Origin of the sequence: Pantoea sp. C2G6 (assembly GCF_051336815.1) — a bacterium.
Lineage (GTDB): Bacteria > Pseudomonadota > Gammaproteobacteria > Enterobacterales > Enterobacteriaceae > Pantoea.
This window is the reverse complement of record NZ_JBGMNJ010000014.1, coordinates 57672-113943: the sequence shown is the minus strand read 5'-3', so window position 1 is coordinate 113943 and position 56272 is coordinate 57672. Positions and strand designations below refer to the sequence as shown.

Genomic DNA, 56272 nt, shown 5'->3' with positions numbered 1-56272 from the left:
CGGGCTTCGCCCCCCAGCGATAGCCAGAACTCACTGTAGCTGGCAAAGAACTTATCCCCTTTGCTGTGCCGATAGCGCAGGCTGCGGAAGACGTGGGTCTCATCACCCACCGCCAGGATATTTTCCACCCCGGCCTGTTCCGCAACAATAAATAGCGCTTCCATTAACAGGCGTTTCGGAAAGAGACCATGAGCGGCTTTTGTCGCTTCGCGGATCAGATCATTACTGATATGTTTACGCGGCCCCTGTAATCCGCCAATTAACAGGGTGCGCTGGTTATGCTCGTTGATAATTGAAAACGACAGCGAGGCAATAATCTCGCTGTTATAACGCAATACCAGCGTCACTTCCCCTTCACGGTCGAAATAACCGGAACTGCATGAGAGTAAAAAGGTTTCACCATTTTTACCGCTCAGGGTCGCCAGCGGATTATCACCGGCGCTTTGCAGCAGCTGGCACAGGGCCGGGTTTGCCAGGTTATTCATCAGCGTATAGTGATCGAGGATCGCCTGAGCACGCTGCGCAATCGTGAACCCCGCACGCAGATAGGGCCGGTGCAGCTTGGCGGGCAGCAGCCCCTGGGTTTTCATCAGCAGCGTGATCTGGGGTAAATGCGACAGCGTATCCAGATAATGCATGGTCGTCAGCGGCGATATTAGCGTTCTTAACACAAATTTCAGCCGAAAACGTTTACTCATCCAGAGTTTATTCGGCACATATTTTCCGCTAATTAACTGAAAAAAGAGCGAAGCGGAGGAATCAGTCGTGGTTTCGTGCGTAGTTATAATTGACATAGTCAGCGACACAGAGTGAGCAGGAATGTCGCTAATAATAAAGCAGCCAATATCAACGGCAGGTTAATGTGTCATAAAGCGACAAAGCCAGCCGTTCAGAAAAAGACCAGTTGTTGATTTTTGGTTTAATTTGGCAATGAAAAAATTTATATCGAATTAAAGGCAAAAAAAACCGGCGAAATAAATTCCACCGGTTTATCGTTACTGCGTTAACACGGAGTTAACTTACTGAGCAGCGGCAAAGCGGGCGGCTGCCTCGTCCCAGTTAACCACGTTCCAGAACGCTTTGATGTAGTCAGGACGCTTGTTCTGATACTTCAGGTAGTAAGCGTGCTCCCACACATCCAGACCGATGATTGGGAAGCCAGAGACGCCGGCGATCGCTTCGCCCATCAGCGGGTTGTCCTGGTTAGCGGTAGAGACCACGGCCAGTTTGTCGCCTTTCTTAACCAGCCACGCCCAGCCAGAGCCGAAACGGGTCGCGGCCGCTTTCTCAAACTCTTCCTGGAATTTTTCCACGCTGCCGAAATCTTTCTCGATGGCGGCTTTCAGATCGCCCTGTAACGTGGTGCCGGTTTTCAGGCCTTTCCAGAACAGGCTGTGGTTGGCGTGGCCACCGGCGTTGTTGCGCAGTGGGCCTTTTTTGTCTGCTGGCAGCTGATCCAGTTTAGTGATCAGCTCATCAACCGGCAGATTGGCAAATTCAGTGCCTTCCAGCGCCGCGTTAGCGTTGTTCACGTAGGTCTGGTGATGTTTAGTGTGATGGATTTCCATCGTCTGCTTGTCGAAATGCGGTTCCAGTGCGTCGTATGCGTAAGGCAGGGATGGCAGTGAATAACTCATGTTCTTCCTCTCCATTTAGTGTTTGGGCAGCACGACGAATTCGGGACGTGCCGCGTAAGCAGTCGAATCATTATAGTTAAATTCATGTAGCGTAAAAGCGTAATGAATGCCCTATTAACCTTAAGGGTTTGACCGGTCAGGTAAAAGCAACCCATTGTTTTTATAGCCTGCCGGTACTGGCGCGCATTTTTATGGCGGCGGGCAGCTCGTTATAGAGCGGCGGTTCCTCCCCTTCCAGCGCCGCCAGCAGCCGTTTACCGGCCACCCGCCCCATCTCTTCATAAGGGATCGCGACCGTGGTCAGCTGCGGCGAACAGACGGCGGAGATCTGCCCACCGCCAATAGAGGCTATCGCCAGCTGGTCCGGCACCGCGATACCCGCCGCATGACAGGCCATCATCGCGCCGCAGGCGACCTCTTCAGTGGTGCAAATCAGCACATCCAGCTCCGGCCAGGTGAGGCGGATTTCCGCTAACAGCCCATGCCCGGTGGTCAGGGTAGGCGGCAAGGGCGAAGAGACCACGCGATGCGGCGCCTGATTCATCGCCAGCATCCCGCTCTGCCAGCCATTCAGCAGCTGGCGGAAAATCGTGCTGCTGGTCTGGGTGCAGAGCAGACCTGGATGGCGATACCCGGCCTCAATCAGGTTACGCACCAGCTGGCGCACCGCTCTGGCGTAGTCGACACCGATACTGATGCCGGGCGAATCATGATTCACTCCGCCAATATCAATCACCGGCACACCGGAGTGCGCCAGTAACCGGTGCGAATCGGCGGTGCTGTCGAAACTGAAGTGCACCATGGCGGCGGGATGATAAGCGAGCAATCTCTCAATCAGTTTGCTCTCATCCGCCGCTGAATGATTCGCTTCCGCCAGCATCATGGTGTACCCCTGCGGGCGCAGCACCTGCTGTAGCGCTTCGGAAACGGCTGAGCAGCCCGGCGTGGCAAAAGAGGGAACCACCATCGTGACCAGCCGCGATGAGGCGGAAGCCAGATTGCTCGCCTGGACATTAGGCACATAACCCAGCTCCGCCACCGCGGCGTCTATCTTCTCGCGGATGTCAGGAGAGACTTTTTCGGGCATCCGTAACGCCCGCGATGCGGTCATGGTACTGACACCCACTAAACGGGCAACATCGGCCAGCGTACTTTTGCCGGTACTGCGCCGTCGCTTTTCTGCCATGCGTTCTCCTGACTGACTGCTTTTTTGACTGGACGCAGCTTAAGATCAATTACGTTTTCGCGCCATGCTAAAACTACGCTTTTGCGCATCCTTTCCGGCTGAAATCCACAGTAAAAGCGCCATCTTAGCCGCCCGCTGCAAACCCTGTTATGCGCCTTGCCAGAAATGTTAGCGATAACACAGATTTTAACATTGCCGATGTTAGCGCTAACTTTTGAGACTATCATCACAGTAAGGAGGTCGGCAAATCGCCCAGAATGCAGGCCAGGCAGCAACCACCAGGAAAACAGCATGCTTACTCAATGGCTTACTCCCGAGACGATTAGCATCGTGGATCACGTTTCTGACTGGCAGACGGCGGTGCGCCAGGCCGCCAGACCTTTACTGGCGAGCGGCGCCATCACCCCCGCTTATCTCGACGCTATTTTTGCCACGCACGCGGAAATCGGCCCCTACTATGTGCTGACGCCCGGCCTGGCCCTGCCGCACGCCCGCCCCGAACAGGGCGCATGTCACAACGGCCTGTCGCTGCTGCATATTCGTCAGGGCGTCCGCTTCCACGCGGCGGAGAACGATCCGGTGTTTGTGGTGATTATGCTCAGTGCCCTTTCCGGCGACGACCATATCCGCATGATTACCCAGCTCGCTGAGCTGTTCAGCGATGAATCACGTCTGCAACAGCTGTTGGTCGCAGATACCTTATCCGCCATTCAGGCGGTCATTAGCCAGTAAATCACCAGAGACGACAACCATGAAAAAAGTATTAATTGTGTGCGGAAATGGTTTAGGCAGCAGTTTTATTGTGGAGATGAACGTAAAAAAGATCCTGGCGGAATTAAATAAACAGGCGGAGGTGACTCATACCGATTTAACCTCAGCGAAATCGGAGCAGGCCGATCTGATTATCAGCGCTAACGATATTGCGGAACAGTTAGCGGGTCATCCGGCCCCGGTATTTGGTTTAAGCAACCTGCTGGATAATGGACGGATTAAAGCGATCCTGGCTGAGAATTTATAATTATTCCTTTCGCTCCTGCCTCGCTGCAATCAGGGTCAGCGATACCTCGCCCACCAACAGATCGCGGGGAAGTCCGGCAAGCGCGCAGATGCAGCCGCAGGAGTCACCGACGGAGCCATTTATGCTGCAATTTATTATTCAGGATGTTCTTGGAACACCCGCGATACTTGTCGGCCTGTTTTCGCTGATCGGATTATTACTGCAAAAGAAAGCCTTTTCCGACGTGATCTCCGGCACGCTAAAAACCATTATGGGATTTGTTATTTTAATCGCCGGTGCCGGCCTGATTGCCGCCACACTGACCATTTTCAGCCAGCTGTTTGAGCACTCCTTTGCCATTCAGGGAGTGGTGCCCAATACCGATGCGATGGCGGCGCTGGCGCAGAAAAATTATGGCACCGAAACCGCCATGATTATGGTTTTCGGGATGCTGGTGAATATTCTGCTGGCTCGCATCACCCCGCTGAAATACATTTTTCTGACCGGCCACCATACTCTCTATATGGCGGCGATGCTGGCGGTCATCCTCTCGGTGGGCGGCATCAGTGGCGTCTGGCTGGTGGTGATCGGTTCGCTGATCCTCGGCGCGATGATGGTTGTCAGTCCGGCGATTTTGCAGCCTTTTACCCGGCAAATCACTCACTCTGACGATCTGGCCCTGGGTCACTTTGGCTCCTCCGGCTATCTGCTGGCCGCGCTGACCGGCAAGCTGGTCGGTAAAGGCAGCCCCTCCATCGAGGAGCTGAAAGTCCCTAAGACCCTGAACTTTCTGCGCGACTCCTCGATCGCCATCTCACTGACCATGATGATCCTGTTCATCGCGCTGGTGCTGGTGGCGGGCAAAACCTTCACCGAGAGCCAGGTCAGCGATGGGCAGAACTTCATCGTCTTTGCCATCATCCAGTCCATTACCTTCGCGGCGGGCGTCTATATCATCCTCGCCGGGGTGCGCATGGTGATCGCTGAAATCGTTCCGGCGTTCAAAGGCATCGCCGACAAGCTGGTCCCCAACGCCAGACCCGCGCTGGATTGTCCGACAGTCTTTCCGTTTGCGCCCAATGCCGTGATCATCGGCTTTCTCAGCAGCTTTGCGGCGGGACTGATCAGTATGTTCCTTTGCCCGCTGTTTGGTCTCAGCGTGATCGTGCCCGGCCTGGTGCCCCACTTCTTCTGCGGTGCGACCGCCGGCGTCTACGGCAATATTACCGGCGGACGGCGCGGCGCGGTGATCGGGGCTTTTGTACAGGGACTGCTGATCTCGTTTCTGCCCGCGATTCTGCTGCCGCTGATGGGTGACCTGGGCTTCGCCTCAACCACCTTTGGCGACGCTGACTTCGGTATTATCGGCATTATTCTCGGCCATATTGTGGCGTTTTTTAATTAACGCCGGGCGTGGCGCGACGAACCAGATAATGAGGATCTTATAATGGACGCTAAATTTTCCCCTTCGCTGATGTGCATGGATTTGACCCGCTTTCGCGAGCAGATTGAAGCGATGAATAGCAGGGCCGCTTTTTATCACGTCGATATTATGGATGGCAGCTATGTAAAAAATATCACGCTGTCACCCTTCTTTATCAGCAACCTGAAAAAAATCACCGACGTACCGATTGACGTGCATTTAATGGTCAATCACCCTGAAGATATTATCCCTCTCTGCCTTGACGCAGGCGCGGATATTATTAGCTTTCACCCGGAGACCGCCAGTAATAAAATATTTCGCCTGCTGAACCAGATTAAACAGGCTGGCCGTCGCTGTGGTGTGGTGTTAAATCCGGCGACCCCGGTGGAGAGCATTCGCGAATATGCCCATCTGCTGGATAAAGTCACGGTGATGTCGGTCGATCCGGGCTTCGCAGGCCAGAGATTCATTCCTGAAACGCTGAATAAAATTCGTCAGTTAATTCAGCTGCGCAACAGTTCCGGCTACCACTATCTGACGGAGATTGATGGCTCCTGTAATGCGGCGACCTTCCGGGAAATCGCCGCCTCCGGCGTCGAGGTGTTTATTGTCGGCACCTCAGGGCTGTTCAGCCTGGCGGACGATGTGGCTGAGGCCTGGCAGCGGATGGAGTCGCTGTTCCTGACGGAAACCGCCGCCTGAAACGCAACCGGCGGTATCCTGACCGCCGGTGCTTTTATTAGCGGTCCAGTTCGCGCAGCGATCTGTCGAGCGCGCCGACCAGCCAGTCAATATCCTGCGGCTGGAAAGCCAATGGCGGACGCAGTTTCAGCACGTTGCCATAGGGACCGGCGACCGAAGTCAGTACCCGATGCTCACGCAGTTTCTCGATCAGATCCAGCGCCAGGGCTTTATCCGGCGTTTTGCTGTGGCGATCGGTAACCAGTTCAAAACCGATAAACAGACCGGCTCCGCGGACATCACCGACGCACTCATAGCGATCCATCAGGGTTCTCAGCTCCGCCAGCAGCTGCGCGCCGACCACGCGGCTATGCTCCTGCAAGCCCTCTTCGGTGATCACTTTCAGCACCGCCTGCGCCGCCGCCATCGCCACCGGATTGCCGCCAAAGGTGTTGAAGTAGGGAATCGAGTCACTGAAGGCGGCCAGCACCTCGCTTTTAGCCAGCAGGCCGGAAACCGGAATACCGTTGCCCATCGGTTTGCCGGTGGTAATAATATCCGGTACCACATCGTGGCGGCCAAAGCCCCAGAACGCATCACCGGTGCGGCCAAAGCCAGGCTGTACTTCATCGGCAATAAAGATCCCGCCGTTGGCGTGCACCACCTCGACCGCTTTTTTCAGGAAGCCGCGCGGATCAGGCAGTACCCCGTCGGAGGAGAAGATTGAGTCCGCCAGGAAACCGGCGAATTTAATGCCGTGCGCCGCCATATCATCGATCTGCTGCTGAATCTGCTGCGCGAACCACTCGCCCAGGTCGGGAGCATCGACGCGATAAGCGTCCGGTGGCAGCACCAGTCGGGTGGTGGGGGCCAGCGGCTGTCCGCTGCCCAGCGCCGGTGAAGCCCCGGAGGTGAGTTCACTGGTGCCGTGATACGCCTCCTGGCTGACAATAATGCCGCTGCCGCCGCTGAAGGCGCGCGCCACACGGATCGCCAGATCGTTAGCCTCGGAGCCGGTGCACATATACATCGCCCGGTCGATCGCCGCAGGCGCGGTGGCCAGCAGCGCTTCGCTGTAGTCGAGGATGTTCTCATGCAGATAGCGGGTGTGGGTATTCAGCATTTTCATCTGCTGCGTCACCGCCTCAATCACCGCCGGATGGCAATGGCCGATGCTCGCCACGTTGTTATAGACGTCGAGATATTTATCGCCCGCCGCATCCCACAGATATTGCCCTTCGCCCCGCACCAGATGGACCGGTTTGCGGTAGAACAGGCGATAGGATTCGCCCAGCACTTTGCTGCGTTTATCGGTCAGTTTGCGCGTGTCGCTATCCAGCGCATCCGCATGTTCGGCACGAAAACTGTTGGTATCCATAATGGTGGATCGCGTGGCCATAATGACTCCCGTGACAAGGATAGAGGGGTGAGCTGCCCTTACATCATGCCTGCCTGTGGAAAAAATGCAACCAAATACACAAATACAATAAAATACACATGACGCGGGCGCAGCGCTCCGCTAATCTCTCTGCCAGACGGTGCCGGACGCAGCGGCCTCATTCGCGTATCATCGGCGCTCTTCGCGCCTTATAAGGAACTCTCTATGTTGCAGGAAACGCGCCTTCACCGCATCCGTGTGCTGCTGAACCGGCTTAACCAGGTCAGCACCGAACAGATCATCAGGGAGCTGGGGGTGTCTCGCGAAACCGCGCGCCGGGATATTATTGAGCTGGAGGCGCAGGGTCAGGCGCGTCGCGTGCATGGCGGGCTGGTCGCGATAGAGACGCCCGCCGAGCCACCGCTGACGGAGCGTCTTGCCGCGCGGGCGAAAGAGAAACGCGCCATCGCCCGCGCCGCCGCCCAGCTGTTACAGCCAGGCCAGACGCTGTTTCTCGACGCGGGCAGTACCACCACGCTGCTGGCAGAGGAGCTGCGCGCCCTGTCCGGTCTGACGATAGTGACCAACAGCCTGCATGCTGCGCTGGCGCTGAGCGCCGGGGAAGAGGATCAGCCGCTGAATAACCAGATTATTTTGCTGGGCGGGACGATGTCAGCCGGGGCGCAGCAGACGCGCGGTGAAATCACCGTCGGCGAGATCAGCCGCTATCGCGCCGACGTGGCGCTGCTGTCGCCGGTCGGCATTGAGGCGAACTGCGGTGCCAGCAGCTTTCACCTGCATGAAGCAGCGATTGCCCGTGCGATGGTGCAGCACTCCGCCGCCTGCTATCTGCTGGCCGATCACAGCAAGCTGGGAGTGGTCAGCCGTATGGTGTACGCGCCACCCAAGGCGATCACCACCCTGATCACCGACAGCGGTGGCGATAATAGTGCGGCACTGCATGCGCTACAGCAGACCCTGGCCGCGGTGAAGGTGGTTTAGCTCAGTCGCTGAGGATGGGTGTAGACCGTGGCGCGGCCAGGTTTGCTGAACCCCACCAGCGTAAGATTGCAGCGCTCGGCCACCTCAACCGCCAGCCGGGTCGCCGCCGAGACCGCGAACAGAATTTCGACGCCGCACATCGCGGACTTCTGCACCATCTCATAGCTGGCGCGGCTGGAGACCAGCACCGCGCCCGGCCCCCACTCAGCCTGACTGCGATACCCCAGCAGCTTATCCAGCGCCACGTGGCGACCGACATCTTCACAGCCTCCGGCCAGCTGACCATCGGGCTGGATCCACGCGGCGGCATGGGTGCAGCCGGTTTTCTGTCCCACCGGCTGATAATCTTTCAGCTGGCTCAGCGCCAGGTCGAGATGGTCCAGCGCGAACCGCTGAGTAAACGGCAGCGGCGACAGCGGCTTACCAATCTGATCCAGCTGTTCGACACCACATACGCCACAGCCGGTACGCCCTGCCAGCGCACGACGCTGTTCTTTCAGCGCCATAAAGCGGCGGCTGGAAAGCTCAATCTGCACTTCAATGCCGCCGCAGCCCGGCACAACGTCCATGCCAAAGATGTCGCCGGGGGCATCGATAATCCCTTCTGATAGCGAGAAACCCAGCGCAAACGCCTCCAGATCTTTGGGCGTGGTCATCATCACCACATGCGAGATGCCGTTATAGACCAGCGCCACCGGAACCTCGTCCGCCAGCCAGTCCGCCTGCGCGGTGCTGAGGTCAGCGCGCTGCCAGACCTGCGTGCTGCTGACGCCGGCCTGAATTGTTAAATCTTCGCCTGAAGCAGGCTGGATAGCTTTCAAAAGGTACGACCCGTTGTTAACAAATATGAAAAAGAGAGCCATCAGCGCGACTGCACGGCAGGCGTCTGACGCGCACTGATTTTGCCTGCTGGCCCGATACAGCGCAAATAAACAGCGGGGCAATTCATGCGGTTTTGGGGTCGCTGACGGCGCGGCCACGCGGGTTGGCGGGCAGAACCGGCGCGGCCAGCCTCAATTCGTTAACATCCATGCGCATAAAACAATGGTAATAAGCTACCGCACTTAAAAATCTGCTTGCAGCCTGGCTGCTCCGACTAAATTTTTTAACAAAATTTAGAAAAAGAATTACTAATGACTAACCTCTTGACTCTGGTCAACTTACACGCAAATAGGGCTGCTATTTTGCATTGCTTCGCAATGGAGCAAACAAAGAAGAACGATAAAATGCAAATTAACAGACGGAGTTTTTTCAAAATCTGTGCTGGCGGGCTGGCAGGTACCAGCGCGGCGTTGTTAGGTTTTGCCCCCACCACCGCTTTAGCCAGCGTCAGAGAATTCAAACTCATTCGTGCCAGAGAAACCCGCAACAACTGTACCTACTGTTCAGTCGGCTGCGGCATGCTGATCTACAGCCTGGGCGATGGCGCGAAAAACGCCAGCGCCTCGATTTACCACATTGAAGGCGACCCCGACCATCCGGTCAGCCGCGGCTCGCTCTGCCCGAAAGGGGCGGGCGTGCTCGACTTCATTCACAGCGAACAGCGGCTGAAATACCCGGAATACCGCGCGCCCGGCTCGGATAAGTGGCAGCGCATCAGCTGGGAAGAGGCGTTTGACCGTATCGCCCGCCTGATGAAGCAGGATCGCGACGCCAATTTCCAGGCCACCAACGCCGCAGGCGTGACGGTTAACCGCTGGCCGACCACCGCCATGCTCTGCTCATCCGCCGCCAGTAATGAAACCGGCCTGCTCGACCAGAAATTTGCCCGCGCGCTCGGTATCCTGGCGCTGGAAAACCAGGCCCGGCTCTGCCACGGCCCGACCGTCGCGGCGCTGGCCCCGAGTTTCGGCCGCGGGGCGATGACCAATAACTGGAACGACATTAAAAACGCCAACGTGGTGATGATCATGGGCGGCAACCCCGCTGAAGCGCATCCGGTGGGGTTCAAATGGGTGATTGAAGCCAAAACCCATAACAAGGCGCAGGTCATCGTGGTCGATCCGCGCTTTAACCGCTCGGCGTCGGTCGCCGATTTCTACGCGCCGCTGCGCGCCGGCAGCGACGTGGTGTTCCTGATGGGGGTGATCAACTATCTGCTGCAACACAATCAGATCCAGCAGGAGTATGTTCGCGCCTTTACCAATGCGGCGCTGATTGTCAGTGAAGGCTACAGCTTCACTGACGGGCTGTTCAGCGGCTACGACGCGACAACCCGCCAGTACGATCGCCAGAGCTGGCAGTATGAGCTGGATGAAAACGGCCACGCCCGCCGCGATGAGAGCTTCGCCCATCCGCGCTGCGTGCTGAACCTGCTGAAAACCCACGCCAGCCGCTATACCCCGGAGATGGTGACGCGCCTGTGTGGCACCGCGAAAGAGGACTTTATCGCGGTGTGCGAGCAGCTCGCCTCCACCAGCGTACCCAATCGCACCGCCACCATTCTCTATGCGCTGGGCTGGACCCATCACACCAACGGCTCGCAGATTATCCGTACCGCGGCGATGATCCAGCTGCTGCTCGGCAATATTGGTATGCCTGGCGGCGGCATCAACGCGCTGCGCGGTCACTCCAACGTGCAGGGCTATACCGATCTCGGTCTGCTGACCCAGAGCCTGCCGGGGTATCTGCCGCTGCCCTCCGAGAAGATGACCACGCTGGCGACCTATCTCCAGAAAGCGACGCCGGTTTCTCCTCTGCCGGACCAGGTCAACTACTGGCAGAACACCGATAAGTTTTTCGTCAGCCTGATGAAAAGTTTCTACGGCGACAAAGCCACGGCGGAAAACCAGTGGGGCTACGACTGGCTGCCAAAATGGGATAAGAGCTACGACTGCATGGCGCAGGCGGAGATGATGGAGCAGGGCAAGCTGAACGGCTGTCTGATTCAGGGCTTCAACATGCTGGCCGCCTTCCCGGATAAAAACAAAGCGGTCCGGGCGCTTTCCCGCCTGAAATATATGGTGGTGATCGACCCACTGCGCACCGAAACCTCCAGCTTCTGGCAGCATCACGGCGAATTCAACGATGTCGATCCGTCGCAAATCCAGACCGAAGTCTTCCGCCTGCCCTCTTCCTGCTTCGCTGAAGAGTCGGGTTCGGTGGCTAACTCCTCGCGCTGGTTGCAGTGGCACTGGGCAGCGGCCGAGCCGCCAGCTGAAGCACTGCATGACGGCAGAATTCTCGGCAACCTGTTCCTGCGGCTGCGCGCGCTCTATCAGCAGGAAGGCGGAGCCACGCCTGAACCGCTGATGGCGATGCGCTGGGAGTACCGCGATCCCTCTAATCCAGAGCCGGAAGAGGTGGCGCAGGAGAGTAACGGTCAGGCGCTGGCGGATATTTATGATGCCAGCGGCAAGCTGCTGCTGAAGAAAGGCCAGCAGCTTAACGGGTTCGCCGAGCTGCGCAACGACGGCACCACCGCCAGTGCCTGCTGGATCTACAGCGGCAGCTGGACCCCGGAAGGCAACCAGATGGCGCGCCGCGACAACGCCGATCCCTCAGGGCTGGGCGCTGTTTCCGGCTGGGCCTGGGCCTGGCCAGCCAACCGCCGCATTCTCTATAACCGCGCCTCCGCCGATGCCCAGGGTAAAGCCTGGGACCCGAAACGTCGCCTGATTGAGTGGGATGGCGCTCGCTGGCACGGCATCGACGTACCGGATTATCCGGTCACGCTGTCGCCGCAGCAGCAGGCGGGGCCATTTATCATGCAGCCCGATGGTCTCGGCCACCTGTTTGCGCTCGACAAAATGGCCGACGGTCCGTTCCCGGAACATTACGAACCGATGGAAAGCCCGCTCGGCGACAACCCGCTGCATCCGCAGCAGCGTCACAGTCCGGTGGTCCGCGTGTTCAGCAGCGACGCCGCGCAACTGGGCGAGGTCGCCGACTATCCCTGTGTCGCCACCACCTATTCGATCACCGAACTGTTCCGCCACTGGACCAAACACGCCCTGCTGAACGCGATCGCGCAGCCGGAGCAGTTTGTGGAGATTGGTGCTGAGCTGGCAGAGGAGAAAGGCATACAGGCCGGGGATAGCGTCAAAGTCTCGTCCCACCGTGGCTATATCAAAGCCAAAGCGGTGGTAACACGTCGTCTGCCGCGTCTGATGATTGACGGCAAGCCGGTTGATACCGTGGGTATTCCCTGTCACTGGGGGTTTGAAGGCACCACCCGTAAAGGCTTCCTCGCCAATACGCTGACGCCTTCGGTTGGCGATGCCAACTCGCAGACCCCGGAGTACAAGGGATTTTTAGTGAAAGTTGAAAAAGCGTAACGGTAGATGACAATGGCTTATCAATCACAAGATATTATCCGTCGCTCAGCGACCAACGGCTTTACTCCGCCGCCGCAGGCGCGCGATCACCAACGCGAAGTGGCGAAACTCATCGACGTGACCACCTGTATCGGCTGCAAAGGCTGTCAGGTCGCCTGTTCCGAATGGAACGACATTCGCGATGAAGTCGGTCACAACATCGGGGTCTATGACAATCCTACCGATCTCTCCGCCAAATCCTGGACGGTGATGCGCTTTTCGGAAGTTGAAGAGAACGGCAAGCTGGCCTGGCTGATCCGTAAAGATGGCTGTATGCACTGTGCCGATCCCGGCTGCCTGAAAGCCTGCCCGTCGGCAGGCGCGATCATTCAGTACGCCAACGGCATCGTCGATTTTCAGTCAGAGCAGTGTATCGGCTGCGGCTACTGCATCGCCGGCTGCCCGTTCAACGTGCCACGGCTGAACAAAGAGGATAACCGCGCCTACAAATGCACCCTGTGTGTCGATCGCGTCACTGTCGGCCAGGAGCCTGCCTGTGTCAAAACCTGCCCGACCGGTGCGATTCATTTCGGCAGCAAAAGCGACATGCTGACGCTGGCGGCGGAGCGCGTGGCGGAACTGAAGTCACGCGGATTTGACCATGCGGGCCTCTACAACCCGGAAGGCGTGGGCGGCACCCATGTGATGTACGTGCTGCATCATGCTGACAAGCCTCAGCTCTATCATGGTCTGCCCGCTAACCCGAGCATCAGCCCTGCCGTCACCTTCTGGAAAGGGATCTGGAAACCGCTGGCGGCGGTGGGTTTTGCCGCCACCTTCGCCGCCTCTATCTTCCACTATGTCGGCGTTGGCCCGAACCGGGTTGAAGAGCACGACGACAACGACGATCACCCTGAGGAGCATCAATAATGAAAAAGTCCGATCGTCTGGTGCGTTACCGCGCACCCGAACGCATCAATCACTGGATTGTCGCGATTTGCTTTGTCATGGCCGCGCTGAGCGGATTAGGCTTTTTCTTTCCCTCCTTCAACTGGCTGATGCAGATATTCGGCACGCCACAGCTGGCGCGTATCCTGCATCCTTTTGTCGGGGTGGTGATGTTTGCCGCCTTTATGCTGATGTTTTTGCGTTACTGGAAGGCCAATCTGATCAACCGGGATGACCTCTGCTGGGCCAGAAATATCCATCGGATCGCCCGCAACGAAGAGGTGGGTGACACCGGTAAATATAACTTTGGTCAGAAGTGTGTGTTCTGGGCTGCTATCATCAGTTTAGTGTTGCTGCTTGCCAGCGGTATTGTGATCTGGCGGCCCTACTTTGCCGATGCCTTTGCCATTCCGCTGATTCGTCTGGCGCTGATTGTGCATTCGGTCTCCGCGGTGGCGCTGATTATCTTCATTATGGTGCATGTTTATGCTGCATTGTGGGTTAAAGGAACACTCACCGCGATGGTGGAGGGCTGGGTCAGCGCCGAATGGGCCAGACATCACCACCCCCGCTGGTACCGTGAGCAGCGCAATCCGCCAATAAAACAGGAAAAACGCCCCTGATGAGTATTCGCATAATCCCGCAAGATCAGCTGGAGAAAAGCGAAAAAACAACGGCGGAGATGATTCCGCCGTTACTTTTTCCACGGCTGAAAAATTTATACAGCCGTCGTGCTGCGCGACTGCGCGACCTGGCGGCGAAAAATCCACTCGGTGACTATCTGCGCTTTGCGGCGATGATCGCCGAAGCGCAGGAGATTGTGCTGTATGACCACCCGCTGCACATCGATCTGCATGCGCGTCTGACCCAAAGCGCCAGCGAGGGTAAGCCACCGCTGAACATTCACACTCTGCCGCGCGATCCGCACTGGCAACGGCTGCTGCACTCGCTGATTGCCGAGCTGAAACCGGAGATGAGCGGTCAGGCACTGGCGGTGCTGGAGAATCTGGAGAAGGCGTCCGCCACCGAGCTGGAGACGCTGGCCGCAGCGCTGTTTGCCGGTGAGTATGCGCAGGTCAGCAGCGATAAAGCGCCGTTTATCTGGGCGGCGCTCTCGCTCTACTGGGCGCAGATGGCGGCACTGATCCCCGGCAAAGCGCGGGCGGAAATGGGCGAGCAGCGCCAGTTCTGTCCGGTCTGCGCCAGTATGCCGGTCGCCAGCGTGGTCCATATGGGCAGTCACGAAGGCGCGCGCTACCTGCACTGCAATCTGTGTGAAAGTGAATGGCATGTGGTGCGCAGCAAATGCAGCCAGTGCGAACAGTCGCGGGATCTGCACTACTGGTCGCTGGACAGCGAGCAGGCCGCGGTGAAAGCGGAGAGCTGTGGTGACTGTGGCACCTACCTGAAGATGCTCTATCAGGAGAAAGATCCCGCTATCGAACCGGTGGCGGACGATCTGGCCTCGCTGATCCTGGATGCCCGCATGGAGCAGGAAGGCTTCGCGCGCAGCAGCCTGAATCCCTTTATGTTTCCTGGCGAATAGTCATGACTGACGGAGAAACCTGATGAAACTGATTGGCAGCTATACCAGCCCGTTTGTGCGTAAGATATCGATCATCATGCTGGAAAAAGGCATTATTTTTGAGTTCGTTAACGCATCGCCCTACAGCGATGACAGCCATGTGCCGCACTACAATCCGCTGGGCAAAGTCCCGGCGCTGGTCGCTGACAATCAGCAAATCTGGTTCGACTCCAGCATCATCGCGGAGTTTCTGGAACTGCGCGGGGCAGCACCGGCGCTGCTGCCAGCCGACCCGCTCGCTTCACTTAACGTCCGCCAGCTGGAGAAGCTGGCGGACGGCATCAGCGATGCCGCGCTGGTGATTGTGCGCGAGCAGATGCGACCGGGCGATCAACAGTCGGAAGAGGTACTGCTGCGCAATCGTGACAAGATCCAGCGCGGTCTTGATAAGCTGGAAGCGATGGCGGCGGAAGGGAAATGGCTGAATAGCGGCCAGCTCAATCTGGCGGATATTGCCACCGGTTGCATGATCGGTTATCTGAATTTCCGTCGCGTGGTGCCAAACTGGTGTGTGGAGCGGCCCGCGCTGGTGAAGCTGGCGGAGACGCTGTTTCAGCGCGAGAGTTTTGCGCGCACCACGCCGCCTGCGGCGTGAGGGTGAGAGCGACAGGTTTCCTGACGCATCGGTTAGCAAAGCGGCGACACGTTGCTGCGCTGCGCATGAAAAAACGTTATCTAACGTAACCGACCTGACCAGGCCCTGATCTGACGTTTCAGTCAGTTTTATCTGCGGACAGGTCGTTTTCGTAATCCTGCCCGCCATGCCATATGCCCAAAACAGTTACTGTTCTCTTTGATAGCATAAAGGCAATGATTGTTCGCCTGCGGTAATGGGTAATTCTCAGTCCGGGCAGAAGATCATCGCGGCTGTTTCCTCTGTAAGGGAACAGCGCAAGAGACTCACAGTAATCGATGATGTTTTCTGTAAAGCTCAGAGCGGTATAGGGTGTCGCTGCCTGCGCGATATAGCGATAAAGTTCAGCCAGTTGTTCCTGCGCCTCTGGTGCAAACACCACCCTGTAAAGCATTACTCCTCCCCAATAGCCTTCCTGTGTTCGGCTTTCAGCCTGTCCCTGATCTCCTTAGCGCTCAGACTTTCTGTCTCACCACTGCGAAGCGCTTCCCAGGCTGGTAACACCTTTTCGCTCAGCCATTGATCCACGGCATTATCCCTGGCCATCAGCGCCCGAAGACCTTCGCGAATCACTTCACTTTCCGATGCATATTCGCCGCTGGCAACACGAGCCTTCACCTGAGCTGCCATTTCGTTTGGCAGTGTAATACTCATCTGTTGTGTTGTTCTCATGGGTAACCTCACTCTTCTGCCTGATAGGATTTAATCATACTCACCTTTATGGCAGCTGTCAGTTCTATACCCTGCTGAGTTACTCATCCCTGAAGATGAGGTCGCTCAGAGTTTTCATCAGTCCGATACTCGCTCTTTCCTGATAATGCCCAGGCATCTCTGGCCCGATCGGTGCAGGTTACAGCGCATCCGAACTGATAACGTGAGTAGTGACACATTGATTGCGCATTTTAACAGCCGTTCAGCCACTGTCATTACCGGACAGGGTAAGGGTTATTCGCTTTTCAGAGAGAGGTCGCAGTTCAGAACGTCGCTTTCAGCGGGCTGCCTGAACCAGAGAAAACAGGGCAAGAAGAGCGTAACGGGCGCTTTGAGATAAGGGCCTATCGGTGAGTACTTCACCGAAATAAGTCCATAAAAAAGGGACGATTGCTCGTCCCTTTTTTGCACCGCAGAGAGGATTACTGCAACAGCGAAATATCCGCCACTTGCAGGAACAGCTCGCGCAGTTTGGACAGCAGCGTCAGGCGATTGACCCGCACCGCCTGATCGTCGGCGTTCACCATCACTTTATCGAAGAAGTTATCGACCGCTTCACGCAGCTGCGCCAGCTCGTTCAGCGCATCCTGATAGCGCCCTTCGGCGAAGTAAGGCTGGAGTTTGCTGCTCAGCGCGGTCACAAAGGTCGCCAGCTGGATTTCTGCGTTCTCTTTCAGCAGCGACGCCTGCACGCTCTCATTCAGCGTTTCGGTCGATTTCGCCAGAATGTTAGAGACGCGCTTGTTGGCCGCCGCCAGCGCTGCCGCAGCCTCCAGCGTACGGAAGTGTGACACCGCTTTCATCCGCGCATCAAAGTCAGCCGGACGGGTCGGACGACGCGCCAGCACCGCCTGGAGCGTATCGATGCTGTGACCCTCTTCCTGATACCAGGTGCGGAAACGGCCCAGCATAAAGTCGATCACCTCATCCACCACATGGGCGTTGCTCAGCTTGCTGCCATAGAGACGCACCGCCTCTTCGGTCAGGGTTTGCAGATCGAGCGGCAGGTTCTTCTCGACGATGATACGCAGCACGCCCAGCGCCGCACGACGCAGCGCAAACGGATCTTTGTCGCCTTTTGGATGCTGACCAATGCCAAAAATACCGGCCAGCGTATCCATCTTGTCGGCAATCGCCAGCGCACAGGCCACCGGGCTGGATGGCAGTTCGTCACCGGCAAAACGCGGCTGATACTGCTCATTCAGCGCCACTGCCACATCTTCAGCTTCGCCGTCGTGACGCGCATAATGCATCCCCATCACGCCCTGGGTGTCGGTGAACTCAAAGACCATGTTGGTCATCAGGTCACATTTCGACAGCAGGCCCGCGCGGGTCGCGTGATTCACATCCGCGCCAATCTGACCGGCAATCCAGCCCGCCAGCGCCTGAATGCGATCGGTTTTGTCGCGCAGCGTACCCAGCTCTTTCTGGAACAGCACGGTTTCCAGACGCGGCAGGTGATCTTCCAGACGCTTTTTACGGTCGGTATTAAAGAAGAACTCCGCATCGGCCAGGCGTGGACGCACCACTTTCTCGTTGCCGGAGATAATCTGGCGCGGATCGCTGGATTCGATGTTGGTGACGAAAATGAAGTTCGGCAGCAGTTTGCCGTCGTTGTCATACACCGGGAAATATTTCTGATCGCCTTTCATGGTGTAGACCAGCGCTTCCGCCGGCACCTTGAGGAATTTCTCTTCAAAGGTGGCGGTCAGGACCACCGGCCACTCCACCAGCGAGGTCACCTCTTCCAGCAGGCTGTCGCTGAGATCGGCGGTGCCGCCCAGCTTGCGTGCGGCGGCTTCGGCGTCGGCTTTGATCATCGCCTTGCGGGTCTGGTAATCGGCGATGACTTTACCGCGTTTTTCCAGCACGTCAGGATATTGATCGGCATCCTCAAGGAGAATGTCATGCTCACCCATAAAGCGGTGGCCGCGAATGGTGCGCGCTGACTCAATGCCGAGGATTTTGCCCGGGATCAGCTCGTCGCCCAGCAGCATCGTCACGGTGTGAACCGGACGGACGAACTGCACATCGCTGTCGCCCCAGCGCATCAGTTTTGGCACCGGCAGCTTGCCGAGGGCGTTAGCAATCATCGCCGGCAGCAGTGCCTGGGCCGCTTCGCCTTTGACCTGGGCGCGATAAACCAGCCATTCGCCTTTATCGGTGGCGAGGCGCTCAGCCTGATCGACGGTGATGCCGTTACCGCGCGCCCAGCCTTCGGCCGCTTTGGTCGCGTTGCCATCAGCGTCAAACGCCGCGGCCACGGCCGGTCCGCGCTTCTCCACTTCTCTGTCAGGTTGTGAGGCGCTCAGGTTCGCTACTTTCAGCGCCAGACGACGCGGGGCGGCAAACCAGCTGACCTCGCCGTGGCTCAGGTTGGCGGCATCCAGTTCAGCCGTTACCTGCGCGGCAAAGGCTTCCGCCAGGCTACGCAGGGCTTTTGGTGGCAGCTCTTCGGTGCCGATCTCCACCAGGAAAGTTTGTTCAGTCATGGCTGCCTCTTACTTTTTGTTATTGCACATCGGGAAGCCCAGTGCCTCGCGAGAGGCGTAGTAAGCTTCAGCCACGGCTTTGGTCAGAGTACGAATGCGCAGAATATAGCGCTGACGCTCCGTTACCGAGATCGCTTTACGGGCATCCAGCAGGTTAAAGCTGTGCGCCGCTTTCAGAATGCGTTCATAGGCGGGCAGTGGCAGCGGTTTTTCCAGCGCCAGCAGATGCTGTGCTTCTTTCTCGTACTGCTCAAAGCAGGTAAAGAGGAAGTCGACGTCGGCGTATTCGAAGTTATAGGTGGACTGCTCCACTTCGTTCTGATGGAAGACGTCGCCGTAGGTGGTTTTACCCAGCGGGCCGTCGCTCCAGACCAGATCGTAGACGCTGTCGACGCCCTGGATATACATCGCCAGACGCTCCAGACCGTAGGTGATCTCGCCAGTCACCGGCTTACATTCCAGGCCGCCCACCTGCTGGAAGTAGGTGAACTGCGTCACTTCCATGCCGTTGAGCCACACTTCCCAGCCGAGTCCCCAGGCACCCAGCGTCGGGTTTTCCCAGTTATCTTCCACAAAGCGAATATCATGCACCGTCGGGTCCATGCCCAGCTCTTTCAGTGAGCCGAGATAGAGCTCCTGAATGTTGTCTGGTGAGGGTTTGATGATCACCTGGAACTGGTAATAGTGTTGCAGACGGTTCGGGTTTTCACCGTAGCGACCGTCGGTAGGACGGCGTGATGGCTGCACGTAGGCAGCGGCGATCGGCTCCGGGCCGAGTGCCCGCAGGCAGGTCATCGGATGTGAAGTGCCAGCGCCCACTTCCATGTCCAGCGGTTGGACAATGGTGCAGCCCTGACGCGCCCAGTAATCCTGCAAGGTCAGGATCAGGCCCTGAAAGGTCTTGGTATCAAACTTTTGCATGTTGAGTGTGCACGCGCTTCGGTTAGATTAAAAAAAGAGGCCGACAGTATACCCTTTGACCGCGCGATGTGCAGCCGTAAATCCCAGCCGCGACCGGCGCGTTTCGCGGTGGTGCAGGGCGCTGACGTACAGATGGCTCCGAATCCTGCGGGCGGTGGTTGTTGCTGCCGTCGCCTTTGACTACCCTTTTGCGCACGAAGCGATGCGCAAGAGGACGCCATGCCGCAAAAGATTTACTGGATCGATAATTTACGCGCGGTCGCCTGCCTGATGGTGATCGTCATCCACACCACCACCTGGTATATCACCGGACCGATGGCGGTGACCGGTGCCGCCTGGGATGTGGCTAACCTGCTGAACTCCGCGTCGCGCGTCTGCGTGCCGCTGTTTTTTATGATCTCCGGCTACCTCTTTTTTGGTGAGCGCAGCGCTCAGCCGCGCCATATGCTCCGGCTGGTGCTCTGCCTGCTGTTCTACAGCGCGGTGTCGCTGGCCTACATCACCTGGCTGACGCCAATCAGCGAAGGGCGCTCGATTCTGAAGATGTTGCAGAAGCCGGTGTTTTATCACCTGTGGTTCTTCTTTGCGCTGATCGGCATCTATCTGTTTTCGCCGCTGATTCAGGTGAAAACGGTGCAGGCGCGTTATGTGGCGCTGCTGGTGCTGGTGCTGGTGGTGCTCGCCAATCCGAACACCGTCAGCCAGTCGCTGGGGCCGTTTCACTTTCTGCCGGTGAATCTCTATGTCAGCGGCGACAGCATCTACTACTTGCTCTACGCGCTGCTGGGACGGGCGATTGGCACCATGGAGACGGCGAAGCGCGGCCTGACGCCGCTGGCCGCCGGGCTGTTTATCGCCTGTGTAATTGGCATCACGCTGGGGACGAAAAAGGCGCTGATCGTCAACGGAGCCTTTAACGATACCTGGTATCTCTACTGCGGGCCGCTGGTGTTTATCGCGGCGATCAGCCTGCTGCTGGTGTTTAAAAACGCGCTGAACCAGCGCACGCTGCCCGGTTTAGCGCTGATTGCCCGCTATTCCCTGCCGATCTACGGCTTCCACGCGCTGTTTATCCACTATCTGCGCACCCATCACTACGATGACATGTCGCGGCCGTGGCTCGACCTGCCCTGGGTCTTTGGCCTGACGCTGGGCGGCAGTCTGCTGCTGGCGATAGCGCTGAAACGCATCGATAAACGTCACTTCGTCAGCTGACCGGCGGTGCTACACCAGCTGCCAGCCGCGGGCGCGCCACAGCGCGGGCAGTTCCGCCATGTTGTCGAATCGCGTGACCAGCGGATGATCGAGTTCGGGGTTATGCGCATCGGCGCAGTAGTAGAACACCGGGATTCCGGCGGCGATCCCGGCGCGGGCGCCCGCTTCAGAATCATCCACCAGAATACAGCGCTCAATCGGCACCTGCATCTGTTCCGCCGCGTGATACATCAGCTCCGGATCGGGCTTCCAGTGCAGAATGTCATAGCCGCTGTAGAGGCGATCGGCAAACAGCGGCAGCATGCCGGTTAAGCCCAGCGAGTGCTGCATCTTTTTCACCGTACCGTTCGACACCACGCACATCGGCACCCTGATCTGCTCCACCAGCGCTTTCGCACCGGCAATCGGCTGCAACTGTTCATCGAACAGACGCGCCACCTCGGCCCGATAGGCGGTTTCCACCTCTTCCATCGGCAATGTAACCTGGTGCGCCTCACCGACATCACGAATGATGTCGTAGAGTTTGACGCCTTTGTACTGCTCAAACATCTGTTGCAGCGACAGCTCAAGGCCGTAACGGGCGAAGGTGTTGACATAGGCCTGGGTGCAGAGCAGTTCACTGTCCACCAGCGTGCCATCGCAATCAAAAAAGACACATTCTACTGACATCAGACTCTTTCCTTTGCATGAAGGGGCGCTCCACACTCTACCGCACTGAGCGCAGATTGCGAGAGTGGCAAACGGTTGCGAAAAATCATTGTATTGGCCCGATAAAATCGCCAGGATACGCGCCGATGATTTTTTCTTCTGGATGGATGGCATGAGCAAGCAAGGCCTTTTGCAGCGCATCTTCAGGCTGCATGAACATGGCACCACGGTGCGTACCGAAGTGATCGCGGGTATCACCACTTTTCTGACGATGGTCTATATCGTCTTCGTCAATCCGCAGATCCTCGGCGTGGCCGGGATGGATACCCAGGCCGTGTTTGTCACCACCTGCCTGATTGCCGCGTTCGGCAGTATTCTGATGGGGCTGTTCGCCAATCTGCCGGTGGCGCTGGCGCCAGCAATGGGGCTGAACGCCTTTTTCGCCTTTGTGGTGGTCGGGGCGATGGGCTACTCCTGGCAGGTCGGGATGGGCGCAATCTTCTGGGGCGCGGTAGGGCTGCTGATCCTGACGCTGCTGCGGGTTCGCTACTGGATGATAGCCAATATTCCCGTCAGCCTGCGCGTGGGTATTACCGCCGGTATCGGGCTGTTTATCGCCATGATGGGGCTGAAAAACGCCGGTATCATCGTGCCGAATCCCGATACGCTGGTGGCGGTGGGCAATCTGACCTCACACAGCGTGCTGCTGGGCGCGCTGGGCTTCTTTATTATCGCCATTCTGGCATCGCGTAATATCCACGCCGCCGTGCTGATCTCGATGGTGATCACCACCGCCATCGGCTGGATGCTGGGCGACGTGAAGTTTGTCGGCCTGTTCTCGGCCCCGCCCGCGATTACGTCGGTGGTCGGCCAGGTGGATATTAAAGGCGCGTTTAACATCGGTATGGCTGGGGTGATCTTCTCCTTTATGCTGGTCAATCTGTTCGACTCCTCCGGCACGCTGATCGGCGTCACCGACAAAGCGGGCCTGACCGACGAGACCGGCACCTTTCCGCGCATGCAGCAGGCGCTCTATGTCGACAGTATCAGTTCGGTGAGTGGTGCGCTGGCGGGTACCTCGTCAGTAACCGCCTATATTGAGAGCACCTCCGGCGTGGCGATCGGCGGTCGTACCGGCCTGATGGCGGTAGTGACCGGCCTGCTGTTCCTGCTGGTGATGTTCCTGTCACCGCTGGCGGCGATGGTGCCCGCCTACGCCGCCGCGGGCGCGCTGATCTATGTTGGGGTATTAATGACCGCCAGCCTGTCGCGCGTGCACTGGGATGACTTAACCGAAGCGGTGCCTGCTTTTGTTACCGCTGCGATGATGCCGTTCAGTTTCTCGATCACCGAAGGGATTGCGCTGGGTTTTATCGCTTACTGCGTGATGAAGCTGGGCACCGGACGCTGGCGTGAAATCAGCCCGTGCGTGGTGATTGTCGCCCTGCTGTTTGTGCTGAAGATTGTTTTTATCGACGCGCATTAATACAGAGCGCCGCAGCCCACCGGCTGCGGCGTTTTCAGACTTCAGGATGCGCGCTGCGTTCAGCGGGCAGGCTGGTCAGCCGCAGGGCGTGTGGCCCGACATCCGATTTCCCCATCTCCACTTCGCGTAGTGCGCGCCACTGTAGCGTATTGTCCATTTCCCACAGATGCAGACTCCGGGCGGCGGGCGAGAGCGCGCAGGACCAGACCAGCATCGGCTCCGCATCGCAGATCACCTGAATGTCGGGATTGAAGGATGAACGCAGCCGGCCTGCGCCCGGCAGCAGCCGCAGCGAATCCAGCCCCTGATCGCCCTCGCCTGTCAGCTTAAGGATGCTCTGGCGCAGCGTCCAGATTTGCGTCACCGCTTCGGCAAAATCCTGCTGGGCGTTGACCCAGGCAATTTCGCCGGAGGTTAACCCCTGAAGCAGCTGCTCCTGCGTCTGGCGGCTGCGCGCGCGTACAATCTCCATATCCAGCCCGGCACGCCCGCCCTCCTGCGCCAGCAGTACCCCCACCGTATTGCCCGCATAGGCGATACTGAAATCGGGCAGCTCGCGGTCGGCAAAGGCGGGTCGTCCATTCGCCTGGGTGATTAAACGCGGTAGTTCATTGATGCCATACACCCGCAGCATCAGCTGCGCCAGCAGGGTGCGCGCGGCAAGAAATCGTCCACGGCGTTTGTCAGCAAACTGCTGTGCCGTGTCAACGATAGTCTGGGGAATGCGCATATCGATAGCAGCGAAGCCGGGGTCGCCCGTCCACCGTACAAAATGACCAGCCATCTGTCGCTCCGTGAAAATGGTCAGATAATCATCAGGGGCATTGTAAGAATTTTCCTACCTCAATGCATCCGGCATCGCGCAGAATTTATCAAATTAGGAATAGGATGAGCATTCCGGGCAGGTTTACGGCGGCGGGCAAACGTTATTCCAGCAGCGTCATCCAGCACGGATCACGCAGGACGTGACCGGCCGCCGTAGCACGGCTGTCAGCGCGGTGTCATGCTGCTGTCGGGTTTGGATCGTGTTGCGGCGGAAGGCTTAGCAGCACACTGGTGCTTCCACTTTATCACTACGGAGAAACCTGATGAGCAGCATGAATAGATTCAAAGAACATCGTCTGGCCCGGGCGTGGTCGCAGGAACAACTGGCTGAAATGGCCGGACTGAGCACCCGCACCGTCCAGCGGATTGAGAATGGCGAGCGACCTGGGCTGGAAACATTAAGTGCGCTGGCTGCCGTATTTGAGATCGGCGTCGCCGATTTGATCGGACCGCAGAATGGTGAGGATCAGGCACTGGATCAGCGAATCGTCGAGGCGCGTCACAGAGTCGCCAGCGAAGCCGGTTTTTATCGTTCACTGATTACAGCGAGTGTGGTCTGCGCGCTCCTGTTTGCACTTAACCACTTTACCTCGCCAGACAACCGCTGGTCACTGTGGGTGATGGCAATCTGGGGCGCGCTGCTTTTTGTCCGGGCGATCCGGCTCTTTGTTTTTCATGGGCTGACGACACGCTGGCAGCAAAAGCGCCTGCAAAAAATGCTGCGCCGCTGAGATCTCCGCCCTTTCAGCAGTCAGGCGATGATCAATGCGCTTCTGCTAATTCGCGTCGCGAACCGCATCGCGACGCGGGCGCATCAGGCGAAACGGCTCGCCTGTTCGAAACTGAGGCGCGGCAGGCGCGGATGCAGTTTTGACGCGTCACCGTAGCCGAGGTTAATCAGCAGGTTAACCTGATACTGACCGTCCGGGAAAAAGGCTTCATTGACCTTCGCCGGATCAAAACCGGACATCGGGCCGGCATCCAGTCCCAGCGAGCGGGCAGCGAGGATCAGATAGCCCGCCTGGAGGCTGCTGTTGCGGAAAGCGGTCTCTTTCGCCGCTTCCGGGCTGCCGGTAAACCAGCTGCGGGCGTCGGCGTGCGGGAACAGCGCGGGCAGCTGCTCATAGAACTCGCGATCCCAGGCGACAATCACCGTGACCGGGGCGCTCATGGTTTTTTCCAGGTTACCGGAAGAGAGCGCTGGTTTCAGCTTCTCTTTGCCTTCCGCCGACGTCACAAACACAAAGCGCGCGGGCGAGCAGTTGGCCGAGGTCGGGCCGAGCGCCGTCAGGGCATAGAGCTGCTCCAGCAGGGCGTTATCGACCGGCTTATCCTGCCAGTAGCTGTGGGTGCGGGCGTGGTTAAACAGCGTGTCCAGTGCGGCGGTGTCGAGCGGTGTACTCATGCAACTCTCCTGTTTCAGGCGAAAGGTTCGCCCGATAATGACCATGAATAAGAATTCGCTGCCGGCCGGGGCGGGTGGAGGCGGCAGAAATACCGCCCGCCATCAGGTCGGCGCCTGGATCGTTATACTGCAATGCCGTGCCGCCGCAAAATAACATATCAGCAAGAATCAGCGCAGAGAGGGGAATAACAGAGGAGGTCGGGTGGCGGAAGAGCGGGCCCGACAGCGTAGCGCCATCGGACCCCGGCAGGCTATTTCCCGATACAGAAACTGGAGAAGATGCGACCCAGCAGATCGTCCGAGGTGAACTCACCGGTGATCTCGCTTAACGCCTGCTGGGCAAGGCGCAGCTCTTCAGCCAGCAACTCACCAGCCCAGGCACCCAGCAGCTGCGCTTTACCCTGAAGTAAGTGGGTGGCCGCTAACTCCAGCGCCTGCAAATGACGGCGGCGCGCCAGGAAGCCCCCCTCCATGTTGCCAGCAAATCCCATGCTCTGCTTCAGGTGCTCACGCAGCTCATCGACGCCCGCACTGGTGCGTGCCGAGAGGCGAATCAGTGAGTGGCCATTCACTTCGGTCAGGCCGGGCGCTTCACCGGTGACATCCGCTTTATTGCGCACCACGGTAATCGGCAGTTCCGGCGGCAGACGGGAGACAAAATCGGGCCAGAGCGCCGCCGCTTCAGTGGCATCGGTGGTGGTGCCATCGACCATAAACAGCACGCGGTCGGCCTGTTCAATCTCCTGCCAGGCGCGCTCAATCCCGATGCGCTCGACTTCGTCGCTGGCCTCACGCAGACCGGCGGTGTCGATGATATGCAGCGGCATACCATCGATGTGAATGTGCTCACGCAGCACGTCACGGGTAGTACCGGCAATGTCTGTGACGATAGCGGCGTCACGCCCCGCCAGCGCGTTCAGCAGGCTCGATTTACCGGCGTTAGGCCGACCCGCGATCACCACTTTCATCCCTTCACGCAGCAGGCTGCCCTGACGCGCTTCAGCGCGCACCGCATCCAGGTCACCGATCACCGCGTTAAGCTGCGCTTCGATTCTGCCATCAGAGAGGAAATCGATCTCCTCATCCGGGAAGTCGATAGCCGCTTCAACATAGATTCGCAGGTGAGTGAGTGCTTCCACAAGATTGTTGACGCGGGTGGAGAAAACCCCCTGAAGCGAGTTAACCGCCGAACGGGCCGCCTGCTCGGAGCTGGCATCAATCAGATCGGCAATCGCTTCGGCCTGAGCCAGATCGAGCTTGTCGTTGAGGAACGCGCGTTCGGAAAACTCACCGGGCTGGGCGATACGCACACCCGGCAGCGCCACAATGCGCTTCAGCAGCAGGTCGAGGATCACCGGGCCGCCGTGGCCCTGTAGCTCCAGCACATCTTCACCGGTAAAGGAGTTCGGGCCGGGAAACCACAGCGCGATGCCCTGATCCAGCACGCTGCCATCAACATCGGTGAACGGCAGATAGTCGGCGTAACGCGGTTTTGGCAGCTTGCCCAGCAGCTGGCGGGCGACCTCTGCCGCCTGTGCGCCAGAGACGCGCAGAATGCCGACGCCGCCACGACCGGGCGGCGTCGCCTGGGCAACAATAGTATCGCTGTGGCTCATAAATTTTCTCTCGCTACAAAAAACACAGGCGGTCGCTTTGACCGCCTGAGAATAGACTATTTTAACCGCGGAATCGCTCCCGCTTCAGATCGCTTACGCTTTCTTCTTGTCGCGGCTATGCAGACCACGTTTTTCCAGGCCGCGATAGATCAGCTGCTGCTGGAGAATGGTCACCAGGTTGCTGACGATGTAGTACAGCACCAGACCTGACGGGAACCACAGGAAGAACACGGTGAAAATCACCGGCATGTAAGTCATGATCTTCTGCTGCATCGGATCGGTCACGGTGGTCGGTGACATCTTCTGAATGAAGAACATGGTGATGCCCATCAGAATCGGCAGGATGTAGTACGGGTCCTGCGCTGACAGGTCATGGATCCACAGAATGAATGGCGCATGACGCAGTTCAACCGAGCCTGACAGCATGTAGTAGAGCGCCAGGAAGATAGGCATCTGAATCACCAGCGGCAGACAGCCACCCAGCGGATTCACCTTCTCAGCTTTATACAGCGCCATCATCTCCTGGCTCTGCTTCTGCTTGTCATCACCCAGACGCTCACGCATCGCCTGAATTTTCGGTTGCAGCATGCGCATCTTGGCCATCGAGGTGTACTGCGCTTTGGTCAGCGGGTACATGATGCCGCGCACGATGAAGGTGATGACGATAATGGAGAAGCCCCAGTTACCGATAAAGCTGTGGATAAATTTCAGCAGCTTGAACAGTGGCTGAGAGATAAACCACAACCAGCCGTAATCCACGGTCAGATCCAGGTGTGGCGCAATCGCGGCCATCTTGTCCTGAATTTCCGGGCCAACCCACAGGGTGGCACCCAGATCCTGCTGTGCGCCTGCGGCGATGGTCACCGGTGCAGATTTATAGCCAATCGCCGCCACGCCGTTACCCAGGTTATTGGTGTAAAGGGTGTTGGTGCCCTGAGTGCGCGGAACCCATGCGGTGGCAAAATATTGTTGCAGCATCGCGACCCAGCCGTTGCTGGTGGTGGCGTTCAGGTTCTCGTTATCGGCGATGGTGTCGAATTTATACTTCTCATATTTCGACTCGCTGGTGGAGTAGGCCGCGCCACGGAAGGTGTGCAGAGCAAAGTTGTTGCTGCCGGTATCACGATGCTTCGGCAGATCAATCGTCTGCTTCAGCTGGCCAAACAGCGACACTTCCAGCGGCTGCTGGGTGGTGTTGTTGACGTGATAATCGACGTTAACCGCATATTCGCCACGCTTGAAAATGAAGGTTTTGGTGTAAACCACACCATTTTCAGCGGTATAGGTCATCGGCACACGCAGTTCGGACTGGCCATCGGCCATCGCGAAGTGATCCTGGGTGGCGGTGAACAGCGGACGCGCGCCGTTGTTCGGGTTGTCCGGGCCGTTACGACCGGTTAAACCACTCTGTGCCTGATAAAGGAACGCTGGCGTCGTTTCAAGCAGCTGGAACGGCTGGTCGGAACCCAGTTTGTCCGGGAAAGTCAGCAGCTGTGCTTGTTCAACATCACCGCCTCGGGTGTTGATATTCAATGACAGGACATCAGTCTTAACGGTGATCGTCTGGCCCTGACCGCTGGCCGGTACACCCTGACTGGCGGCATCACCCGCTACGCTGTTAGTGTTTTGTGTGGTCTGCGTCTGCTGTGGCTGCGGAGCGTGGTCCGTCTGCCAGGCTTGCCAGATCATAAAAGACACGAACAGAAAAGCGATGAGAAAGAGATTGCGTTGCGAATCCATCGTTAATGTTCTCTGGTATCAAAGGTTTTTGGCGGCACAGGATCGTCACCACCCGGGTTCAAGGGGTGGCATTTTAATACGCGTTTTAATGTCAACCAACTGCCTTTTATCACGCCAAACCTGCGTAACGCCTCAATTCCGTAATGAGAGCAGGTCGGGTGAAACCGACAGTGTGGTCCCAGTAATGGACTGATACCGCGTTGATAAACACGTATCAGGACGATCAGGAGCCGCGCGCCAGGCGACAGTGACGACGCCATAATTTCTCCAACGCTTCCGCCAGCATACGGTTATCCAGATCGGCAACCCCCTTCTTCGCGACCACCACGAAGTCCATCGACGGCAGTTCATGTTGACGCAGACGAAAGCTTTCGCGGGTCAATCGCTTGATCCGGTTGCGTTCATGAGCGCGTTTCACATGTTTTTTAGCGACGGTGAGACCGATGCGGGGATGCCCCAGCGCGTTAAGGCGGCCGAGAATAGTAATTTGCGGCGTGCCAGCCCGTTGTGGCTGCTGGAAGACGAAAGTGAAATGAGTGGGAGTTAACAAACGTAACTCCCTGGGAAATGCGAGCTTACCCATCAGGGCTTGCTTTATTACTTAGAAACGGTCAGACGAGAACGGCCTTTAGCACGACGACGTGCCAGAACCTGACGACCATTTTTTGTAGCCATACGAGCACGGAAACCGTGTGAACGGTTGCGCTTCAGTACGGACGGTTGAAAAGTGCGTTTCATGGCGGTTTCTACCTAAACTTGAAAATTTTCACTGGGTGACGCGTTTCGGGCCAGTAAATCGACCGACGCCTCAATGTGTCTTTAATAAAGAGGCGGGATTGTAATAATTGTACAGTCCCGAGTCAATTTACTTCGCGTGTCACGGTACCTGAAAACCCGCATACAGCCCGCTGAGTCCGGCCATTGCGCTTAACGCCGCAACGCCGGGTGGAGGATTATACGGGCTCCGCACTAAAGCGCAAGGATCGCACAGGATCTTATTGCGATCGGATCCGGGGATCGTGGGGATAAAACGAGAGCTTGTCCGAAATTTTGACGCATTCAGCCAGATCCCTGCTGGTTTTTCCCGCAACTGGCGTAAACTTCTTTGCGCGCCTTTCGCCTGTGGATAAAAAGGATCAAAACTGTGTAGAAAGGGAGGATCTCTGCCTCGCTTTACGTTATGATCCGCCCCTCCGCTGACGATCCTCCGATGATTGCAGGACGGAAAACCGCTGATAGCGGTCGCAGGCGCTTTCTTACGTCTGTGTCAAAAATGAACGTTTCTTAGAGTAACGCCTACTATTCTTATCGAATTTGTACGAGTGGAGTCCGCCGTGTCACTTACGCTTTGGCAACAGTGTCTTGCCCGTTTGCAGGATGAGCTTCCTGCCACCGAATTCAGCATGTGGATCCGTCCGCTACAGGCTGAGTTAAACGACAATACGCTTGCCTTGTATGCTCCAAATCGCTTCGTACTCGACTGGGTCCGGGATAAATACCTCAACAGCATTAACGCACTACTGAACGAATTCTGCGGTCCGAATGTGCCCACGCTGCGCTTTGAAGTGGGAACGCGCCCGGTGCAGCAGACCGCGGCCGTCAGCCAGCCGGTGATGGCCAGCGTCAGCGCGCCTGCCGCGCCGGTGCAGAGTCATACCCGTCCGGCCCCGACGCAGATCGTGCGTCCCAGCTGGGACAATGTCCCGGCACCGGCCGATGTGACCTATCGCTCGAACGTGAATAACCGTCATAACTTCGATAACTTCGTCGAGGGTAAATCGAACCAGCTGGCGCGCGCGGCGGCACGCCAGGTGGCAGATAACCCCGGCGGCGCTTATAACCCGCTGTTTCTCTATGGCGGCACCGGCCTGGGTAAAACGCACCTGCTGCATGCGGTGGGCAACGGCATCATCGCCCGTAAACCCAATGCGAAAGTGGTTTACATGCACTCCGAGCGTTTTGTGCAGGATATGGTTAAGGCGTTGCAGAACAACGCGATCGAAGAGTTCAAACGCTACTACCGCTCAGTGGATGCCCTGCTGATCGATGACATTCAGTTTTTTGCCAATAAAGAGCGATCGCAGGAAGAGTTCTTCCACACCTTTAATGCCTTATTAGAGGGTAATCAGCAGATCATCCTCACCTCGGATCGTTATCCGAAAGAGATCAACGGGGTGGAAGATCGTCTTAAGTCCCGTTTCGGCTGGGGTTTAACGGTGGCGATCGAGCCGCCTGAGCTGGAAACGCGGGTGGCGATCCTGATGAAGAAAGCGGATGAGAATGACATCCGTCTGCCTGGCGAAGTCGCCTTCTTTATTGCCAAGCGTTTACGTTCTAACGTCCGTGAGCTGGAAGGCGCGCTGAATCGCGTGATCGCGAACGCCAACTTCACCGGCCGGGCGATCACTATCGACTTCGTGCGCGAAGCGCTGCGCGATCTGCTGGCGTTGCAGGAAAAGCTGGTCACTATCGATAATATTCAGAAGACCGTGGCTGAGTACTACAAGATTAAGGTGGCGGACCTGCTCTCCAAGCGCCGTTCGCGCTCGGTGGCGCGTCCGCGCCAGATGGCGATGGCGATGGCGAAAGAGTTGACGAACCATAGCCTGCCAGAAATCGGCGATGCTTTTGGGGGTCGCGACCACACCACGGTGCTTCATGCCTGCCGTAAGATTGAGCAGCTGCGTGAAGAGAGCCACGACATTAAAGAAGATTTCTCTAATCTCATCAGAACATTATCTTCCTGACGCTATGAAATTTATTGTTGAACGTGAGCAGTTGCTGAAGCCGCTGCAACAAGTGAGTGGTCCGCTAGGCGGTCGTCCCACGCTGCCGATCCTCGGAAACCTGCTGTTGCAGGTGACAGAAGGGTCGCTGCTGCTGACCGGGACCGATCTGGAAATGGAGATGGTCGCGCGCGTGGCGCTGACTCAGGCGCATGAGCCTGGCTCGACCACCGTTCCGGCGCGCAAATTCCTCGACATCTGTCGCGGCCTGCCGGATGGCGCGGAGATCACCCTGGCGCTGGAAGGCGATCGTATGCTGGTGCGTTCCGGCCGCAGCCGTTTTTCGCTGTCGACCCTGCCCGCCAGTGACTTCCCGAATCTCGACGACTGGCAGAGTGAAGTTGAGTTCACCCTGCCGCAGGCGACCCTGAAACGGCTGATTGAGGCGACCCAGTTCTCGATGGCGCATCAGGATGTGCGCTATTACCTCAACGGCATGATGTTTGAAACCGAAGGGGAAGAGCTGCGCACCGTGGCCACTGACGGTCACCGTCTGGCGGTCTGCTCGATGCCGATTGGTCAGGCGCTGCCGAGCCACTCGGTGATTGTGCCGCGCAAAGGGGTGATTGAACTGCTGCGTCTGCTGGATGGCGGCGATACTCCGCTTCAGGTGCAGATTGGCGGCAGTAATATCCGGGCGCACGTTGGCGACTACATCTTTACCTCTAAGCTGGTGGATGGTCGTTTCCCCGATTATCGCCGCGTATTGCCGAAGAATCCCGACAAAGTGCTGGAAGCGGGCTGCGATCTGCTTAAGCAGGCCTTTGCTCGCGCCGCTATCCTCTCTAACGAGAAGTTCCGCGGTGTTCGCCTCTATATCACCGAAAATCAGCTGAAGATCACCGCCAATAACCCGGAACAGGAAGAGGCGGAAGAGATGCTGGATGTCAGCTACAACGGCACGGAGCTGGAGATCGGCTTCAACGTCAGTTATGTGCTGGATGTGCTGAACGCGCTGAAGTGCGAAAACGTCCGTCTGCTGCTGACCGATTCGGTGTCGAGCGTGCAGATTGAGGATGTGGCGAGTCCCGCCGCGGCCTATGTTGTGATGCCCATGCGCTTGTAGGTGTTACATATCGGCCTGGCTTACTTGCTACGTTGTGCCCCGGCAGTGCTCGCCATCCTCACGTACTTCAGTACGCTCCGGTGGCTGTGCGCTGGCGGAGCGCAACGTAGCTGCGACGCCGACGGCCTGGTTTGGTGCAGGTAAGTGCTGGATTGTTATAAGGCAAAACCCATTTCATCCCGATCACTACCCTTCACGCTGGATTGATTCATGGCTTTAACCCGCCTTCTTATCAAAGATTTTCGTAATATTGAGCAGGCTGACCTTGAGTTGGCGCCGGGCTTCAATTTCCTGGTGGGCGCGAACGGCAGCGGTAAAACCAGCGTTTTAGAGGCGATCCATACCCTGGGTCATGGGCGCTCGTTTCGCAGTTTGCAGGCGGGCCGCGTGATCCGTCACGATGAGACGGCGTTTGTTTTACATGGTCGTCTGGATGGCAAAGAGCGGGAAATTTCCGTCGGGCTGACCAAAAACCGGGCCGGTGACAGCAAAGTGCGTATTGATGGCAGCGATGGCCACAAAGTCGCGGAGCTGGCGCAGCTGCTGCCGATGCAGCTGATCACCCCGGAAGGCTTTACCCTGCTCAACGGCGGCCCCAAATATCGCAGAGCCTATGTCGACTGGGGCTGTTTCCATAACACACCCGGCTTCTTCAACGCCTGGAACAACATGCGTCGCCTGCTGAAACAGCGCAACGCCGCGCTGCGTCAGGTGTCGCGTTACAGCCAGATTCGTCCCTGGGATCAGGAGCTGGTGCCGCTGGCGGAACAGATCAGCCAGTGGCGCGCGGAATACAGTGCGGCGATTTCGGCGGAGATCACCGCCACCTGCGGCCAGTTCCTGCCGGAGTTTGAACTGCGCTTCTCTTTCCAGCGCGGCTGGGACAAAGAGAGCGACTACAGCGAACTGCTGGAACGCAACTTCGAGCGCGATCGCGCGCTGACCTATACCGCCAGCGGTCCCCATAAAGCCGATTTTCGTATTCGCGCCGAAGGGACGCCGGTGGAAGATTTACTCTCACGCGGGCAGTTAAAACTGCTGATGTGTGCATTGCGTCTGGCACAGGGCGAGTTCCTGACAAGCCAGAGCGGACGCCGCTGTATTTACCTCATTGATGACTTTGCTTCTGAGCTGGATGAAAGCCGTCGGCGACTGCTGGCGGAACGGTTAAAAGCCACTAAAGCTCAGGTGTTTGTCAGCGCGATTTCTGCCGGGCATGTTATCGACATGACCGACGAAAAGGGCAAGATGTTCCGCGTGGAACAGGGTAAAATAGCGGTTCAACCTGAAGATTAAAATGAGCGAGAAACGTTGATGTCGAATTCTTATGACTCCTCAAGTATCAAAGTTCTTAAGGGACTTGATGCGGTACGCAAACGCCCGGGCATGTATATCGGCGATACGGATGACGGCACCGGTCTGCATCACATGGTATTCGAGGTCGTGGATAACGCAATCGACGAAGCGCTCGCTGGTCACTGTAGTGACATCGTGGTCACCATCCATGCGGATAACTCCGTTTCAGTGCAGGATGATGGACGCGGCATCCCTACCGGCATTCACGAAGAAGAGGGTGTCTCTGCCGCTGAAGTGATCATGACCGTGCTGCATGCGGGCGGTAAGTTCGACGATAACTCCTATAAAGTCTCCGGCGGCCTGCACGGCGTGGGCGTCTCGGTGGTTAACGCCCTGTCGCAGAAGCTGGAGCTGACCATTCGTCGCGAAGGCAAAGTCCATCAGCAGATCTATCAGCACGGTGTGCCACAGGCACCGCTGGCGGTGTCGGGTGAAACCGAAACCACCGGTACCCGCGTGCGCTTCTGGCCGAGCTACGAAACCTTTACCAACGTCATTGAGTTTGAGTATGACATTCTGGCGAAACGCCTGCGTGAACTCTCCTTCCTGAACTCGGGCGTCTCGATCCGTCTGGAAGATAAACGCGACGGTAAATCGGACCACTTCCACTACGAAGGGGGCATCAAGGCGTTCGTTGAGTATCTCAACAAGAACAAAACCCCTATCCACCCGACCGTGTTCTATTTCTCTACCGAGAAAGATGGCATTGGTGTGGAAGTGGCGTTGCAGTGGAATGATGGCTTCCAGGAGAACATCTACTGCTTTACCAACAACATTCCACAGCGTGACGGCGGTACTCATCTCGCCGGTTTCCGTGCGGCGATGACCCGTACCCTGAATGCCTATATGGACAAAGAGGGTTACAGCAAGAAAGCCAAAGTCAGCGCCACCGGTGATGATGCGCGTGAAGGGCTGATCGCTGTCGTGTCGGTGAAAGTCCCGGATCCAAAATTCTCCTCGCAGACCAAAGATAAGCTGGTCTCTTCTGAGGTGAAATCGGCGGTTGAACAGCAGATGAATGAGCTGCTGGCGGAGTACCTGCTGGAAAATCCATCCGACGCCAAAATCGTGGTCGGCAAAATCATCGACGCCGCGCGCGCCCGTGAAGCGGCCCGTCGCGCCCGTGAGATGACCCGCCGTAAAGGCGCGCTGGATCTGGCCGGTCTGCCAGGCAAACTGGCGGATTGCCAGGAGCGCGACCCGGCGCTCTCTGAAATCTACCTGGTGGAGGGTGACTCCGCAGGCGGCTCGGCCAAACAGGGCCGTAACCGTAAAAACCAGGCGATTCTGCCGCTGAAAGGTAAGATCCTCAACGTTGAGAAAGCGCGTTTCGACAAGATGCTCGCCTCACAGGAAGTCGCCACGCTGATCACCGCGCTGGGCTGCGGTATTGGTCGCGATGAGTACAACCCGGACAAGCTGCGCTATCACAGCATCATCATCATGACCGATGCCGACGTCGATGGTTCGCACATCCGTACGCTGCTGCTGACCTTCTTCTATCGTCAGATGCCTGAAATCGTTGAGCGCGGCCATGTCTATATCGCCCAGCCGCCGCTCTACAAAGTGAAGAAAGGCAAGCAGGAGCAGTACATCAAAGATGATGAAGCGATGGATCAGTATCAGATCGCTATCGCCCTTGATGGTGCGACGCTGCACACCAATGCCAGCGCCCCGGCGCTGGGCGGTGAGCCGCTGGAGACGCTGGTCTCTGACTTCAACAGCACTCAGAAGATGATCAAGCGTATGGAGCGCCGTTATCCGCTGGCCCTGCTGCGCGCGCTGATCTATCACGACACGCTGAGCGACCTGAGCGATAAAGAGGCGGTCACCGACTGGCTGAACCGGCTGGTGGCTTATCTCACCGAACGCGAAGCGCACGGCAGCACCTGGCTGGCGCAGGTGCGTGAAAACAGCGAACTGAACCTGTTTGAACCGGTGCTGCGCGTCCGTACCCACGGCGTGGATACCGACTATCCGCTGGATGCTGAGTTCATTCAGGGGCCGGAGTACCGCAAAATCTGCGGCCTCGGCGGTAAACTGCGCGGCCTGCTGGAAGAGGATGCTTACATCGAACGTGGCGAGCGCCGTCAGCCGGTGGCCAGTTTCGAACAGGCGATTGAGTGGCTGGTGAAAGAGTCGCGTCGTGGCCTCTCTGTCCAGCGCTACAAAGGTCTGGGCGAGATGAACCCGGAACAGCTGTGGGAAACTACCATGGACCCCGACAGCCGTCGTATGCTGCGCGTGACCATTAAAGATGCGATTGCCGCTGACCAGCTGTTCACCACCCTGATGGGCGATGCGGTTGAACCGCGCCGCGCCTTCATCGAAGAGAACGCGCTGAAAGCCGCCAACATCGATATTTAATCGGTCGCTGACGCAACAGGCCATCACCCCGGTGATGGCCTTTTTTTTGGCTGAAAACGGCATAGCGGCCCGACCCGCCACGCCTGCCGCTGTGCTGCGATCCCGATCACGTTTTAACCTGTTCAGCTCCCTTACTCTTGCCTCTCTTTGCGCCGCTGCGGCGCACTATTCCGCACAGGGAGTTACACGATGATTATTTGCGATCGCCAGGACTGGTACAGAGAACGTCACGCCTTTCATCCGGTGGTTGATCAGGCGATAAGCTGGATTGCCGGCACCGATTTCAGCCAGCTGGCCACCGGGAAATATGCCATTCTGCCGGAAGATAAAATGTTCTGCCTGGTGCAGGAGATGATGACCGAACCGGCCAGCGCGCGTCGGGCGGAGTCTCATTTTAACTATATCGACATTCAGTATCTGCTGGCGGGCAGCGAGAATATCGGCGTCGCCCGCGCCCATCCCGATCATCAGATTACGGAAGATTTCGCGCAGGAACGCGACGTGGTTTTTTATCAGCAGGTACTGAACGAGTCGGTGATCACCCTGACGCCCGGTATGTTTGCGCTGTTTTTCCCCTATGACATTCATCGTCCCTGCTGCGCGCCTGGCGAACCCGCCACTATCCGAAAAGCGGTGATTAAAATCCACCGCGATCTCTTTACTGGCTGAGTTCGCACGGTCAGCCTGCGGTCCTCGCCTGCTATGAAACTGGTCAATCTGCGCGGAATCGCGCTAGCATTGACCAAAACCCAGACGCAACGAGGACTCTATGGCTATTAAATTGATCGCTATCGACATGGATGGCACCCTGCTCAACCCGCAACATGAGATCACGCCGGGGGTGAAATCCGCACTGGATCGCGCCCGCCAGCAAGGTGTGTCGATTGTCCTGACCACCGGCCGGCCGTTTGTCGGCATCCAGCGCTATCTGATGGAACTGGATATGCAGACGCCGGGGCAGTACGCGATCAGCAACAACGGTGCGCTGGTTCATCAGGCTGAAGATGGCGAATGCGTGGCGGAAGTGACGCTGACGTTTGACGACTATCTCTACATCGAGAAGCTGGCGCGTGAGCTTGGCGTGCACTTTCAGGCGTTCGACAAATCTCATCTCTACACCCCCAACAAAGACATCAGTGAATTCACCATCCATGAAGCGAGCCTGACCGGTATTCCGGTGCGCTATCGCGCCGTGGAGGAGATGGATCGCGCCATGCGCTTCCCGAAACTGATGATGATCGATCGTCCGGCACTGCTCGACGCGGCGATTGCCCGGCTGCCAGCCCACGCTCAGCAGACCTACACCATCCTGAAGAGCGCGCCCTACTACCTCGAAATTCTCGATCGCCGGGTCAATAAAGGCCAGGGCGTCAGAATGCTGGCGGAGAAACTCGGTCTGAAGCAGGAAGAGGTGATGGCGATTGGCGATCAGGAGAACGATCTGGCGATGATTGAATATGCCGGAACGGGCGTGGCGATGGGTAATGCCATTGATTCAGTGAAGAAAATTGCGCAGTTCATCACCAAAACCAATATGGAAGATGGCGTCGCCCATGCCATCGAAGAGTTAGTGCTGTAACCCACCTTATCCCGGATGGCGTCTCGCCATCCGCTTTTCCCGCCGCTTTCCCCTTCCGCACCCGTCAGGGCGGATTGCTGTTTTTGTGATCTGTATTGTAGTACAACTTTATCAAACGGTACTACAATGCGCGCAGAGGTTGAGACAGACTGTAGGAGTGACCCGCGCGACGCAGTAATCTGATGGCTCGTGGCTTCTCACTGAATGGATCATCATGACGCAACAGCAAATCAGCAAAACAGAACGCATCATCCAGACGCTGGGTGAAGAGATTGTGGCCGGACACTTTGTGCCGGGAGCGGCACTGCCGGCCGAAGCCGATCTCTGCGATCGCTTCTCCACTTCACGCAATATCATTCGCGAAGTTTTCCGGGCGCTGATGGCAAAAAGGCTGGTGGAGGTGAAGCGCTACCGTGGCGCGTTCGTCACCGCCCGCAATCAGTGGAACTACCTCGACAGCGACGTACTGCAATGGGCGCTGACGCACGATCAGGACCCGCGCCTGATTGCCGCCATGAACGAGGTCCGTGTGCTGGTTGAACCGCAGATTGCCCGCTGGTCAGCAGCGCGCGCCACCTCCAACGACCTGGCCGCCATCGAACAGTCTTACAACGATATGGTGGCGCACCAGGCCGATCGTGAACGGTTTAACGAGGCGGATATTCGCTATCACGAAGCGGTGCTGGCCTCGGTCCACAATCCGGTGCTTCAGCAGCTCAACGTGGCGATCAGCCAGCTGCAAAAGGCGGTTTTCACCCGCACCTATATGCCGGATCAGGACAACATGCCACGCACCCTGGCCGAGCATAAAGCGTTGTTTGACGCCATTCGCCATCAGGATGGTGATGCCGCCGGGCTGGCCGCCGAGGCGATGATCGCCAGCTCAACCGCCCGACTCAAGGAGATACTGTGAGCAGCTATATAGCCATTGACTGGGGCTCTACCAATCTGCGCGCCTGGCATTATGAAGAGGGGAAGTGTGTCGATCAGCGCCGCTCTGAAGCGGGCGTGACGCGCCTGGCCGGACGCCGCCCTGAAGAAGTCTTTGCCGACATTACCGCAGGCTGGCCCGCAGACCGCGTGCCGGTGATCATGGCGGGCATGGTCGGCAGCAACGCGGGCTGGCAGCCGGTGCCCTATCTGAGCTGTCCGGTGGCGCTGGACCAGCTCGCCAGCCACCTGACGCGCGTCGCGGATAAAGCGTGGATCGTGCCGGGACTGAGCGTTGAACGGCAAGATAACTACAACGTGATGCGCGGTGAAGAGACGCAGCTGCTGGGTGCCACCACGCTGCATACCGCCCCGCTCTATGTGATGCCCGGCACCCATGCTAAATGGGTCGACGTTGAGGGGTCACAGGTCCGCGATTTTCGCACCGTGATGACCGGCGAACTGCATCATCTGCTGCTGCATCATTCGCTGATCGGCACCGGCCTGCCTGAGCAGGAAGCGGACAGCGCGGCGTTTCAGGCGGGTCTTGAGCGCGGTGCGCAGGATACTTCGATAGTGTCGCGGCTGTTTGAAGTGCGCGCGGCCCACCTGCTCGGCGCGTGCGATCGCCGCCACGTCAGCGAGTTTCTCTCCGGGTTACTGATTGGTCATGAGGTGGCGCTGATGACGCGGCAGCTCACGCCAGACACCCGTCAGCCGGTGGTGATCATCGCCGGTGAGACGCTGGCCCGCCGCTATCAGCAGGCGTTGCAGCTCATCGGTCTGGAATCTGTCACGCTGGAGGGCGATCGGGCCTTTCAGCATGGAATAAGGAGTATCGCCAATGTCCTGGCAAACTGATTTACCGTTGATCGCCATTCTGCGCGGCATCACCCCGGCGGAGGTGGAGGCACATGTCGGTACGCTCATCGAGGCCGGTTTTGACGCCATCGAAATCCCGCTTAACTCACCGGACTGGGCTGCCAGCATCGCCGCCACGGTGAAAACTTTTGGTGACCGGGCGCTGATTGGCGCGGGGACGGTGCTGCATCCTGAGCAGGTCGATCAGCTGGCGGCGCTGAACAGCAAACTGGTGGTGACGCCCAATACCGACCCGGCGGTGATCCGTCAGGCGGTGGCTCACGGCATGACGGTTGCTGCCGGTTGCGCCACCGCCACTGAAGCCTTTACCGCGCTCGCGGCGGGCGCGCAGGCGCTGAAAATCTTCCCCTCTTCGGCCTTTGGGCCCGGTTACATCAAAGCGCTGAAGGCGGTACTGCCACCGGCTATCCCGGTGTTTGCCGTGGGCGGCGTCACGCCGGAAAACCTGCATGAATTTCTGGCTGCGGGCTGCGTCGGAGCCGGACTGGGCAGCGATCTCTATCGCGCTGGTCAGCCGCTGTCGCGCACCACTGAACAGGCCCGTGCTTTTATTGCTGCTTATAAGGACGCTGTACGATGAAAATTACCAGACTGACCACCTACCGTTTACCGCCGCGCTGGATGTTCCTGAAGATTGAAACCGACGAAGGGATCATCGGCTGGGGCGAACCGGTGATTGAAGGACGGGCGCGTAGCGTCGAAGCGGCGGTGCATGAGCTGTCGGAGTATCTGATTGGTCAGGACCCGGCGCGCATCAATGATTTATGGCAGGTGATGTATCGCGGCGGCTTCTACCGCGGCGGTCCGATTCTGATGAGCGCCATCGCCGGCATCGACCAGGCGCTGTGGGACATCAAAGGCAAGGCGCTGGGCGTGCCGGTGTATCAGCTGCTGGGCGGCCTGGTGCGCGATCGCATCAAAGCCTACAGCTGGGTCGGCGGCGATCGCCCGGCTGACGTGATCACTGGCATCACCAAACTGCGCACCATCGGTTTTGATACCTTCAAACTCAACGGCTGCGAAGAGATGGGCATCATCGACAGCGCCCTGAAAGTCGACGCGGCGGTCAATACCGTGGCGCAAATCCGCGAAGCCTTTGGTAAAGAGATCGAATTTGGCCTGGATTTTCACGGCCGCGTCAGCGCCCCGATGGCAAAAGTGCTGATCAAAGAGCTGGAACCCTATCGCCCGCTGTTTATCGAAGAGCCGGTGCTGGCTGAGCAGGCGGAATATTATCCCCGCCTGGCCGCGCAGACCCACATTCCGATCGCCGCCGGTGAGCGCATGTTTTCGCGCTTTGAGTTCAAGCGCGTGCTGGAAGCGGGCGGTCTGGCGATTCTGCAACCCGATCTCTCCCATGCGGGCGGCATCACCGAGTGCTACAAAATCGCCGCGATGGCCGAATCTTATGATGTGGCGCTGGCTCCGCACTGCCCGCTGGGTCCGATTGCGCTGGCGGCCTGCCTGCATGTCGACTTCGTTTCGCGCAATGCGGTGTTCCAGGAGCAGAGCATGGGCATTCACTATAATCAGGGCGCGGAGCTGCTCGATTATGTGCTGAATAAAGATGATTTTAAAATGGATGATGGCCATTTCTATCCCCTGAATAAACCGGGACTGGGGGTGGAAATTAATGAAGCCTTAGTGATTGAGCGCAGTAAAAATGCACCCGACTGGCGTAATCCATTATGGCGTTCGGCGGATGGCGCCGTCGCAGAGTGGTAACCGTTCCAGCCAAATAAAATAAAAAAATCCTGTAAAGGATGTGCCGGTAAATAAGGCGCAGGGTTCCCCGCACGCCTGCGTCAGCCGGATCATAAATAACACGCTTATCTCCTGCCTCAGCGCGCCCTGCCGGCGCCTGCGGTTTTCTGCGCGCCAGATCCGTGGTGAAAGGCGGTCTGGCGCCGATCCGATACCCTACAAAGCACGTAATTATCGTTACGTGAAGATGGAGAAACACCATGGATCTCTCAGCAACACAGGCTAAACCGACCCGCCGCCGTTATTTAACCCTGGCGATGATCTTTATTACCGTGGTGATCTGTTATGTTGACCGCGCTAATTTAGCCGTCGCCTCCGCCCATATTCAGCAGGAGTTTGGGATCACCAAAGCGCAAATGGGTTATGTCTTTTCCGCCTTTGCCTGGTTATATACCCTATGCCAGATCCCGGGCGGCTGGTTTCTCGATCGCGTCGGTTCACGCTTAACCTATTTTATTGCGATTTTCGGCTGGTCGGTGGCGACCCTGTTGCAGGGATTTGCCAGCGGCTTGCTCTCCCTGATCGGTCTGCGCGCCATCACCGGTATTTTCGAAGCCCCCGCCTTTCCGACCAATAACCGGCTGGTCACCAGCTGGTTCCCGGAGCAGGAGCGCGCCTCGGCCGTGGGCTTCTATACCTCCGGCCAGTTCGTCGGCCTCGCCTTTCTGACGCCGCTGCTGATCTGGATCCAGGAGCTGCTCAGCTGGCACTGGGTCTTTATCATCACCGGCGCAATCGGCATCGTCTGGTCATTCATCTGGATTAAGGTTTATCAGGCACCCAGTAAAAGCAAAGGGATCAATCAGGCTGAACTGAGCTATATCCGCGAAGGTGGCGCAATGGTGGAAGGCGATGCGCCGGTGGCGAAGAAAGATCGGGTGCGTTTAACCGCCGCCGACTGGAAGCTGGTGTTTCATCGCAAGCTGTGCGGCGTCTACCTCGGTCAGTTTGCCGTGACCTCCACGCTCTGGTTCTTCCTGACCTGGTTCCCCAACTATCTGACCCAGGAGAAGCACATTGCCGCGCTGACGGCGGGCTTTATGACCACCGTGCCTTTCCTCGCCGCTTTTGTCGGGGTGATCCTCTCCGGCATCGTGGCGGACCGCCTGGTGCGCAGCGGCCGTTCGCTGGGATTCGCCCGTAAAACCCCGATTATCTGCGGCCTGCTGATCTCAACCTGCATCATGGGTGCCAACTACACCAACGATCCGCTGTGGATTATGGTGCTGATGGGGCTGGCCTTTTTTGGTAACGGCTTCGCGTCGATCACCTGGTCGCTGGTCTCTTCGCTGGCACCGGTGCGGCTGATCGGGCTGACCGGCGGGGTGTTCAACTTCGTTGGCGGATTAGGCGGCATCACCGTGCCGCTGGTGGTTGGCTATCTGGCACAGGATTACGGCTTTGCCCCGGCGCTGATCTATATCTCCGTGGTCGCCCTGCTGGGTGCCATCTCCTATATCCTGCTGGTCGGTGATGTGAAGCGCGTCGGTTAATCTTCTGCAACCGCAGTCATCTTATCCGGGCCTTTCCGGCCCGGCTCTCTGAATCCGGCAAAAAAGCTGCACCGCCAAAAAGAATCGCGTAATTTGTCGGGCAACGTTTCTTCGCCGGGTTTCATCATGTCAGAAAAACAGATCACCTTTGCTGCCCGTCAGCATCAGCTCACCAATATCAATGTCTGGACCGCCGACAGTCAGTGGCTGGCGTTTGACGTGCGGCCATCGGGTGCCTCGTTTACCAGCCAGACCATTGAGCGGGTTAACGTGACGACCGGTGAGGTGGAGGTGCTCTATCAGGCCCGGCACGGCGCGCATGTCGGAGTGGTAACGGTCAGTCCTGACCTGCCGCCGCGCTACGTCTGTATTCATGGCCCGGAACATCCCGATGCGGAGTGGCAGTATGACTTTCACCACCGGCGCGGCGTCATTATTGAGAACGGCACGGCGACCAATCTGGACGCCTGCGATATTACCCCGCCCTTTACGCCGGGTGCGCTGCGCGGCGGCTCGCATGTGCATGTCTTCAGCCCGGATGGATCGCGTCTCAGCTTTACCTACAACGATCATGTGATGCATGAGTGGGATCGCACGCAGGACCTGCGCAATGTCGGGGTCGCGGTGCCGCTCGGTGCCGTGACCCCGCTGAAACAGCATCCGCGCGAATATGACGGCAGCTATTTCTGCGTCCTGGTAAGCCAGACTCATGCGCAGCCGGTGCCCGGCAGTGACCAGATTAATCGGGCTTATGAAGAGTGCTGGGTCGGCGATCGCGGCTATCAGAAAGCGGATGGCCGCTGGCAGCGCTGGGCCATCGCCTTTATTGGCGACACGCTGACGGCGCAGGGTGAGAAACGCCCTGAAGTCTTTATTGTCGATCTGCCGGACGCGCTGGCGGATTACGCCCGCGCGGGAGACGCGCCGCTGGAGGGCAGCAGCCAGCAGCTCCCTGCGCCACCGACCGGCGTGCAGCAGCGTCGTCTGACGGTGAGCCGGGGCGTGGCGCTGCAACCGCGCCACTGGCTGCGCGCAGCCCCCGATGGCAGCCTGATTGCGTTTCTGATGGCGGATGAGCGGCAGGTGATCCAGCTGTGGGGAGTGTCGCCCAATGGCGGTGAGCCGCGTCAGATCACCCACCTGAACCACAGCATTCAGTCCGCCTTCAGCTGGCATCCCGACGGTCACGCCATCGCCTTTGTCTGCGATAACAGCGTAATGCGTTGTAACGTCGAAAGCGGTGCCTGTCAGCGGCTGACAGAGCGGACAGCGGCGGCACCGTCAGGCGATGCCGTGGTCTGGTCGCCCGACGGCACGCAGATTGCCTGTATGCGCGAGGTCAACGGCTGGCGGCAGCTCTTTACGGTTGCGGCTGAGACGAGGGCTGATTCACCGGAAACGGCTGCGCCTGCGCCAGATGTTCCTGGGTATGCGCCAGCTTCTCGCTCCTGAGAATACGTTCACGCGGGGAGTCGAGCGATTTGTCACTGTCGCTGCGATAGTAGTCCCACGGCAGCAGCAGCGTATCGAGCACGGCAGAGAAAGGAAGATCGATTAATGCCAGCGGCTTCAGCGCCCAGCTGGTGTCATCATCAACCAGCAGATCGGCACTGGCGCGGGTGCCGGGATAGTAACCCTGGCTCGCACCGGTGTGAGACATCACGCTGGAACAACCGGTGGTCACAACCGAGCAGCAAAGGATCCCAGCCAGAGGTAAGGTCTTCATCAATTTCATCATCATCATCCCTTCAGCCACGGCAGAAACCGGACTGAGTTGATATACCAGACAACGTCGACGCTCTGTGGCGAAGTCCGTGCAGCTCTGGCAAAAGTAGTCCTGAGTGTATGTCATTTCCGCAATCTGGTGAAAAATATTACATTTCACCCTCTTGAAAATTGTCGTCTGGCACCCATTTTTAGAGTACGGACGCACTCACCGTTGCCGCAAGGAACCCTGAGCTGCCCGTTCAACCTGTCCAACGGTGGAAGGTTGCCAAAACTTGCTGAAATTCAGGAGTCTTAGTATGCGTAATTTTGATCTCACCCCACTTTACCGCTCTGCTATCGGTTTTGATCGCCTGTTTAACCTGCTCGAATCGAACCAGAATCAGAGCAACGGCGGTTATCCTCCCTACAACGTCGAACTGGTCGATGAAAACCACTATCGCATCACTATCGCGGTAGCCGGTTTCGCTCAGAACGAATTGGATATTACCGCCCACGATAACGTGCTGATCGTGCGGGGTGCGCATCCCGAGGAGCAGACCGAGCGCAAATATCTCTATCAGGGTATCGCCGAGCGCAATTTCGAACGTAAGTTCCAGCTGGCCGATCACATTGTGGTGCGCGATGCGCGTCTCGAAAATGGCCTGCTGAGCATCGATCTTGAACGTCTGGTGCCGGAAGAAGCAAAACCACGCCGTATTGAGATTCTGAAGTAACCATGAAAAACGCCGCGTCAGCGGCGTTTTTTTTATCCTGCGCAGGCTCAGGGACTGTAAAGACGCAAAAGCACCCTCCACCTTTACGGCTGGGTTCGCATCGCTAAACGCTGCCCCAGCACCCCGCCAAACACATTCACCAGCAGGCCAACAATAATCACTGTCGCGCCCAGCATCTGCTGCCCGGAGAGATGCTCATCCAGCACCAGCGCCGCGGTGATAATCCCGACTACCGGCACCAGCAGCGTCAGTGGCGCGACGCGCCAGGTTTCGTAGCGACTCAGTAAATTGCCCCAGATGGCGTAGCCGATAATGGTGGCGACAAACGCCAGATAGAACAGCGCCAGCACCGTCTGTACGCCAATATTCCGCAGACTGTGAACAATGGCGGCTTCACCATCGAAGATCCACGAACAGGCGAAGAATGGCAGCACCGGTACCAGTGCGCTCCACACCACCAGCGACATGATCGGCACCTTGCGGTTGCGCATAATAATCTTATTAGTGATGTTACCCATCCCCCAGGAGAGCGCCGCCGCCAGCGTCAGCATCATCGTCGTCAGGGTGATACCCGCCGTGGTCTGACCCGCCATCCCCGCCGTCGCCAGCATAAACATCCCCAGCGTGGCGATAATAATTCCGGCGATGTGATTCCAGCGCAGCTTCTCCGCCAGCAGCAGCGCACCCAGCAACAGCGTAAAGAACGCCTGCGCCTGGAGCACCAGTGACGCCAGCCCAGCGGGCATCCCGAGCTGGATCGCCAGAAACAGAAACGCGAACTGACCAAAACTGATGGTCATGCCATATACCACCAGCCAGCGCAGCGGGATCGGCGGGCGACGCACAAAGAAAATGGCGGGGAAAACCACCAGGGTGAAGCGCAATCCGGCCAGCAAAAAGGGAGGCATTCCCTGCAACCCCAGCTTGATCACCACAAAATTGACGCCCCAGGCCAGCACCACGCACAACGCTAACAGCATATCTTTAACCGACATCTGATACTCCTCATCCCGCCGTCAGGCGGTGATCGCTAACGGGTTAGCGATGTCTGCACAGCACTCTTCACCCACAATGCGAAAATAGTCGTCAATCGCCAGCGCGATCGACTTCTCCAGCTCACCCGCGTTAAACCATAAGGTGCCCACCTGTTGCAGCCGCGTATCGACCCGCAGCGCCAGCCGGTCATCAAAACTAAATGGCGGCACCGCGCCCATTACACAGCCGGTCAGCGCCTGCGCCAGCTCCGGGGCGGCGAAAGAGGATTTTTTCCCGCCGATGGCGCGCGCCGCGTTTTTAAAATTGATGCGGCAGTCACCGGGAACAATCGCCAGCAGCTGACGCGGCGGCGCGCCGTCCGGCATCGTCACCTCAAGCACCATCGCTTTGGCCGCCTGGCCCAGCGCATTACCGCGGATCTGACTGATCTGCTCCGTCTGCCCGACCGCTTCATGTTCTACCACGCGGTAGCTGGCCTGATGCTGATCCAGCAGCGCCGTAATTTTTTCAAACGTTGTCATTCCTCTCTCCTTGTCTGGCCCGGCCCGGATTAGCTCCAGGCGATAGCGTGCTTCATCTTTTTATCGGTCAGCCCGAAAAAGAAGCCCATGGTGATGCGGGTATCGCCTTCAACCCGGTCGATCTCGTGATAAAAGGCGGGATTGAACAGGTAAATATCGCCGCGGCGCGGGGAAAACTCACAGGTCTCGCTGTTCTCCACCACTCCGCGGCGATAGCCCAGCTCCCCGGCGGTTTTGAACTGCTCATCCACCGGTGACCACTTTTTGTTGTAGATGCGCAGCGCCCCGCCCGCGTTGCACTCTTGCAGGCAGACCACACAGCTGAGCTGATGCAGGATCTGCGTTACCACCAGCTGGCTCTCTGCGGCGTCACGCACGATGTTGTCGTTATGCAGCGGATTCGCGACGCCATCGGCATGAAAGCGCACGATAGAGCCGGCGTAGTCGCCGCGGCCCGGTTCATGCGCGATGCGCAGGCTCTCCAGCCGCAGGGCATGCTGCACCCAGCCGTAAATCTGTTCACGCAGGGCGTTCAGCGACGGCGGCAGCGACGGCTGAATATCGCGCAGCTCGGTGAAGTAGTTATCGGGCGCGGCGGTGTGACGCGCCAGATAGGGGCCGAGCGTGGTCAGCGCGCCATTGGGGTAGTGGGAAACACGGATCTTTTCCCGACAGCATTGCAGATCCGCGACCACCGCTTCCCGCACCTCCGGCGTCAGGAAATTGCGCAGCACCAGCAGCGGCACGCGGGCGGTAACGATGTCATCCAGCCAGGTCGACTCCACAAACATGTTGGGATTAATCACGCGGAACTGATTGAAAATAGCCATGTTTATCACTCCCTAAACGGTATTTCATAGAGTTCATGATTGTTCATCCGCCGCCAGCCGCCGGTGCTGCCGGGTATGGACACGGGCTCAGAGGCGATCAGCGTACAGGCCGCCTGTTGCTGAAAATGCATCGTGAAATAGTCGGGCCATGGGGTATCGTGCGGATACCACTGCCACGCCCAGGCTTTGTCCCGGGTGACGAAAATGGCGTTGCCCGCGCTGCCGCCCGGCTCAACCTGCGCCATTTTTGCGCGCAGATAGTCGCGGGTAAAATCGGCGGGGGTGGTCTGATCCACCAGATAACGCAGATACTCCTCCGAGTCGAAGCGTGACTCCGCCAGGCCGAGCTGACGATAGATGGTCGGCAGAAAGCCGTTGTGCATCATGTACCACTGATGGCCTGCGCTGTTGCGCCACAGCGGATGGGAAAACTCCAGTCCCTGATTCCTGCTCAGCGTCGCGTGACGCACATGCACCGCCAGAAAGCGGCTGCGCAGCCGATCCACGTCAATGCCCGGCAGGGCGTCGGCGAACGCGCCGGTCCCATGCAGGGTGCGGATCTCACCCTTTTCCAGCCACAGGCAGCCCCAGCCGTTGGGATGCTCTTTAATCGGACCATCATGGTTGGCGCTTTCCCCACAGCTCATGGCACGCGCCGCCTCCAGGATCTGCTCGCTGTCGAACCGGCCATGCGCCAGAATCATCCTGCACATACTTTGTCTCTCCCCGCCGCCACCGACCGGGCGGCGATCACCTGCTGAAATGCGTTCAGAACGGGCTCGCGCGCCGTGGCCGTCAGGCTGAAGATCGCCAGAATGCCCGCGTGCCGGGTGAGATCGGCATAGAGCGATGAGCGCGGCGACACCTGTAGCGCCGGGAGTCTGAGTGGCGGCAACAGCGCGCCCTGCTGATGCTGGTGGATCCACTGCTCAGCCGCCGCCAGCTGGGCCGGTTGCCGCAGCCGCAGCTGACCCACCGCGCCGGGTGAGGTAAAAGTCAGGTCGGGCAGCGCCGCGCCCGCCTCCAGCCGGAAGGTCAATTCCGCCCAGTCGATGCCGGTCGCCTCCTGCACCAGGGTCGCGACGCCCATCCCGGAGAGCCGGAACCCCATCTCCAGAAAGTGCGGTACGCCGTTGACCACAATGAAATCGATATGAAACGCCCCCTGGCGATAGCCAAAGGTTTCACAACAAAAGGTCATCAGGCTGCTGAACGACGCAGGCAGCGCCGCCGCCGCTATCGCCACATGTCCCGACTCATAAAAGCTGACGCAGCCTGCGCTGTCGCGATGCTGCTCAATCACCTTCTGGCAGCAGGTCAGCGCCCGCGGATGCCCCTGATGCACCACGCCCTGTAATGAAAACTCCTCGCCGATCAGCGCGCTTTCTACGATAAATCCGCTGAAGCCGCGCCCGCCGTAGTTCATGGTCTGCACCAGCTGCCGCACCACCTCGCGCAGCTGCTCGGGCCGCTCAATCAGCCAGATACCCAGCCCGCCGCCGCCATCCACCGGCTTCACCACACAGGGGTAGATCAGCGCCTGTTCCGCATCGAGAATGCTGAGCGGCGAGGCGAAAAAGCGGAACTCCGGCTGCGGAAAACGCGGCCAGGCTTTTTTCAGCGCCATGCGCTGCGCATATTTATCCAGCGGGATAAAGGCGGCGGGCGCGTCCGGCCCGGCCAGCATCTCACGTAGCCGTCCGGCACTGGCGTTGTAGGCTTCAAAGCCCGCCAGCACCACCAGCGGATGCGCCAGTAAACCGGCGTGCAGATAGGCCTGCATCACCTCCCACGGATTCTCCGGGCGGTCGAGGCGAATAATCAGATCAAACGGCAGCGTCAGGCTGATCGACTGGTAATCCACAAAGTCGCCCATTTCCGCCAGCACGGTAAAATAGCCGTCGCGCTTCGCCACCGCGCAGTAGGGGTTCTGTCCGTCACGGGTGGCGCCAATTTGCAGGAATATCTTCTTCATCGCCTCGCCTTACCGGGTTAACGCCCGGAGATCACTTCCGTCACAATGTCATTCAGCACGCCGTTATTGACCTGAATCACCGCCTTATGGGGATCAAAGCGCAGCACACGCGACAGCGGATCAGCACTTTTCCCCTCCAGCAGCGAACTGACCGGCTGGCTCTGCCAGCTGTGCCGCATCTGCGTCAGCGTCATGCCGGACAGCTGGCTGAGCTGCTGCGCCAGCGCCAGGTCGTCACTGCGCTGCGCCAGCAGATCGCGGATTGCGCTCTCCTCCAGCGCAATCTGCTGCTGCGTCAGCCAGTGGCTGAGCTGTTGCCCCTGCGCGATAAAGGGTGAGTAGATCATGCAGATCAGCTGGGTTTCGCTGAGATCGAACGCCTGCTGCGCAAAGGTCGCCGCCCGTTGCCGCTGCCGCTGGATCGCGGCGTCATCCTGATAGCGCGCCGCCATCTCATCGATCAGCGCGGGTGGAAAATCTTTCTGCTTCATCAGTCCCAGCGCAAAACGCACATATTCGCGGATCCCCTCACCATAGCTGCGTTGCAGCAGAGTCTCCGCCCGCAGTCCGCGCAGGTGGGCCATTAAGGTGGGGTTGCCGCAGTCGGACTCGGAAAAGCTGAACATCAGATCGTCGAAGCGGAAGCGCATAAATTCGCTGAGCAGCGCCCAGTGCGCGCCCGCTTCATAGGCGGTGTCCTGATAGATGTTGAAGAACAGCGGATCACGGGCCAGCTGGTGGGTGATGCGGTGGGCGGGCGTCAGCTGATCGGCACCATAAACATCGCTGAAGTAGCGGCCAGCCACCCCATCCAGCGTCTGCAAAAACCCGCTGAAGCCCCGGTTTTTGTCCGCGACCGGTGCATCAAACAGCCGGGAGAGATGCCGCGCCCAGGCGACATAGGCGGCCTGCTCCTGCGGCGAGTCGCCGGTGATAATCAGATCCACGCCGCCGTTGTAGTCGGCGGCCAGACCAAAGGAGTTCACCATGCTGAGATTGCAGGCGTTGCAGAAGGTGGAGCGCGCATCGGCGCGAAAACGGTGACCATTCATCAGCACGTCATTGCGGTTCTGCCGCCGCACGCTCTCCGGCATCGGCAGGTCGCGGGCAAACGGCCGGATTTGCAGGCCATCCACCACCAGGCACTCCGCCAGCGGGTCGTTGTGCATCGCCAGCGACTGGTAAACGCGGTGAATGTTCTCCATCACGCTCTGATTCATCGCCGCATGGCGGTTGGTGCTGACCCGCAGGCGAAAGGTGCTGCCCAGCTGCCGCCAGAGGAGCCCCTGAATATAGCGAACGTAAGCCACCATATAGCTGCTGTCTTTGCCGCCGCCGTAGGCGAGCAGCACACGGTTGTTCTCAGGCTGCTGCTTGTCCGGTAGCGCCGCCAGCAGGCGGGCAGAGCAGCGCTGAGCGGATTCGATGATGGCGGGTGACAGATAGGCTTCAATCTCCTTCATCATGGCGGGCAGATTATTCATCTTTCACTTTTTCCTCAGGTAAAGAGAATCGGTTAACGAACTGAAATCTGTCGGGTCTGTTCGGCCACCCGGCGCTCCCGCTGGCTATCGCCTGACGGGCGGCTCAGGGCTAGCGTCATGAATAATTAAGAGATGCAGCCTAAAGTACTTTGAATGTACTCTGTTGAATATGCACAGATCAGCGCGATATAGGGTGGAACAGATGGCCGAAGTTGTCGGTGAACAGGAGAGTCAGAACAGTCGTTACCGTCAGATAGCAGAGCAGATCAAACAGGCGATTCATACCGGAACGCTGGCCCCCGACAGCCGTCTGCCGTCGGTGCGCACGCTGGCGACACAGTACAATGTCAGCCTCACCACCGCCCTGAAAACATTGCGTACGCTGGAAGATGAGCGCTACGCCGTCGCCCGCCCTAAATCGGGCTTTTTTGTCGCCCCGCGGCGGCCCGCTTCGCATCAGCTGCCCGCGGTCAGCGAACAGCCGCGCGCCATCGCGCCGCTGGATGAGCAGACTGAACTGCACCTGGCGATGCTCGGCTCCGACTGCCGGGTGCGTCTCGATCTGGCCAACGGCGACAGCGCGCTCTATCCGGTAAAGCGCATCGGTCTGCTGATGCGCCAGATGGGCTACAGCAAACCGGCCCTGCTCGGCAACACGGTCAAAGGCACCGGCTACGCACCGCTGAAAATGGAAATTGCCCGGCGCGCGGTCGATTACGGCTGCAATATCAGCGCCGACGATATTCTGATCACCAACGGCTGTATCGAGGCGATCTCCCTGTCGCTGCGCGCCACCACCCAGCCCGGCGATGTGGTGGCGGTAGAGTCACCCTGCTATTTCGTGCTGCTGCAAATGCTGCACAACCTCAATTTACGGGTGATTGAGGTGGAAGCTGGCGCGGAAGGGTATGTGAATGTGGCGAAGCTCACCCGGCTGTTTCAGCGCAAGGCAGTGCGGGTGTTCCTGACTCTATGCAACATCAATAACCCGCTGGGAAAAAGCATCCCCAACGAGCAGAAAGCCTATATCGCGCGTCAGGCGGATGAAAACGATGTGGTGATTATCGAGGATGATATTTTTGGCGACACCGCTTTTGGTGAGCGCCGCCCTTTCCCGATGCGCGCCTTCAGCCCCAACGCCATTCTCTGTAGCGGCTTTTCCAAAACCGTCGCGCCCGGCATTCGTATCGGCTGGGTCCACAGCGTCAACTACATGCGCAAAATCGCCTCGCTGAAATATACCTCCACCATGGGAACGTCGGTGCTGTCGCAGGCGGCGGTGGCGGAGCTGCTGCGCAGCGGCGGCTATGATGCGCACCTGCGCAAACTGCGGCGCGAGCTGGCGCGGCAGATCAGCGCCATGCGCCAGTCGGTCCTGCGGGAGTTTCCGGCGGGAACCCGGGTCTCTGACCCGGAGGGCGGCTATGTGCTGTGGGTTGAGATGCCACGAGAGGCGCTGAACGTGCGCGAGCTGTTTCTGAAAGCGCGCAACGCGGGTATCGGCATCGCGCCCGGTCATATCTTTGCCACCGATCAGCGCTACGATCACTGCTTCCGGCTGAATGCCGGTTTTGGCTGGAATGCCGAGGTGGAACAGGCGATTCAGCAGCTGGCAAAATGGTGCCAGCTGTCGTTAACCGATTCAGAGGATTAGCTGTCGCGCCAGGCGTGCTCAACCTCTTCCGCCAGAATCTGCACCGCCCGCTCGATGTTCTCCGCATCCGGCACATAGTTCATCCGCATACATTGATGGGTGTGCGGCCACGCCTGTGCCAGCCCCGGAAAGAAGAAGTGGCCCGGCACCATCAGCACGCCACGCGCCTTCAGCCGCTGATAGAGCAGTTCGGTGGTGATCGGCAGATCGCGGAACCAGAGCCAGAGGAAAATCGCCCCTTCCGGTTTGTGGATCAGACAGCGCTCCTCCGGCAGATAGCGTCGCAGAATCGCAATCGTCTGCTGCACCTTCTGCTGATAGAACGGCTTGATCACCTCTTCGGAGAGCCGCAGCAGATCGCCACGGCGGATCATCTCGTTGGCGATCGCCGGACCGATGCTGCCCGGTGCCAGGCTGATGATGCCGTTCATGTTGCTCAGCGCGGTGATGGTCTTTTCGTCGGCGATAATAATGCCGCAGCGCGCCCCCGGCAGGCCGAGCTTCGACAGACTCATACAGAGAATAATGTTGGGATTCCACAGCGGGCGCACCTCGCTGAAGATGATGCCAGGGAACGGCACGCCATAGGCGTTGTCGATCAGCAGCGGCACGTCGTGCTGCTGTGCCAGCGCATCGAGCTGCATCAGTTCATCATCGGTGATCACGTTGCCGGTGGGGTTGGTCGGACGCGACACGCAGATCAGCCCTACCTCATCGTTCATCGGCAGATGCTCGAAATCGACATGATATTTAAACTGTCCTTCCGGCAGCAGCTCGATGTTCGGCTTCGCCGAGACAAACAGCCCCTCTTCCAGCCCGGCGTCGGCGTAGCCGAGATACTCCGGTGCCAGCGGGAACAGCACCCGCTTTTTGCAGCCATCAGCGCGGCGACCGGCAAACAGGTTAAACAGATAGAAGAACGCGCTCTGGCTGCCGTTGGTCAGCGCGATGTTCTGTGCGGTGATCGGCCAGCCGAGCTGTTCACGCAGCAGTTCAGCCAGCGACGCCAGCAGCGTCGCCTTGCCGCGCGGGCCGTCGTAGTTACAGAGCGCCTCGCTGAGCTTGCCCTCTTCATGCATCTGCTGGAGCAGCTGCTGAAAGTAGTCGTTCATCGCCGGAATCTGCGCCGGATTGCCGCCGCCGAGCATGATGGTGCCAGGCGTACGCAGGCCCGCGCCCATATCTTCCATCAGACGTGAGATGCCGGAATGTTGGGTAAATTTGTCGCCGAACTGAGAAAAGGACATAGCGGTTAAATATTTGTGATAGCGAATCGGGGGATCACCATAACGCCCGCTCCCGGCGGGCGCAATGGCCGTTAACGGGATTAGTTCAGCGCCTGCGGGTTAACGCAGTTTTTATCCACGTTGCCGCCGAGCGCAGCGATCAGGTTCTCTACCGCATCCTGCATCATGCCATAGCGGGTTTCGTGGGTGGCGGAACCGATGTGCGGCAGCGTCACCACATTCGGCAGCGCCAGCAGCGGCGAGTCGGCCGGGACCGGCTCCTGCTCAAACACATCCAGCCCGGCGGCGTGCAGTTTACCCGCCTGCAACGCGGCAATCAGCGCCTGCTCATCCACCACCGGTCCGCGACCGGCGTTGATCAGCACCGCGTCCGGCTTCATCATTTCAAGCTGGGCGGCACCGATCAGATGATGGGTCTCTTCAGTCAGCGGCAGGCTGATGCAGATAAAATCACTCTGCTTCAGCAGCGCTTCCAGCTCACAGCGCTGCGCGCCAAAGCGCGACTGCGCCTCTTCATGCTCACGGCGGGCGTTGTAAAGGATTTTCATGCCGAAGCCGAAGTGGGCGCGCTGCGCCAGCGCCATCCCGATGCGGCCCATGCCGAGGATGCCGAGGGTTTTGTGGTGCACGTCGATGCCAAACTGCGCCGGGCCGATGCTCTTCTGCCAGTTGCCCGCTTTCACCCAGGCATCGAGTTCCGGCACCCGGCGCGCCGTGCTCAGCACCAGCGCCATCATGGTGTCAGCCACGGTTTCGGTCAGCACGGTCGGGGTGTGCATCAGCACCACCTGGCGCTGATTCAGCGCCTCAACGTCAAAGTTGTCATAGCCCACCGAGACGCTGGAGCAGACGCGCAGCTTTGGCATTTTCGCCAGCAGCTCGCCATTCACTTTGCCGCCCGACCCCAGCAGACCTTCCGCCTGCTGAAAGGCGGCAGCGTGCTGCTGCTGGCTGGCGGGCGAAAGATCGCTCACTTCGGTGATGTCACACTGCTCAGCCAGCCGCGCGTAGAGATCGTCAGGCAGTTTTTTATACAGAATTACAGCGGGTTTCATCCGATGGCTCCTGGTCAATAAGTGACGGGCGGCACGCAGGCCGCCCGGAGAGTTGGTTTTTCTCAACGCTTTTCAGCGTTTACGCTTTCAGGCGTGTTTCGCGCCGTGCAGCGCGGGCGCTTTGTTCTGCGCCGGTTTAACTATCAGCGTCAGCCATACTGAAACCAGCAGGGCCGAGCCCATAAAGATGTAGGAGGCGGACGGGTTGCCGGTCGCACCATTAAGATAGCCGACAATCCACGAACCGATAAACGAGCCGAGCGCCCCCATACTGTTGATCAGCGCCATCGCCCCACCGGCGACGTTGCGCGGCAGCATCTCAGGAATAATGGCGAAGAACGGACCATAAGGCGCATACATCGCGGCACCGGCAATCACTAACAGGGTGTAGGAGAGCCAGAAACTGTTCGATCCCACCAGATATGAGCCGAGGAACGCCAGCGCACCGATCAGCAGCAGCGGCCAGACGAACAGCTTACGGTTCTGGGTTTTGTCCGACGCCCAGGAGACCACCACCATCGCGATGGTCGCCGCCAGATAAGGCACCGCCGAGAGCCAGCCCGCTTCAACCATCCCCATCTGGGTGCCGTTACGCAGAATTGATGGCAGCCACAGCACGAAGCCATAGACGCCGATGCTCCAGGCGAAATATTGCAGGCAGAGGATGATCACGTTGCGGTTACGGAACGCTTCACCGTAGTTGCGCACCGCTTTGATGTTCTCCTGCTCTTTCTGCAACTCCGCCTGTAACGCCGCTTTCTCAGCATCGCTCATCCAGCGCGCCTGCGCCGGTTTATCCTGCACCAGGAACCACCAGGCGATCGCCCAGATCACCGCCGGAATCCCTTCAAAGATAAACATCTCACGCCAGCCAAAGGATTCGATCAGATAACCGGAGACCACCGACATCCAGAGCACCGTGACCGGATTACCGAGGATCAGGAAGGTGTTGGCGCGCGAACGTTCCGATTTGGTAAACCAGTTGCTGATGTAGATCAGCATCGCCGGCATCACGGCCGCTTCCACCACGCCCAGAATAAAGCGAATCGCCGCCAGCATC

54 protein-coding genes (2 of these 54 only partly in view) are annotated in these 56272 nt (G+C 58.4%); 27 read left to right on the top strand and 27 right to left on the bottom strand.

Annotated features, from left to right (window positions below; genetic code table 11):
- The 3 genes from ACCW71_RS16910 to ACCW71_RS16900 all read right to left on the bottom strand — a co-directional run.
- Window positions 1–794, bottom strand: partial view of a VirK/YbjX family protein gene (locus ACCW71_RS16910; RefSeq protein ID WP_436373374.1) — the 5' portion only. The gene continues 175 nt to the left of window position 1, outside the view; 794 of the gene's 969 nt are visible here — the first part of the coding sequence; the start codon lies at window positions 792–794; the stop codon falls past the left edge of the window.
- A 225-nt stretch (window positions 795–1019) separates the two neighbouring features.
- Window positions 1020–1637, bottom strand: coding sequence for a superoxide dismutase [Mn] (sodA, locus tag ACCW71_RS16905; RefSeq protein ID WP_436373372.1), 618 nt, complete (start codon window positions 1635–1637; stop codon window positions 1020–1022).
- Window positions 1638–1797: 160 nt separating this feature from the next.
- Window positions 1798–2823: a LacI family DNA-binding transcriptional regulator gene (locus ACCW71_RS16900; protein ID WP_436373370.1), complete on the bottom strand. Its 1026-nt coding sequence runs from the start codon at window positions 2821–2823 to the stop codon at window positions 1798–1800.
- 291 nt (window positions 2824–3114) lie between these two features.
- Here ACCW71_RS16900 and ACCW71_RS16895 point away from each other — a divergent pair, with 291 nt between their 5' ends.
- From ACCW71_RS16895 to alsE, 4 genes are all read left to right on the top strand, one after another.
- The gene (locus tag ACCW71_RS16895; protein WP_436373368.1) at window positions 3115–3555 is read left to right on the top strand and encodes a PTS sugar transporter subunit IIA; all 441 of its coding nucleotides are present in this window, start codon (window positions 3115–3117) and stop codon (window positions 3553–3555) included.
- A gap of 19 nt (window positions 3556–3574) precedes the next feature.
- A complete protein-coding gene (locus ACCW71_RS16890) occupies window positions 3575–3841 on the top strand; it encodes a PTS sugar transporter subunit IIB (RefSeq protein ID WP_436373366.1) in 267 nt (88 codons plus the stop codon).
- Between the two features lie 121 nt (window positions 3842–3962).
- Window positions 3963–5225 (top strand): PTS ascorbate transporter subunit IIC, encoded by a 1263-nt coding sequence (locus ACCW71_RS16885; RefSeq protein WP_436373364.1) that lies wholly within the window; start codon window positions 3963–3965, stop codon window positions 5223–5225.
- Window positions 5226–5267: 42 nt separating this feature from the next.
- Entirely contained in the window at window positions 5268–5945 is a 678-nt protein-coding gene (alsE, locus tag ACCW71_RS16880) for a D-allulose 6-phosphate 3-epimerase (protein ID WP_436373362.1), read from the top strand.
- A 37-nt stretch (window positions 5946–5982) separates the two neighbouring features.
- Here the strand turns inward: alsE and ACCW71_RS16875 are convergent, their stop codons facing one another.
- Window positions 5983–7323, bottom strand: a complete 1341-nt coding sequence (locus tag ACCW71_RS16875) for an aspartate aminotransferase family protein (protein WP_436373360.1) — start codon at window positions 7321–7323, stop codon at window positions 5983–5985.
- 204 nt (window positions 7324–7527) lie between these two features.
- On the opposite strand from ACCW71_RS16875, the gene ACCW71_RS16870 reads away from it, so the two are divergent.
- A complete protein-coding gene (locus ACCW71_RS16870) occupies window positions 7528–8304 on the top strand; it encodes a DeoR/GlpR family DNA-binding transcription regulator (protein WP_436373358.1) in 777 nt (258 codons plus the stop codon).
- On the opposite strand, the gene fdhD is transcribed toward ACCW71_RS16870, so the two are convergent.
- Window positions 8301–9125 (bottom strand): formate dehydrogenase accessory sulfurtransferase FdhD, encoded by an 825-nt coding sequence (gene fdhD / locus ACCW71_RS16865; RefSeq protein WP_436373357.1) that lies wholly within the window; start codon window positions 9123–9125, stop codon window positions 8301–8303. The two genes, ACCW71_RS16870 and fdhD, sit on opposite strands and share 4 nt — an antisense overlap.
- Before the next feature lie 405 nt (window positions 9126–9530).
- On the opposite strand from fdhD, the gene fdnG reads away from it, so the two are divergent.
- The 5 genes from fdnG to ACCW71_RS16840 are packed head-to-tail and all read left to right on the top strand — an operon-like array spanning window position 9531 to window position 15688.
- The gene (gene fdnG / locus ACCW71_RS16860; RefSeq protein WP_436373355.1) at window positions 9531–12581 is read left to right on the top strand and encodes a formate dehydrogenase-N subunit alpha; all 3051 of its coding nucleotides are present in this window, start codon (window positions 9531–9533) and stop codon (window positions 12579–12581) included.
- Between the two features lie 12 nt (window positions 12582–12593).
- On the top strand, window positions 12594–13490 hold the full coding sequence (gene fdxH / locus ACCW71_RS16855; RefSeq protein WP_436373354.1) for a formate dehydrogenase subunit beta: 897 nt from the start codon (window positions 12594–12596) through the stop codon (window positions 13488–13490).
- Window positions 13490–14131 carry a formate dehydrogenase cytochrome b556 subunit gene (fdoI, locus tag ACCW71_RS16850; protein ID WP_436373352.1) on the top strand — a complete coding sequence of 214 codons (642 nt, stop codon included), beginning with the start codon at window positions 13490–13492 and terminating at the stop codon, window positions 14129–14131. The genes fdxH and fdoI overlap by 1 nt, the downstream gene beginning before the upstream one ends.
- Window positions 14131–15054 (top strand): formate dehydrogenase accessory protein FdhE, encoded by a 924-nt coding sequence (gene fdhE, locus ACCW71_RS16845; RefSeq protein ID WP_436373350.1) that lies wholly within the window; start codon window positions 14131–14133, stop codon window positions 15052–15054. The genes fdoI and fdhE overlap by 1 nt, the downstream gene beginning before the upstream one ends.
- A 22-nt stretch (window positions 15055–15076) precedes the next feature.
- On the top strand, window positions 15077–15688 hold the full coding sequence (locus ACCW71_RS16840) for a glutathione S-transferase (RefSeq protein WP_436373348.1): 612 nt from the start codon (window positions 15077–15079) through the stop codon (window positions 15686–15688).
- 118 nt (window positions 15689–15806) lie between these two features.
- On the opposite strand, the gene ACCW71_RS16835 is transcribed toward ACCW71_RS16840, so the two are convergent.
- The 4 genes from ACCW71_RS16835 to glyQ form a co-directional block, all read right to left on the bottom strand.
- Complete coding sequence (locus tag ACCW71_RS16835) at window positions 15807–16121, bottom strand: type II toxin-antitoxin system RelE/ParE family toxin (RefSeq protein ID WP_436373346.1); 315 nt, start codon at window positions 16119–16121, stop codon at window positions 15807–15809.
- Complete coding sequence (locus ACCW71_RS16830) at window positions 16121–16399, bottom strand: type II toxin-antitoxin system ParD family antitoxin (protein WP_436373344.1); 279 nt, start codon at window positions 16397–16399, stop codon at window positions 16121–16123. Before ACCW71_RS16830 ends, ACCW71_RS16835 begins: the two co-directional genes overlap by 1 nt.
- A 461-nt stretch (window positions 16400–16860) precedes the next feature.
- Window positions 16861–18930: a glycine--tRNA ligase subunit beta gene (gene glyS / locus ACCW71_RS16825; protein ID WP_436373342.1), complete on the bottom strand. Its 2070-nt coding sequence runs from the start codon at window positions 18928–18930 to the stop codon at window positions 16861–16863.
- Between the two features lie 9 nt (window positions 18931–18939).
- The gene (glyQ, locus tag ACCW71_RS16820) at window positions 18940–19851 is read right to left on the bottom strand and encodes a glycine--tRNA ligase subunit alpha (RefSeq protein WP_031375581.1); all 912 of its coding nucleotides are present in this window, start codon (window positions 19849–19851) and stop codon (window positions 18940–18942) included.
- 219 nt (window positions 19852–20070) lie between these two features.
- Between glyQ and ACCW71_RS16815 the strand changes: the two genes are divergently transcribed.
- A complete protein-coding gene (locus ACCW71_RS16815; RefSeq protein WP_436373340.1) occupies window positions 20071–21066 on the top strand; it encodes an acyltransferase in 996 nt (331 codons plus the stop codon).
- Between the two features lie 9 nt (window positions 21067–21075).
- Here the strand turns inward: ACCW71_RS16815 and yieH are convergent, their stop codons facing one another.
- The gene (gene yieH, locus ACCW71_RS16810) at window positions 21076–21735 is read right to left on the bottom strand and encodes a 6-phosphogluconate phosphatase (protein ID WP_436373339.1); all 660 of its coding nucleotides are present in this window, start codon (window positions 21733–21735) and stop codon (window positions 21076–21078) included.
- 151 nt (window positions 21736–21886) lie between these two features.
- Here yieH and ACCW71_RS16805 point away from each other — a divergent pair, with 151 nt between their 5' ends.
- Complete coding sequence (locus ACCW71_RS16805) at window positions 21887–23200, top strand: NCS2 family permease (protein WP_436373337.1); 1314 nt, start codon at window positions 21887–21889, stop codon at window positions 23198–23200.
- Between the two features lie 34 nt (window positions 23201–23234).
- Here ACCW71_RS16805 and ACCW71_RS16800 read toward each other — a convergent pair whose 3' ends face one another.
- Entirely contained in the window at window positions 23235–23984 is a 750-nt protein-coding gene (locus tag ACCW71_RS16800; protein ID WP_436373335.1) for a 4'-phosphopantetheinyl transferase family protein, read from the bottom strand.
- 304 nt (window positions 23985–24288) lie between these two features.
- Between ACCW71_RS16800 and ACCW71_RS16795 the strand changes: the two genes are divergently transcribed.
- Complete coding sequence (locus tag ACCW71_RS16795) at window positions 24289–24756, top strand: helix-turn-helix domain-containing protein (protein ID WP_436373333.1); 468 nt, start codon at window positions 24289–24291, stop codon at window positions 24754–24756.
- A gap of 83 nt (window positions 24757–24839) precedes the next feature.
- Here ACCW71_RS16795 and ACCW71_RS16790 read toward each other — a convergent pair whose 3' ends face one another.
- The 6 genes from ACCW71_RS16790 to rpmH form a co-directional block, all read right to left on the bottom strand.
- Window positions 24840–25430 carry a malonic semialdehyde reductase gene (locus ACCW71_RS16790; RefSeq protein WP_436373331.1) on the bottom strand — a complete coding sequence of 197 codons (591 nt, stop codon included), beginning with the start codon at window positions 25428–25430 and terminating at the stop codon, window positions 24840–24842.
- A 251-nt stretch (window positions 25431–25681) separates the two neighbouring features.
- Window positions 25682–27046 carry a tRNA uridine-5-carboxymethylaminomethyl(34) synthesis GTPase MnmE gene (gene mnmE / locus ACCW71_RS16785; protein WP_436373329.1) on the bottom strand — a complete coding sequence of 455 codons (1365 nt, stop codon included), beginning with the start codon at window positions 27044–27046 and terminating at the stop codon, window positions 25682–25684.
- Window positions 27047–27139: 93 nt separating this feature from the next.
- Window positions 27140–28786, bottom strand: coding sequence for a membrane protein insertase YidC (yidC, locus tag ACCW71_RS16780; RefSeq protein ID WP_436373327.1), 1647 nt, complete (start codon window positions 28784–28786; stop codon window positions 27140–27142).
- Window positions 28787–28788: 2 nt separating this feature from the next.
- Complete coding sequence (gene yidD, locus ACCW71_RS16775; protein WP_436373326.1) at window positions 28789–29046, bottom strand: membrane protein insertion efficiency factor YidD; 258 nt, start codon at window positions 29044–29046, stop codon at window positions 28789–28791.
- Complete coding sequence (gene rnpA, locus ACCW71_RS16770) at window positions 29010–29369, bottom strand: ribonuclease P protein component (RefSeq protein ID WP_008926396.1); 360 nt, start codon at window positions 29367–29369, stop codon at window positions 29010–29012. The genes yidD and rnpA overlap by 37 nt, the downstream gene beginning before the upstream one ends.
- Window positions 29370–29383: 14 nt before the next feature.
- A complete protein-coding gene (gene rpmH / locus ACCW71_RS16765) occupies window positions 29384–29524 on the bottom strand; it encodes a 50S ribosomal protein L34 (RefSeq protein WP_003849659.1) in 141 nt (46 codons plus the stop codon).
- A gap of 596 nt (window positions 29525–30120) precedes the next feature.
- Between rpmH and dnaA the strand changes: the two genes are divergently transcribed.
- The 12 genes from dnaA to ACCW71_RS16705 all read left to right on the top strand — a co-directional run bounded on the left by dnaA (window position 30121) and on the right by ACCW71_RS16705 (window position 44461).
- Complete coding sequence (gene dnaA, locus ACCW71_RS16760; protein ID WP_436373324.1) at window positions 30121–31533, top strand: chromosomal replication initiator protein DnaA; 1413 nt, start codon at window positions 30121–30123, stop codon at window positions 31531–31533.
- A 4-nt stretch (window positions 31534–31537) separates the two neighbouring features.
- Window positions 31538–32638, top strand: a complete 1101-nt coding sequence (gene dnaN / locus ACCW71_RS16755; RefSeq protein ID WP_436373323.1) for a DNA polymerase III subunit beta — start codon at window positions 31538–31540, stop codon at window positions 32636–32638.
- Window positions 32639–32848: 210 nt separating this feature from the next.
- Window positions 32849–33934, top strand: a complete 1086-nt coding sequence (recF, locus tag ACCW71_RS16750; RefSeq protein WP_436373321.1) for a DNA replication/repair protein RecF — start codon at window positions 32849–32851, stop codon at window positions 33932–33934.
- Between the two features lie 18 nt (window positions 33935–33952).
- A complete protein-coding gene (gyrB, locus tag ACCW71_RS16745) occupies window positions 33953–36361 on the top strand; it encodes a DNA topoisomerase (ATP-hydrolyzing) subunit B (RefSeq protein WP_436373319.1) in 2409 nt (802 codons plus the stop codon).
- A 189-nt stretch (window positions 36362–36550) separates the two neighbouring features.
- A complete protein-coding gene (locus ACCW71_RS16740) occupies window positions 36551–37030 on the top strand; it encodes a YhcH/YjgK/YiaL family protein (RefSeq protein ID WP_436373318.1) in 480 nt (159 codons plus the stop codon).
- 100 nt (window positions 37031–37130) lie between these two features.
- Complete coding sequence (gene yidA / locus ACCW71_RS16735; RefSeq protein ID WP_436373316.1) at window positions 37131–37940, top strand: sugar-phosphatase; 810 nt, start codon at window positions 37131–37133, stop codon at window positions 37938–37940.
- A gap of 214 nt (window positions 37941–38154) precedes the next feature.
- Window positions 38155–38853, top strand: coding sequence for a FadR/GntR family transcriptional regulator (locus tag ACCW71_RS16730; RefSeq protein ID WP_436373314.1), 699 nt, complete (start codon window positions 38155–38157; stop codon window positions 38851–38853).
- A complete protein-coding gene (locus tag ACCW71_RS16725; protein WP_436373312.1) occupies window positions 38850–39731 on the top strand; it encodes a 2-dehydro-3-deoxygalactonokinase in 882 nt (293 codons plus the stop codon). Before ACCW71_RS16730 ends, ACCW71_RS16725 begins: the two co-directional genes overlap by 4 nt.
- On the top strand, window positions 39715–40332 hold the full coding sequence (locus ACCW71_RS16720) for a 2-dehydro-3-deoxy-6-phosphogalactonate aldolase (protein WP_436373311.1): 618 nt from the start codon (window positions 39715–39717) through the stop codon (window positions 40330–40332). Before ACCW71_RS16725 ends, ACCW71_RS16720 begins: the two co-directional genes overlap by 17 nt.
- Window positions 40329–41477 carry a galactonate dehydratase gene (dgoD, locus tag ACCW71_RS16715; protein ID WP_436373309.1) on the top strand — a complete coding sequence of 383 codons (1149 nt, stop codon included), beginning with the start codon at window positions 40329–40331 and terminating at the stop codon, window positions 41475–41477. The genes ACCW71_RS16720 and dgoD overlap by 4 nt, the downstream gene beginning before the upstream one ends.
- 239 nt (window positions 41478–41716) lie before the next feature.
- The gene (locus ACCW71_RS16710) at window positions 41717–43009 is read left to right on the top strand and encodes an MFS transporter (RefSeq protein ID WP_436373308.1); all 1293 of its coding nucleotides are present in this window, start codon (window positions 41717–41719) and stop codon (window positions 43007–43009) included.
- 126 nt (window positions 43010–43135) lie between these two features.
- Window positions 43136–44461, top strand: coding sequence for a DUF3748 domain-containing protein (locus ACCW71_RS16705; protein ID WP_436373307.1), 1326 nt, complete (start codon window positions 43136–43138; stop codon window positions 44459–44461).
- Here the strand turns inward: ACCW71_RS16705 and ACCW71_RS16700 are convergent.
- Window positions 44370–44744 carry a YceK/YidQ family lipoprotein gene (locus ACCW71_RS16700; protein ID WP_436373306.1) on the bottom strand — a complete coding sequence of 125 codons (375 nt, stop codon included), beginning with the start codon at window positions 44742–44744 and terminating at the stop codon, window positions 44370–44372. The two genes, ACCW71_RS16705 and ACCW71_RS16700, sit on opposite strands and share 92 nt — an antisense overlap.
- A 289-nt stretch (window positions 44745–45033) precedes the next feature.
- Here ACCW71_RS16700 and ibpA point away from each other — a divergent pair, with 289 nt between their 5' ends.
- Entirely contained in the window at window positions 45034–45450 is a 417-nt protein-coding gene (ibpA, locus tag ACCW71_RS16695) for a small heat shock chaperone IbpA (RefSeq protein WP_436373305.1), read from the top strand.
- Window positions 45451–45533: 83 nt separating this feature from the next.
- On the opposite strand, the gene ACCW71_RS16690 is transcribed toward ibpA, so the two are convergent.
- The 6 genes from ACCW71_RS16690 to ACCW71_RS16665 are packed head-to-tail and all read right to left on the bottom strand — an operon-like array spanning window position 45534 to window position 51256.
- On the bottom strand, window positions 45534–46445 hold the full coding sequence (locus ACCW71_RS16690) for an EamA family transporter (RefSeq protein ID WP_436373304.1): 912 nt from the start codon (window positions 46443–46445) through the stop codon (window positions 45534–45536).
- A gap of 21 nt (window positions 46446–46466) precedes the next feature.
- A complete protein-coding gene (locus ACCW71_RS16685) occupies window positions 46467–46967 on the bottom strand; it encodes a YbaK/EbsC family protein (RefSeq protein ID WP_436373303.1) in 501 nt (166 codons plus the stop codon).
- A 29-nt stretch (window positions 46968–46996) separates the two neighbouring features.
- Window positions 46997–47797, bottom strand: coding sequence for a 2OG-Fe(II)-dependent halogenase WelO5 family protein (locus ACCW71_RS16680; RefSeq protein WP_436373302.1), 801 nt, complete (start codon window positions 47795–47797; stop codon window positions 46997–46999).
- A 5-nt stretch (window positions 47798–47802) separates the two neighbouring features.
- On the bottom strand, window positions 47803–48510 hold the full coding sequence (locus tag ACCW71_RS16675) for a class II glutamine amidotransferase (RefSeq protein WP_436373301.1): 708 nt from the start codon (window positions 48508–48510) through the stop codon (window positions 47803–47805).
- Window positions 48498–49772 (bottom strand): ATP-grasp domain-containing protein, encoded by a 1275-nt coding sequence (locus ACCW71_RS16670; protein WP_436373300.1) that lies wholly within the window; start codon window positions 49770–49772, stop codon window positions 48498–48500. Before ACCW71_RS16670 ends, ACCW71_RS16675 begins: the two co-directional genes overlap by 13 nt.
- A gap of 17 nt (window positions 49773–49789) precedes the next feature.
- Complete coding sequence (locus ACCW71_RS16665; RefSeq protein ID WP_436373298.1) at window positions 49790–51256, bottom strand: hypothetical protein; 1467 nt, start codon at window positions 51254–51256, stop codon at window positions 49790–49792.
- A gap of 202 nt (window positions 51257–51458) precedes the next feature.
- On the opposite strand from ACCW71_RS16665, the gene ACCW71_RS16660 reads away from it, so the two are divergent.
- A complete protein-coding gene (locus tag ACCW71_RS16660) occupies window positions 51459–52910 on the top strand; it encodes a PLP-dependent aminotransferase family protein (RefSeq protein WP_436373296.1) in 1452 nt (483 codons plus the stop codon).
- Here ACCW71_RS16660 and ACCW71_RS16655 read toward each other — a convergent pair.
- From ACCW71_RS16655 to ACCW71_RS16645, 3 genes are all read right to left on the bottom strand, one after another.
- Window positions 52907–54157: a valine--pyruvate transaminase gene (locus ACCW71_RS16655; RefSeq protein ID WP_436373294.1), complete on the bottom strand. Its 1251-nt coding sequence runs from the start codon at window positions 54155–54157 to the stop codon at window positions 52907–52909. The two genes, ACCW71_RS16660 and ACCW71_RS16655, sit on opposite strands and share 4 nt — an antisense overlap.
- An 80-nt stretch (window positions 54158–54237) precedes the next feature.
- Window positions 54238–55212 (bottom strand): glyoxylate/hydroxypyruvate reductase GhrB, encoded by a 975-nt coding sequence (gene ghrB, locus ACCW71_RS16650; protein ID WP_436373292.1) that lies wholly within the window; start codon window positions 55210–55212, stop codon window positions 54238–54240.
- 87 nt (window positions 55213–55299) lie between these two features.
- Window positions 55300–56272 carry the 3' portion of an MFS transporter gene (locus ACCW71_RS16645; protein ID WP_436373290.1) on the bottom strand. Its footprint extends 308 nt past the window's final position, so only the last 973 of its 1281 coding nucleotides appear in the window; its start codon lies off the right edge, out of view; the stop codon is at window positions 55300–55302.

Bases quoted from the DNA above. Each gene is read 5' to 3' on its own strand.
- dnaN (WP_436373323.1), top strand. From the start codon at position 31,538: ATGAAATTTATTGTTGAACGTGAGCAGTTGCTGAAGCCGCTGCAACAA.
- ACCW71_RS16710 (WP_436373308.1), top strand. From the start codon at position 41,717: ATGGATCTCTCAGCAACACAGGCTAAACCGACCCGCCGCCGTTATTTA.
- yidC (WP_436373327.1), bottom strand. From the start codon at position 28,786: ATGGATTCGCAACGCAATCTCTTTCTCATCGCTTTTCTGTTCGTGTCT.
- fdnG (WP_436373355.1), top strand. From the start codon at position 9,531: ATGCAAATTAACAGACGGAGTTTTTTCAAAATCTGTGCTGGCGGGCTG.
- ACCW71_RS16875 (WP_436373360.1), bottom strand. From the start codon at position 7,323: ATGGCCACGCGATCCACCATTATGGATACCAACAGTTTTCGTGCCGAA.
- ACCW71_RS16800 (WP_436373335.1), bottom strand. From the start codon at position 23,984: ATGGCTGGTCATTTTGTACGGTGGACGGGCGACCCCGGCTTCGCTGCT.
- ACCW71_RS16870 (WP_436373358.1), top strand. From the start codon at position 7,528: ATGTTGCAGGAAACGCGCCTTCACCGCATCCGTGTGCTGCTGAACCGG.
- yidD (WP_436373326.1), bottom strand. From the start codon at position 29,046: ATGGCGTCGTCACTGTCGCCTGGCGCGCGGCTCCTGATCGTCCTGATA.
- fdhE (WP_436373350.1), top strand. From the start codon at position 14,131: ATGAGTATTCGCATAATCCCGCAAGATCAGCTGGAGAAAAGCGAAAAA.
- gyrB (WP_436373319.1), top strand. From the start codon at position 33,953: ATGTCGAATTCTTATGACTCCTCAAGTATCAAAGTTCTTAAGGGACTT.
- ACCW71_RS16700 (WP_436373306.1), bottom strand. From the start codon at position 44,744: ATGAAATTGATGAAGACCTTACCTCTGGCTGGGATCCTTTGCTGCTCG.
- fdxH (WP_436373354.1), top strand. From the start codon at position 12,594: ATGGCTTATCAATCACAAGATATTATCCGTCGCTCAGCGACCAACGGC.
- ACCW71_RS16665 (WP_436373298.1), bottom strand. From the start codon at position 51,256: ATGAATAATCTGCCCGCCATGATGAAGGAGATTGAAGCCTATCTGTCA.
- ACCW71_RS16895 (WP_436373368.1), top strand. From the start codon at position 3,115: ATGCTTACTCAATGGCTTACTCCCGAGACGATTAGCATCGTGGATCAC.
- glyS (WP_436373342.1), bottom strand. From the start codon at position 18,930: ATGACTGAACAAACTTTCCTGGTGGAGATCGGCACCGAAGAGCTGCCA.
- glyQ (WP_031375581.1), bottom strand. From the start codon at position 19,851: ATGCAAAAGTTTGATACCAAGACCTTTCAGGGCCTGATCCTGACCTTG.
- ACCW71_RS16655 (WP_436373294.1), bottom strand. From the start codon at position 54,157: ATGTCCTTTTCTCAGTTCGGCGACAAATTTACCCAACATTCCGGCATC.
- ACCW71_RS16900 (WP_436373370.1), bottom strand. From the start codon at position 2,823: ATGGCAGAAAAGCGACGGCGCAGTACCGGCAAAAGTACGCTGGCCGAT.
- ACCW71_RS16740 (WP_436373318.1), top strand. From the start codon at position 36,551: ATGATTATTTGCGATCGCCAGGACTGGTACAGAGAACGTCACGCCTTT.
- ACCW71_RS16690 (WP_436373304.1), bottom strand. From the start codon at position 46,445: ATGTCGGTTAAAGATATGCTGTTAGCGTTGTGCGTGGTGCTGGCCTGG.
- recF (WP_436373321.1), top strand. From the start codon at position 32,849: ATGGCTTTAACCCGCCTTCTTATCAAAGATTTTCGTAATATTGAGCAG.
- yieH (WP_436373339.1), bottom strand. From the start codon at position 21,735: ATGTCAGTAGAATGTGTCTTTTTTGATTGCGATGGCACGCTGGTGGAC.
- ACCW71_RS16885 (WP_436373364.1), top strand. From the start codon at position 3,963: ATGCTGCAATTTATTATTCAGGATGTTCTTGGAACACCCGCGATACTT.
- ACCW71_RS16720 (WP_436373311.1), top strand. From the start codon at position 39,715: ATGTCCTGGCAAACTGATTTACCGTTGATCGCCATTCTGCGCGGCATC.
- sodA (WP_436373372.1), bottom strand. From the start codon at position 1,637: ATGAGTTATTCACTGCCATCCCTGCCTTACGCATACGACGCACTGGAA.
- yidA (WP_436373316.1), top strand. From the start codon at position 37,131: ATGGCTATTAAATTGATCGCTATCGACATGGATGGCACCCTGCTCAAC.
- ACCW71_RS16840 (WP_436373348.1), top strand. From the start codon at position 15,077: ATGAAACTGATTGGCAGCTATACCAGCCCGTTTGTGCGTAAGATATCG.
- fdoI (WP_436373352.1), top strand. From the start codon at position 13,490: ATGAAAAAGTCCGATCGTCTGGTGCGTTACCGCGCACCCGAACGCATC.
- dgoD (WP_436373309.1), top strand. From the start codon at position 40,329: ATGAAAATTACCAGACTGACCACCTACCGTTTACCGCCGCGCTGGATG.
- ACCW71_RS16835 (WP_436373346.1), bottom strand. From the start codon at position 16,121: ATGCTTTACAGGGTGGTGTTTGCACCAGAGGCGCAGGAACAACTGGCT.
- ACCW71_RS16685 (WP_436373303.1), bottom strand. From the start codon at position 46,967: ATGACAACGTTTGAAAAAATTACGGCGCTGCTGGATCAGCATCAGGCC.
- ACCW71_RS16660 (WP_436373296.1), top strand. From the start codon at position 51,459: ATGGCCGAAGTTGTCGGTGAACAGGAGAGTCAGAACAGTCGTTACCGT.
- ACCW71_RS16805 (WP_436373337.1), top strand. From the start codon at position 21,887: ATGAGCAAGCAAGGCCTTTTGCAGCGCATCTTCAGGCTGCATGAACAT.
- ACCW71_RS16675 (WP_436373301.1), bottom strand. From the start codon at position 48,510: ATGTGCAGGATGATTCTGGCGCATGGCCGGTTCGACAGCGAGCAGATC.
- ghrB (WP_436373292.1), bottom strand. From the start codon at position 55,212: ATGAAACCCGCTGTAATTCTGTATAAAAAACTGCCTGACGATCTCTAC.
- mnmE (WP_436373329.1), bottom strand. From the start codon at position 27,046: ATGAGCCACAGCGATACTATTGTTGCCCAGGCGACGCCGCCCGGTCGT.
- ibpA (WP_436373305.1), top strand. From the start codon at position 45,034: ATGCGTAATTTTGATCTCACCCCACTTTACCGCTCTGCTATCGGTTTT.
- ACCW71_RS16705 (WP_436373307.1), top strand. From the start codon at position 43,136: ATGTCAGAAAAACAGATCACCTTTGCTGCCCGTCAGCATCAGCTCACC.
- ACCW71_RS16890 (WP_436373366.1), top strand. From the start codon at position 3,575: ATGAAAAAAGTATTAATTGTGTGCGGAAATGGTTTAGGCAGCAGTTTT.
- ACCW71_RS16790 (WP_436373331.1), bottom strand. From the start codon at position 25,430: ATGAGTACACCGCTCGACACCGCCGCACTGGACACGCTGTTTAACCAC.
- rnpA (WP_008926396.1), bottom strand. From the start codon at position 29,369: ATGGGTAAGCTCGCATTTCCCAGGGAGTTACGTTTGTTAACTCCCACT.
- ACCW71_RS16795 (WP_436373333.1), top strand. From the start codon at position 24,289: ATGAGCAGCATGAATAGATTCAAAGAACATCGTCTGGCCCGGGCGTGG.
- rpmH (WP_003849659.1), bottom strand. From the start codon at position 29,524: ATGAAACGCACTTTTCAACCGTCCGTACTGAAGCGCAACCGTTCACAC.
- ACCW71_RS16730 (WP_436373314.1), top strand. From the start codon at position 38,155: ATGACGCAACAGCAAATCAGCAAAACAGAACGCATCATCCAGACGCTG.
- ACCW71_RS16815 (WP_436373340.1), top strand. From the start codon at position 20,071: ATGCCGCAAAAGATTTACTGGATCGATAATTTACGCGCGGTCGCCTGC.
- ACCW71_RS16830 (WP_436373344.1), bottom strand. From the start codon at position 16,399: ATGAGAACAACACAACAGATGAGTATTACACTGCCAAACGAAATGGCA.
- alsE (WP_436373362.1), top strand. From the start codon at position 5,268: ATGGACGCTAAATTTTCCCCTTCGCTGATGTGCATGGATTTGACCCGC.
- ACCW71_RS16670 (WP_436373300.1), bottom strand. From the start codon at position 49,772: ATGAAGAAGATATTCCTGCAAATTGGCGCCACCCGTGACGGACAGAAC.
- ACCW71_RS16680 (WP_436373302.1), bottom strand. From the start codon at position 47,797: ATGGCTATTTTCAATCAGTTCCGCGTGATTAATCCCAACATGTTTGTG.